The 57,671-nt window shown below is 40.7% G+C and carries 53 protein-coding genes and 1 tRNA gene (1 of these 54 cut by a window edge); 25 read left to right on the top strand and 29 right to left on the bottom strand.

Going from position 1 to position 57,671, the window contains the following annotated elements; genetic code table 11:
* Positions 1–1,088, bottom strand: partial view of a formimidoylglutamase gene (locus SAE01_RS11380; protein ID WP_147203880.1) — the 5' portion only. Its footprint begins 49 nt before the window's first position; only the first 1,088 of its 1,137 coding nucleotides appear in the window; its start codon is at positions 1,086–1,088; its stop codon lies beyond the left edge, outside the window.
* 367 nt (positions 1,089–1,455) lie between these two features.
* Here SAE01_RS11380 and SAE01_RS11375 point away from each other — a divergent pair, with 367 nt between their 5' ends.
* Positions 1,456–1,962: a GNAT family N-acetyltransferase gene (locus tag SAE01_RS11375; protein ID WP_147203879.1), complete on the top strand. Its 507-nt coding sequence runs from the start codon at positions 1,456–1,458 to the stop codon at positions 1,960–1,962.
* 18 nt (positions 1,963–1,980) lie between these two features.
* Here SAE01_RS11375 and SAE01_RS11370 read toward each other — a convergent pair whose 3' ends face one another.
* Complete coding sequence (locus tag SAE01_RS11370; RefSeq protein ID WP_147203878.1) at positions 1,981–3,681, bottom strand: LIC_10190 family membrane protein; 1,701 nt, start codon at positions 3,679–3,681, stop codon at positions 1,981–1,983.
* A 41-nt stretch (positions 3,682–3,722) separates the two neighbouring features.
* Positions 3,723–3,884: a hypothetical protein gene (locus SAE01_RS24485; RefSeq protein WP_170234144.1), complete on the bottom strand. Its 162-nt coding sequence runs from the start codon at positions 3,882–3,884 to the stop codon at positions 3,723–3,725.
* A 19-nt stretch (positions 3,885–3,903) separates the two neighbouring features.
* Between SAE01_RS24485 and uvrB the strand changes: the two genes are divergently transcribed.
* Positions 3,904–5,940 (top strand): excinuclease ABC subunit UvrB, encoded by a 2,037-nt coding sequence (gene uvrB / locus SAE01_RS11365; RefSeq protein ID WP_147203877.1) that lies wholly within the window; start codon positions 3,904–3,906, stop codon positions 5,938–5,940.
* Positions 5,941–6,254: 314 nt separating this feature from the next.
* The gene (locus tag SAE01_RS11360; RefSeq protein WP_170234143.1) at positions 6,255–6,884 is read left to right on the top strand and encodes a hypothetical protein; all 630 of its coding nucleotides are present in this window, start codon (positions 6,255–6,257) and stop codon (positions 6,882–6,884) included.
* A gap of 104 nt (positions 6,885–6,988) precedes the next feature.
* On the opposite strand, the gene SAE01_RS11355 is transcribed toward SAE01_RS11360, so the two are convergent.
* A complete protein-coding gene (locus SAE01_RS11355) occupies positions 6,989–7,849 on the bottom strand; it encodes a VOC family protein (RefSeq protein ID WP_147203875.1) in 861 nt (286 codons plus the stop codon).
* A 141-nt stretch (positions 7,850–7,990) separates the two neighbouring features.
* Positions 7,991–8,398: a DUF6970 domain-containing protein gene (locus tag SAE01_RS11350; protein ID WP_246113215.1), complete on the bottom strand. Its 408-nt coding sequence runs from the start codon at positions 8,396–8,398 to the stop codon at positions 7,991–7,993.
* Between the two features lie 203 nt (positions 8,399–8,601).
* On the opposite strand from SAE01_RS11350, the gene SAE01_RS11345 reads away from it, so the two are divergent.
* The 14 genes from SAE01_RS11345 (at position 8,602) to SAE01_RS11280 (ending at position 26,399) form a co-directional block, all read left to right on the top strand.
* Positions 8,602–11,595 (top strand): amidohydrolase family protein, encoded by a 2,994-nt coding sequence (locus SAE01_RS11345; RefSeq protein ID WP_147203874.1) that lies wholly within the window; start codon positions 8,602–8,604, stop codon positions 11,593–11,595.
* 85 nt (positions 11,596–11,680) lie between these two features.
* Complete coding sequence (locus SAE01_RS11340; RefSeq protein WP_147203873.1) at positions 11,681–12,991, top strand: amidohydrolase family protein; 1,311 nt, start codon at positions 11,681–11,683, stop codon at positions 12,989–12,991.
* Between the two features lie 214 nt (positions 12,992–13,205).
* Positions 13,206–13,934 (top strand): hypothetical protein, encoded by a 729-nt coding sequence (locus SAE01_RS11335; RefSeq protein WP_147203872.1) that lies wholly within the window; start codon positions 13,206–13,208, stop codon positions 13,932–13,934.
* Positions 13,935–14,212: 278 nt separating this feature from the next.
* Entirely contained in the window at positions 14,213–17,047 is a 2,835-nt protein-coding gene (gene polA, locus SAE01_RS11330) for a DNA polymerase I (protein ID WP_147203871.1), read from the top strand.
* A gap of 70 nt (positions 17,048–17,117) precedes the next feature.
* Positions 17,118–17,786, top strand: a complete 669-nt coding sequence (locus SAE01_RS11325) for a uracil-DNA glycosylase family protein (protein WP_147203870.1) — start codon at positions 17,118–17,120, stop codon at positions 17,784–17,786.
* A gap of 47 nt (positions 17,787–17,833) precedes the next feature.
* Positions 17,834–18,058 carry a DUF2281 domain-containing protein gene (locus tag SAE01_RS11320; protein WP_147203869.1) on the top strand — a complete coding sequence of 75 codons (225 nt, stop codon included), beginning with the start codon at positions 17,834–17,836 and terminating at the stop codon, positions 18,056–18,058.
* The gene (locus tag SAE01_RS11315; protein WP_147203868.1) at positions 18,058–18,378 is read left to right on the top strand and encodes a type II toxin-antitoxin system PemK/MazF family toxin; all 321 of its coding nucleotides are present in this window, start codon (positions 18,058–18,060) and stop codon (positions 18,376–18,378) included. Before SAE01_RS11320 ends, SAE01_RS11315 begins: the two co-directional genes overlap by 1 nt.
* Positions 18,379–18,450: 72 nt before the next feature.
* A complete protein-coding gene (locus SAE01_RS11310) occupies positions 18,451–19,107 on the top strand; it encodes a DsbA family protein (protein ID WP_147203867.1) in 657 nt (218 codons plus the stop codon).
* A gap of 20 nt (positions 19,108–19,127) precedes the next feature.
* Positions 19,128–19,505, top strand: coding sequence for a group III truncated hemoglobin (locus tag SAE01_RS11305; RefSeq protein WP_147203866.1), 378 nt, complete (start codon positions 19,128–19,130; stop codon positions 19,503–19,505).
* A 206-nt stretch (positions 19,506–19,711) separates the two neighbouring features.
* Complete coding sequence (locus SAE01_RS11300) at positions 19,712–20,182, top strand: DUF5606 family protein (RefSeq protein ID WP_147203865.1); 471 nt, start codon at positions 19,712–19,714, stop codon at positions 20,180–20,182.
* A gap of 99 nt (positions 20,183–20,281) precedes the next feature.
* Positions 20,282–22,003 (top strand): M3 family oligoendopeptidase, encoded by a 1,722-nt coding sequence (locus tag SAE01_RS11295; RefSeq protein WP_147203864.1) that lies wholly within the window; start codon positions 20,282–20,284, stop codon positions 22,001–22,003.
* Between the two features lie 199 nt (positions 22,004–22,202).
* Positions 22,203–23,306: a toxin-antitoxin system YwqK family antitoxin gene (locus SAE01_RS11290; RefSeq protein WP_147203863.1), complete on the top strand. Its 1,104-nt coding sequence runs from the start codon at positions 22,203–22,205 to the stop codon at positions 23,304–23,306.
* Between the two features lie 297 nt (positions 23,307–23,603).
* Entirely contained in the window at positions 23,604–24,956 is a 1,353-nt protein-coding gene (locus SAE01_RS11285; RefSeq protein ID WP_147203862.1) for a hypothetical protein, read from the top strand.
* A gap of 30 nt (positions 24,957–24,986) precedes the next feature.
* Positions 24,987–26,399 carry a Dyp-type peroxidase gene (locus tag SAE01_RS11280; protein WP_147203861.1) on the top strand — a complete coding sequence of 471 codons (1,413 nt, stop codon included), beginning with the start codon at positions 24,987–24,989 and terminating at the stop codon, positions 26,397–26,399.
* A gap of 133 nt (positions 26,400–26,532) precedes the next feature.
* Here the strand turns inward: SAE01_RS11280 and SAE01_RS11275 are convergent, their stop codons facing one another.
* From SAE01_RS11275 to SAE01_RS11255, 5 genes are all read right to left on the bottom strand, one after another.
* Positions 26,533–28,317 (bottom strand): chloride channel protein, encoded by a 1,785-nt coding sequence (locus tag SAE01_RS11275; RefSeq protein ID WP_147203860.1) that lies wholly within the window; start codon positions 28,315–28,317, stop codon positions 26,533–26,535.
* Positions 28,318–28,530: 213 nt separating this feature from the next.
* Positions 28,531–28,604: transfer RNA gene (locus SAE01_RS11270), tRNA-Asn, on the bottom strand.
* Positions 28,605–28,813: 209 nt separating this feature from the next.
* Positions 28,814–29,173: a Rieske (2Fe-2S) protein gene (locus SAE01_RS11265; RefSeq protein ID WP_147203859.1), complete on the bottom strand. Its 360-nt coding sequence runs from the start codon at positions 29,171–29,173 to the stop codon at positions 28,814–28,816.
* On the bottom strand, positions 29,173–30,363 hold the full coding sequence (gene hflX / locus SAE01_RS11260) for a GTPase HflX (protein ID WP_147203858.1): 1,191 nt from the start codon (positions 30,361–30,363) through the stop codon (positions 29,173–29,175). Before hflX ends, SAE01_RS11265 begins: the two co-directional genes overlap by 1 nt.
* A 76-nt stretch (positions 30,364–30,439) precedes the next feature.
* Positions 30,440–31,219 carry an outer membrane beta-barrel protein gene (locus SAE01_RS11255; protein WP_147203857.1) on the bottom strand — a complete coding sequence of 260 codons (780 nt, stop codon included), beginning with the start codon at positions 31,217–31,219 and terminating at the stop codon, positions 30,440–30,442.
* Positions 31,220–31,522: 303 nt separating this feature from the next.
* On the opposite strand from SAE01_RS11255, the gene SAE01_RS11250 reads away from it, so the two are divergent.
* The 3 genes from SAE01_RS11250 (at position 31,523) to SAE01_RS11240 (ending at position 33,250) form a co-directional block, all read left to right on the top strand.
* A complete protein-coding gene (locus tag SAE01_RS11250) occupies positions 31,523–32,296 on the top strand; it encodes a response regulator (RefSeq protein ID WP_147203856.1) in 774 nt (257 codons plus the stop codon).
* A gap of 81 nt (positions 32,297–32,377) precedes the next feature.
* Complete coding sequence (locus SAE01_RS11245; RefSeq protein ID WP_147203855.1) at positions 32,378–32,764, top strand: response regulator; 387 nt, start codon at positions 32,378–32,380, stop codon at positions 32,762–32,764.
* A gap of 132 nt (positions 32,765–32,896) precedes the next feature.
* Entirely contained in the window at positions 32,897–33,250 is a 354-nt protein-coding gene (locus SAE01_RS11240) for a response regulator transcription factor (protein ID WP_147203854.1), read from the top strand.
* An 89-nt stretch (positions 33,251–33,339) separates the two neighbouring features.
* Here SAE01_RS11240 and SAE01_RS11235 read toward each other — a convergent pair whose 3' ends face one another.
* The 7 genes from SAE01_RS11235 to SAE01_RS11210 all read right to left on the bottom strand — a co-directional run bounded on the left by SAE01_RS11235 (position 33,340) and on the right by SAE01_RS11210 (position 40,776).
* Positions 33,340–34,437 carry a DNA topoisomerase IB gene (locus SAE01_RS11235; RefSeq protein ID WP_147203853.1) on the bottom strand — a complete coding sequence of 366 codons (1,098 nt, stop codon included), beginning with the start codon at positions 34,435–34,437 and terminating at the stop codon, positions 33,340–33,342.
* Between the two features lie 174 nt (positions 34,438–34,611).
* Positions 34,612–36,396 carry an AMP-dependent synthetase/ligase gene (locus SAE01_RS11230; RefSeq protein WP_147203852.1) on the bottom strand — a complete coding sequence of 595 codons (1,785 nt, stop codon included), beginning with the start codon at positions 36,394–36,396 and terminating at the stop codon, positions 34,612–34,614.
* A complete protein-coding gene (locus SAE01_RS24480) occupies positions 36,387–36,527 on the bottom strand; it encodes a hypothetical protein (protein ID WP_170234142.1) in 141 nt (46 codons plus the stop codon). Before SAE01_RS24480 ends, SAE01_RS11230 begins: the two co-directional genes overlap by 10 nt.
* Positions 36,528–36,825: 298 nt before the next feature.
* Positions 36,826–37,857 (bottom strand): tetratricopeptide repeat protein, encoded by a 1,032-nt coding sequence (locus SAE01_RS11225; protein ID WP_147203851.1) that lies wholly within the window; start codon positions 37,855–37,857, stop codon positions 36,826–36,828.
* Positions 37,858–37,911: 54 nt separating this feature from the next.
* Positions 37,912–39,144, bottom strand: coding sequence for a DUF1015 domain-containing protein (locus SAE01_RS11220; RefSeq protein WP_147203850.1), 1,233 nt, complete (start codon positions 39,142–39,144; stop codon positions 37,912–37,914).
* Between the two features lie 122 nt (positions 39,145–39,266).
* The gene (gene serC, locus SAE01_RS11215; protein WP_147203849.1) at positions 39,267–40,334 is read right to left on the bottom strand and encodes a 3-phosphoserine/phosphohydroxythreonine transaminase; all 1,068 of its coding nucleotides are present in this window, start codon (positions 40,332–40,334) and stop codon (positions 39,267–39,269) included.
* Between the two features lie 118 nt (positions 40,335–40,452).
* The gene (locus SAE01_RS11210) at positions 40,453–40,776 is read right to left on the bottom strand and encodes a hypothetical protein (protein ID WP_147203848.1); all 324 of its coding nucleotides are present in this window, start codon (positions 40,774–40,776) and stop codon (positions 40,453–40,455) included.
* Between the two features lie 493 nt (positions 40,777–41,269).
* Here SAE01_RS11210 and SAE01_RS11205 point away from each other — a divergent pair, with 493 nt between their 5' ends.
* Together SAE01_RS11205 and galK are read left to right on the top strand one after the other, a co-directional pair.
* On the top strand, positions 41,270–42,220 hold the full coding sequence (locus SAE01_RS11205) for an aldose 1-epimerase (RefSeq protein WP_147203847.1): 951 nt from the start codon (positions 41,270–41,272) through the stop codon (positions 42,218–42,220).
* An 8-nt stretch (positions 42,221–42,228) separates the two neighbouring features.
* Positions 42,229–43,383, top strand: coding sequence for a galactokinase (gene galK, locus SAE01_RS11200; RefSeq protein WP_218029134.1), 1,155 nt, complete (start codon positions 42,229–42,231; stop codon positions 43,381–43,383).
* Between the two features lie 71 nt (positions 43,384–43,454).
* Here galK and tsf read toward each other — a convergent pair whose 3' ends face one another.
* The 5 genes from tsf to SAE01_RS24475 form a co-directional block, all read right to left on the bottom strand.
* Complete coding sequence (tsf, locus tag SAE01_RS11195) at positions 43,455–44,294, bottom strand: translation elongation factor Ts (protein ID WP_147203845.1); 840 nt, start codon at positions 44,292–44,294, stop codon at positions 43,455–43,457.
* 212 nt (positions 44,295–44,506) lie between these two features.
* A complete protein-coding gene (gene rpsB / locus SAE01_RS11190; protein ID WP_147203844.1) occupies positions 44,507–45,406 on the bottom strand; it encodes a 30S ribosomal protein S2 in 900 nt (299 codons plus the stop codon).
* Positions 45,407–45,518: 112 nt separating this feature from the next.
* Complete coding sequence (gene rpsI, locus SAE01_RS11185) at positions 45,519–45,908, bottom strand: 30S ribosomal protein S9 (RefSeq protein WP_147203843.1); 390 nt, start codon at positions 45,906–45,908, stop codon at positions 45,519–45,521.
* Positions 45,909–45,929: 21 nt separating this feature from the next.
* Complete coding sequence (gene rplM, locus SAE01_RS11180) at positions 45,930–46,373, bottom strand: 50S ribosomal protein L13 (protein ID WP_147203842.1); 444 nt, start codon at positions 46,371–46,373, stop codon at positions 45,930–45,932.
* Positions 46,374–46,560: 187 nt separating this feature from the next.
* On the bottom strand, positions 46,561–46,707 hold the full coding sequence (locus SAE01_RS24475; protein ID WP_170234141.1) for a hypothetical protein: 147 nt from the start codon (positions 46,705–46,707) through the stop codon (positions 46,561–46,563).
* 7 nt (positions 46,708–46,714) lie between these two features.
* Between SAE01_RS24475 and SAE01_RS11175 the strand changes: the two genes are divergently transcribed.
* Entirely contained in the window at positions 46,715–47,326 is a 612-nt protein-coding gene (locus SAE01_RS11175; protein WP_147203841.1) for an L-threonylcarbamoyladenylate synthase, read from the top strand.
* A gap of 55 nt (positions 47,327–47,381) precedes the next feature.
* On the opposite strand, the gene SAE01_RS11170 is transcribed toward SAE01_RS11175, so the two are convergent.
* The gene (locus tag SAE01_RS11170; protein WP_147203840.1) at positions 47,382–51,050 is read right to left on the bottom strand and encodes an AAA family ATPase; all 3,669 of its coding nucleotides are present in this window, start codon (positions 51,048–51,050) and stop codon (positions 47,382–47,384) included.
* 358 nt (positions 51,051–51,408) lie between these two features.
* Between SAE01_RS11170 and SAE01_RS11165 the strand changes: the two genes are divergently transcribed.
* Complete coding sequence (locus tag SAE01_RS11165) at positions 51,409–51,768, top strand: hypothetical protein (RefSeq protein WP_147203839.1); 360 nt, start codon at positions 51,409–51,411, stop codon at positions 51,766–51,768.
* Between the two features lie 54 nt (positions 51,769–51,822).
* Here the strand turns inward: SAE01_RS11165 and SAE01_RS11160 are convergent, their stop codons facing one another.
* Positions 51,823–52,542: a 3-keto-disaccharide hydrolase gene (locus SAE01_RS11160; RefSeq protein WP_147203838.1), complete on the bottom strand. Its 720-nt coding sequence runs from the start codon at positions 52,540–52,542 to the stop codon at positions 51,823–51,825.
* A 113-nt stretch (positions 52,543–52,655) separates the two neighbouring features.
* Between SAE01_RS11160 and SAE01_RS11155 the strand changes: the two genes are divergently transcribed.
* Positions 52,656–53,414 (top strand): PIG-L deacetylase family protein, encoded by a 759-nt coding sequence (locus tag SAE01_RS11155; RefSeq protein ID WP_246113214.1) that lies wholly within the window; start codon positions 52,656–52,658, stop codon positions 53,412–53,414.
* A 65-nt stretch (positions 53,415–53,479) separates the two neighbouring features.
* Here the strand turns inward: SAE01_RS11155 and SAE01_RS11150 are convergent, their stop codons facing one another.
* From SAE01_RS11150 to SAE01_RS11130, 5 genes are all read right to left on the bottom strand, one after another.
* Positions 53,480–53,905, bottom strand: a complete 426-nt coding sequence (locus SAE01_RS11150; RefSeq protein WP_147203836.1) for a DoxX family protein — start codon at positions 53,903–53,905, stop codon at positions 53,480–53,482.
* Between the two features lie 58 nt (positions 53,906–53,963).
* Entirely contained in the window at positions 53,964–54,947 is a 984-nt protein-coding gene (locus SAE01_RS11145) for an aldo/keto reductase (protein WP_147203835.1), read from the bottom strand.
* A 158-nt stretch (positions 54,948–55,105) separates the two neighbouring features.
* A complete protein-coding gene (gene nagA / locus SAE01_RS11140; protein ID WP_147203834.1) occupies positions 55,106–56,203 on the bottom strand; it encodes an N-acetylglucosamine-6-phosphate deacetylase in 1,098 nt (365 codons plus the stop codon).
* A gap of 10 nt (positions 56,204–56,213) precedes the next feature.
* The gene (locus SAE01_RS11135; protein ID WP_147203833.1) at positions 56,214–57,020 is read right to left on the bottom strand and encodes an amidohydrolase; all 807 of its coding nucleotides are present in this window, start codon (positions 57,018–57,020) and stop codon (positions 56,214–56,216) included.
* Between the two features lie 90 nt (positions 57,021–57,110).
* Positions 57,111–57,587, bottom strand: a complete 477-nt coding sequence (locus SAE01_RS11130) for a regulatory protein RecX (protein ID WP_147203832.1) — start codon at positions 57,585–57,587, stop codon at positions 57,111–57,113.
* Between the last annotated feature and the right edge of the window lie 84 nt (positions 57,588–57,671).

Raw genomic sequence — 57,671 nt, 5'->3', positions numbered from 1 at the left:
GAAGCAATCATATAATCAAGATGGCTGCAAGCGATCATTTTTCCATCTGGCACTTCCATCCACCACCTGCCGGTTCTTTTGCTTTGCAAGAAGGTTGTTTCCAATTCTGCAAAAGCCAGCTTAAATTCATTAAAGCTGTCCCTGTCTTCCAGCTTTGCCTCATGCTTGCCTTTGTTTACGCCATCCATCAGGTACCAAAGCATGTGCGAGATTTGCTTTGCCGTGAGGTTGTGCTGATCCTGTTCAGGAAGGTAACCATAAATACCAATGGTACTTACGTTTTGACTCATGCCTGCGTATTGCATCAGCATACAAGCTTCCTCTCCGCTAAAGCCGTTTGGAGTAATTCGATTAGCCGGAGCATGGCTGTTTTGAATGGCAGAAATATCAAAACTAAACAGGTTAGAGTTTCGGATGACAGGTTCCATTTCATCCATCTTTTCCTTTACCCGGCCAACCCTGAAGCAGTCAAATCTCAACCTGTCAATAGTCTCCAACATAGTTGGATGGACAAAATAACTCTGAAATCCGATGTGATTATAGTGGCGGATAAAGTTGGGTTCGCCTACCAGCATTTCCATTAGAAAATGATCCGCCGGCAAAACGCTATCCATATTCAGGTCAATCTTTGCATCCACACAGGTTGCTTCAACAATTTGTTCAAGGTCTGCATACGCCTTGTATTGTGCTCTTGTAAGGTCGTGGCTTCCACCCAGGATAACAACCCGCTTGTTATGACGTATTAGCTCATTAACAACCGATTTCAGGGCAGCATAAGAATCTTGTAATGATGCACCTGGCCGTACGTTTCCAACGTCAGCCACCTGTACATCTGTATGCCATTGAAATAACGAATAAAATTCTTTCCGTATCGCATTTGGCCCTGCGTTTATCTCAACAGAAGGCTGCATTCCGCGCGTTTCTCCAAAGCCTACAATTACAAAATCAGCTGCTTCCAAATCAGGAAAAAAGTCTTCGTTTACCAAAATATGTTTCCCCAGCTGGGTCTGTTTATACCCTTCGTCCTCAGACAGCTCGTATAGATTTATTGGCTCAAGAAAATCCAAAATGCTTTCAAAATCAGACATCGGCTTTTATTTTAACTAAGAGTAAAACTCGTGAATTATGATTGTTGCCCGCAACGCGTATCGAAGTATAAATAGATTTTAAAACGATCACTTGAAGCACTTCTTTGCAACTAAACAAACTTACACAAAAAGGTTTTGTAGCTAATTAATGGGGAATAATGAGACTGTTGATAGTTTTAATTAACAATGCAGGCGACTAAGCGGAGTTTTTTGGAACGGGCAGTAGATAAGAAATAGATCCTTGTGTCACTCCCTGCAACAGCATAACACTATTGACCTTTTTTGAACATTTATTCCGCAATCAAAATAAGAGAATGTCGGCTATATTTATCCCCGAATATTCAAAGCCAAACAACTGTTTATACGCATGAAAGATGGAGTGCAAATACGACCATGGAAACCCGAAGATGCAGGCGTGCTTGCAGCTATCTGCAATAACAAAAAGATTTGGCTGAACGTACGCGATCGTTTCCCCCACCCATATACGGTAAGCAATGCTGTTGAATGGATAGCCTTTACTTTAAGTCAAAAGCCTGTTCAAAATATGGCTATCACCTTCGATGGAAAAATAGCTGGCAGCATAGGCGTAATGCCTAAAGACGATGTGTACCGTAAAAGCATAGAGATCGGGTATTTTGTAGCAGAAGATTATTGGGGCAAAGGCATTGCAACTGCCGCAGTCTCCTTATTGATGAACTACATCAAATCTCATTTCGATGTTATTCGGGTGTACGCGGAAGTCTTCGGTCACAACGCGGCATCGATGAAAGTGCTTGAGAAAAACGGCTTTCACCTGGAAGGCATAAGAAAACGCGCCGTAGTTAAAAACAACGTGGTTATGGATGACCATGTTTGGGTAAAGTTTATTGATTAACGCAAGCTATCGAACGGCCTATTTATCATTCATCCTAAACCCATCCTCCAGTCTGTCGCCTCTCGGTTGAATTTGCCCGGTTGACACGCTGTCGTTATAAGGGATCATACAAGGAAGTGCGGCCATATTACACCAATGCTCCCTGTCTTCTACATATAACTTCACGTTCTTATTCAGCATCAAAAATGGAAAATTTTGGTCCTCTTTTGCGGGATCATATTGCAGTGCCCGCAAAGGCTTGATGACATAAGAAGCAACAGGATGAGATGAAAGAAGAGCGACTCCCTTCTTAATGTAATAGCCGCAAAGAATAACTACCAAAGTAACTGCAGCGTATTTTATCGTCAGGCTTGCCGGCTTGTTTCTGGTTGCAAATAATGCTAAAAGGACAATCGCATTTAATAGGTACGGATAACCGAACCGGTAGTCAGGTGAATTATACATCCAGAAAAAAATTGAAATCATATTTATTACAGCCAGCAAAAAAAGTGAAGTATGCCGCCTTCTTTGTATGATCACTACACTTGCAACAGCGCATATAAATGCTACGACTAAAATAACCAGGCTAACAATTAATCCCTGCGCGAGATGTGCTTTAATCCATAAAGGGAACCACTGAAAAAAGGAAAGTGCATTCACCTCTTCCCAACGCTGCGAGATAAGCTTTGGGCCGTTGTTTATCAGTAACTTTTCAAAGTGCAATATTTTACTAGATACCTGCCAGTCAGGATAAAGAAAACCTGTTGCGGAGACAGGAAATATGAGATAGCCCGTCAAAATATAATTCCGAATTATCCATGGAACAAGAATAAGCAATCCTCCACCTATTATTATCCATAGAGCTTTGCGCTTTTTAAGCAAGCTTTTCGTAAAAAGAAGAAACAGGCCAATCAGACCTAAAGGGAGTGTATTAAGTTTTACTGTAAAAGCAAAAAAAATCAACAGCAGGAGAACAACTTTTTCATCCTTGTCAGGTGCTTCTTTCGTCAAGAGTTTTTCAGTAACCGTTATAAAAACATAACAGATAATAATGCTTGTAAGAAGGTCAGGAGTTGGTGAAGATATCGAGTCAAGTAAATGCCGGAGCATGGCAACGGCCAGGAATATGTACACGATACTCCAAAGGTTATTTCGATAGATAGAGATTTTATGAACCAACCACAAATAATAGCAAAAAGCAAAAATGATGTTTAAAACATACAAAGGCTGACCGGCCAAGCGGGAAAATGCAAAGGCAGCACTGGTTACAAAAAACGAAGAATTAAAACCGAGGCGTCCATGAAGATTAGCCAAGCCGGGAACGGCTTTGTATTCTTCGCTCCATCGGATAGTGAGAAAATGATAGCCAGGGCTATCACCGTGTTGCGGCGGCAACAATGAGTATATAAGGATCACAGCCAAAAGAGAGATAGCGATGACCCCTACACCTTTAGAAAAAGATGGGCTAGAGAAATATCTGGAAATCTCTGAAATAGCGCTTAAATGCTTTAAAGTAAAAACGGCTAAAATCAGCAGAGGTATAAGGGCATACCAATTAGCAGGCAGAAACAAGGACCAACTATTTAGGTAGCAACCAATAAAAGCAACGCCCAATAAAAAGTTCTGAAAACTAAGAGTGGATGTCTTTGAAGAATTTGAGGCTATTAAAACGCCCATCCAACTTCCCAATGAAAAGGCGAGGAAAATAAAAACAGTAGCTACAATAATTGTACATAACATAAGCGTTCGCGGTAGAAGCCAAAAGGCAAAACCGAAGGCAATTAACGGCTAAGCTGCATTGGCTGCATATTGAACAAAAGTACAAGTGTGCGACGCAACAAAAGTGAAATAGCAACAATATGCCCGGTACCAAAAACACTCTTAGAATATTCCAAACCAAGCATAAATAACGTCTTATTAATTCTCCGTGCAGTAATTTGCATACCTGCAATTTTAGATAATATGGGCTTCAATTTAGTATCTCCTTACCAACCGGCCGGTGATCAGCCGGCAGCCATTCAACAACTAACGGAGGGTATTTTACAGGGTGAAAAATACCAGACCTTGCTTGGTGTAACCGGTAGCGGTAAGACTTTTACGATGGCTAATGTTATTCAGAATACGCAGCGGCCAACACTCGTGCTGACCCACAACAAGACGCTGGTGGCTCAGCTGTATGGCGAGTTTAAACAGTTTTTTCCTGATAATGCTGTCGGCTACTTTGTAAGTTATTACGACTATTATCAGCCTGAGGCATATATGCCGGTGAATGATACCTATATCGAAAAGGATCAAAGCATCAATGAAGAGCTTGATAAATTACGGTTGCAAGCAACGTCACAATTGTTGACAGGTAGGCGCGACATAATTGTGGTTGCTTCGGTAAGTTGTATTTATGGTATCGGTAACCCCACCGAATTTGAGAATGGAATTGTTCGCATCAAAGAAGGCCAGGTGATTTCACGACAGGGTTTCTTGCACTCGCTTGTAAATAGTTTGTATAGCCGCAGCCAAGGCGATTTTACAAGGGGAACTTTTAGGGTGAAAGGCGATACGATCGACATCAATCTTCCTTACATGGATTATGGTTATCGTATCACTTTTTTCGGCGACGAAATTGAAACAATCGAAACGCTCGAGCTGTCGACAGGCAAGCGTATTAACAAGATTCCTGATGCAGCCATTTTTCCTGCAAATTTATATATCGCTCCAAAAGACCAGATGCAACAGGTGCTGTACGAAATACAGGATGAGATGGCGGCGCAGGTTGAATATTTTAAAAACACTGGAAAATATATAGAGGCTCAAAGAATAAGCGAACGGGTAAACTACGATCTGGAGATGATCCGTGAGTTGGGTTATTGCAATGGAGTTGAAAACTACTCGCGTTTCTTTGATCGTCGTAAGCCCGGTACGCGGCCTTTCTGCCTGCTTGATTATTTTCCTAAAGATTATTTATGTGTGATAGATGAAAGTCATCAGACGATTCCGCAAGTCGCGGGAATGTATGGGGGTGACCGTAGTCGCAAAATGACGTTGGTTGAGTTTGGCTTTCGTCTACCAAGTGCTTTGGATAACCGACCGCTGAACTTTCACGAATTTGAAGGGCTGTTAAACCAGACAGTTTTTGTAAGCGCAACACCGGCAGATTATGAACTTGAAAAAACAGGAGGCGTCGTGATAGAGCAAGTCGTAAGGCCGACAGGATTACTTGATCCGCCGATTGAAATAAGACCAAGCGTAAACCAGATAGATGACCTGCTGGATGAAATAGATAAACGCGTAACAAAAGGCGACCGGGTATTGGTAACAACGCTTACAAAGCGGATGGCCGAAGAGATGGATAAATATCTTGCGAGGATCAACATCAAGAGCAAATACATTCATAGCGAAGTCGATACGCTGGAGCGCGTTGAAATACTCAGGCAGTTAAGGTTGGGTGACATTGATGTGCTTGTAGGTGTAAACCTTTTGAGGGAAGGATTAGACCTGCCCGAAGTTTCACTGGTTGCCATCCTTGATGCGGATAAAGAAGGGTTTTTAAGAAATGAAAAAAGCCTTACCCAAACAGCTGGTCGTGCTGCCCGTAACGTAGACGGACTGGTTATTTTTTATGCTGATATTGTCACCGAAAGTATGCAGCGAACAATTGACGAAACCAACCGCAGGCGTGAGAAACAGTTAGCTCATAATATAGCAAACGGCATCACGCCTACAACTATTCGGAAGAGTATAGAACAGATCATGCAGCAAACGTCTGTGCTGGATATAAAAGGCGACCCCGTGAACCAATACGCAATTGATGATGAAGGTTCTCTGATAACAAGGGCAGCAGAGTCTGAAGGTTCTTATAACACTATTCCAAAAATGGAAAAAGCCATTTCTCAAACTAAAAAACAAATGGAGAAAGCTGCGAAAGACCTCGACTTTATACAAGCTGCATTATTACGCGACCAAATGTTTAAGATGCAGAAAGAGCTGGAGGGGATGAAGGCGTAGGTTTTGTTCGCCGGCAACTGATCATTATCCATCTTTTGTTGTCTCACTTCGAGAATATTTTTTCAATCAGCTTTAAGAGAGGATGTTTTGACGACAGGTTCCTCTTTAGCAGATATAGTGTGAAAGAAGGTTATAGCAAGACAGACTCAGGATATATTGCTATTTTTATAGAACCAATCCCATCTACAACTATATCATATATGCTACGATTTATTCCTCGGTTTAAAACTTCGTCAGCGACTAGTTTATTGCTATCATTTTGTTTTCTAAGTATTTCAACCTTTTCTCAAAACTCTGTCGAAACAATACATTCATTGGACGATTTTTTAAAAGAGAAAGATCAAAGAGCTATTGCTGATTATAAGAATAGCAATGGATTGAAATATGATAACATAACAGGCAGCCCTTTTTATAACAGCGATTACCAAACTGCTTATTTATACAAGAATGGCAAAAGAGTCGGAACAGCTCCCATTAAAATAAATTTTCTGACCAACGAAATATATTGTTTGGAGGGAGAGAAGGAATTTGTGGTTGAAGACCGGAAAATAGATTCAGTAGTTTTCTTTAAATCTCCTGACAGTGCAACTTTTATAAACGGAGTTGCAGACATGGTGCTGCGAAATAAGAAAGTGGATGCCTTCGTGCAAGTACTAAACAAAGGTGATTGGAAGCTTTTGAAATATACAAAAAAACAAGTGTCAACTTCGGAAGCCGGCTTAACCCAAAAAAAATATTCCTTCACTACTGATTATTACTATTTTTTGAAACACAACCAGAAAGTTGAAAGAATTAAAAAACTGGATAAAGAGTCTATCCTCCCCTATTTGCCCTCCTCGGTTTCAAGCAGAAAGTGGATCGAGGACAACAAAACCGATTTCAGAAAACAACAAGATGTTATCGCGTTTTTAAATTACTACAACACAGCCTCAAATAGTTACTAGTTTTTTTCAAATGTTCTAATTCCTGCGGCTGTTGTGTGTTTAACAAAACCGGCAGGAATTAGACTGCGTTTGCTATTTAGTGACACCTGCAATGCGAAAAACTTTTAAACTGTGGCCGGCTCCCTTGAAGCGTCTACCAATGTTTGGATATCTATTTTTCCCATTTGCATAAGTGCCGCCATTACTTTTTGCCCGTTACCGCTACTTGTTACAAGGCTGCTTAAAACTTTCGGTACTATTTGCCACGACACACTAAACTTATCTTTTACCCAACCGCATCTCGATTCTGCTCCGCCCTCAGAAAGTTTATTCCAAAACATATCAATTTCTTCCTGGGTGTCAACTTCTACCATGATCGAAACGCCTTCGTTGAAAATGAAACCGTGATCGCCGGTGCCATCCATCGCTGCAAACGTTTCATTGTTTAAGCTAAAGTGACCAAATTTCACATTGCCTTCTGGTTGCTCTTCACCTGCCTTATAAGTTTCTAAATGATGTATTGTGCTGTTTGGAAAAATAGAGGTGTAATGTTTGATAGCATCCTGCGCCTTACCACATAAGTCACCCACAAAAAGTAGGCTGGTCGTAATCTTTTGTGCACCTGCAGGTAATTTCCCCAGCATTAGTTGCCACGTCATTCCAAACTTGTCAGCAACCCAGGCATATTTTTCACTCCAAGGGTATTTGTCTAAAGGCATCAGTGAACTTCCTCCTTCAAGCAGCTTATCATGAACCCGCTCTAATTCTTCATTTGTTTCATAGGTAATAAAAAGGGAGATCGAAGGATTGATCTTAAAATACGGTCCCCCATTCAGCCCCATTATCTTTTTACCTTCAATTTCAAATTGCACAACCATTGGTGTGTCAGTAATAATTTTTGAATTACTGAAAACCTGGCAATAGAAGTCCGCAGCGCTCTTAGCGTTTCCGTCGAACCAGAGACAGGGGAAAATGTTGTTATTCATTGTAAAGTTTTTTAAGTGTGAACAATAGTTGCATTTGTGCAACGATTTACAACGAAGCTACTATTTCCGATTAGTGAAGTCAGTACCGTTTAGCGACATTCTTAGGTGGTAAGTGCGACAAAATTTACGTTAGTCATAACCTCACTTTCGTGTTCTTTCATCTTTCCAAACCAGCCTCAATTGTTTTGCCTCTTTAAAAAAATTGGCACACTTTCCATCGCCTCTTCCGGTAAATCCACCTGATGGTGCACATACATAAGTGCAATTGGCATCTACGACAGTATTAAAAAAATCGCAGCAGTTGGAAGAGATGGCATACACTTTCTTCCCCTGGTATTCATACTCGTAAATTTCTGCGGGAGGGTTCCAAACAGGATCTTTTTTTATGCTGTCAATTTTTGAAAGAATACATGCAGGTGTTGCCGTTTGGGGCGAAGCAGATACAGTCGCCTTATTTGTATCGTGTCCAGCTGATGAACCTTCAGACGAGATCTTTTGGCTACAGGCAAACATTGTAATCGTTAAAAAAAAGCAACTTAAAAAGTTCATGAACTTCCATTTAAGACGGTAAGATAGAGGTATCAAATTTTTGAGCCAGCTTTTTGAAAAAAGCCAAAAATCAACCGTAATTGGAAATGAGTAAGGAGTTTTTTCCTCCATTCAACTCCATGAATTAAAAAATTTAATTCATCTCCCCGTTTTCCTTTTTACCTAGTTTTAGAACCTGAAATAGCAACAAAACATAAATATTAATGAAAAAATTCTTTGTTTTTCTACTGGGCCTCTGGTCAACTTCTCTGCTGGTAGCGCAGCGAACATTTCCGGTAAATGGTGTGGCTGATGAAAGAAGCAGCGCCTATGCCTTTACAAACGCAACCATCGTAAAAGACGGGCAAACAACATTACAAAAGGCAACGTTGATCATTCGCGAGGGTAAAATTGTAGCCGTAGGAACTTCAGTAAGCATTCCTAGAGACGCAATTGTTATTGATAGTAAGGATAAGTACATCTACCCGTCTTTCATCGACATCTATAGCGATTATGGTATTCCTGCAGCTCCGCGGGCTCCTGCAGCTTTCGACTTTCGCGCTCCCGCGCAACTTGCTTCAAACCAGAAAGGTGCTTATAACTGGAACCAGGCAATAAAGCCTGAGGTGAACGCTGCAAATATTTTTGTGGCAGACGAAAAAACAGCAAAGCCGTTGCGCGATCTCGGCTTTGGAACTGTTTTAACTCACCAAAAAGATGGAATTGCACGCGGCACAGGTGCAGTGGTTACGCTAGCCAATGAAAAAGAAAATTTCGTTATTGTAAAGGATAAAGCCTCTGCTAATTATTCGATGAACAAGGGCACTTCAACTCAAAGTTACCCTTCGAGCCTCATGGGTGTTATCGCACTGCTAAGGCAGACTTACCTCGACGGACAGTGGTACAAAAATAAGCCTGCTTCTGAGGGTGTGAACTTATCGTTGCAAGCCTGGAATGACAACCAGAAACTTCCTCAAATCATCGACGCCAGTGACAAGTGGAACGATATAAGAGCCGACAGGATTGGCGATGAGTTTGGCGTGCAGTACATTATTAAAGGAGGTGGCAACGAATACCAACGTATAAAAGAAGTGGCCGCTACTAAAGCTCCTTTTATTGTATCGCTCAATTTTCCAATGGCTATGGATGTCGACGATCCAAACGACGCCCGACTCGTTTCACTTGCCGACATGAAGAACTGGGAATTAGCACCTACAAATCCTGCAGCTTTTGAAAAGGCAGGCATACCTTTTTGCCTCACCACTGCAGACCTTCCTAGTGTGAGAGATTTTTATACAAACCTTCGTAAAGCGATTGACAATGGCTTAACTGAAGATAAAGCCCTGGAAGCGCTTACAAAAACGCCTGCTACCTTATTAGGAGTCTACGATAGAGTTGGCAGCCTTGAAGCAGGTAAACTTGCAAATTTCATTATTACTACCGGTCCTGTTTTTAGTGCAAAAACAATGATTGCTGAGAATTGGGTACAGGGTGACAGATACAATGTAAAGGAGGAAGCATGGAGCGACGTTACAGGCATCTATAATCTCACGATCAATTCAAACGGAAATACAGCAACTTTCCCAATTGACGTAAAAAGCGCGACACAAGCTTCAGTGATTTCAAAAGACACACTTCCCGCCCGTATCAGTTATAATGGCAAAATTGTTAGCCTTAGCTTCTCCCCCGCTAAGAGGGGCAGATCAAGTTACAGGCTAAGTGGAGTTGCTAACGGAGATACCTGGAATGGCAACGGTGAAGATACAAGTGGTAACAGGGTTTCATGGTTCGCGACTTATTCAAAGGCCACTACCCCGGCAACTGACACTTCTAAAAAAAGACTTCAAATCGCCTCGAGCAAAGTCACCTTTCCTTTCGATGGTTATGGTTGGGATTCTCTTCCAACCCAAAAAGACCTGCTGATAAAAAACGCAACAGTATGGACAAATGAAAAGGAAGGAAGGTTAGAAAATACAGACGTTCTTGTAAAAAACGGAAAGATTTCACAGGTAGGCAAAGGACTGACTGCAGGCGCTGCAAAGGTTATCGATGGAACGGGAAAGTATTTGACTCCTGGTATTATTGATGAACATTCTCACATTGCCGCAGTGTCTATTAATGAAGGTGCACAAAGCGTTACCTCAGAAGTTAGGATTGCTGATAACTTAGATCCTGAAGACATTAACATCTATCGGCAGCTTAGTGGCGGTGTTACCACGTCTCACATTCTACACGGCTCTGCCAACACGATAGGAGGCCAAACACAGCTAATCAAATTACGTTGGGGTGTCGATGATGAAGGCCTGAAGTTCAAAGGCGCCGACCCCTTTATAAAATTCGCATTGGGCGAAAATGTGAAAAGAACTACTTCAACTTCCAACAATCGTTTCCCTGATACCCGTATGGGAGTAGAGGAAGTTTTAAACGATGCATTTGCCCGCGCCAGTGACTACCAAAAAGCCTTAAAAGGCGCTGACGCAAAAAATACAAGGAGAGATCTTGAGCTGGATGCATTGGTAGAAATAATGAACAAAAAGCGTTTTATTACCTGTCACTCGTATGTGCAAAGTGAAATAACTGCGGCGATGCGTGTGGGAGAAAAATACGGTGTTCGCTTCAACACGTTTACCCATATTTTAGAAGGTTATAAAGTCGCGGATAAAATGAAGGCACATGGAGCAAACGCCTCTACCTTTTCTGATTGGTGGGGATACAAAACAGAAGTGCAGGATGCTATTGCATACAATGCCGCTATCATGAATGCAGTTGGAGTAAATGTTTGCATCAACTCCGACGATGCTGAGATGGCTCGTCGCCTAAACCAGGAAGCTGCAAAGAGTGTAAAGTATGGTGGGATGAGTGAAGAGGAGGCGTTTAAAATGGTTACGTTAAACCCCGCTAAAGCGCTACATGTAGAAGATAGGGTTGGAAGCATTAAGACAGGTAAAGACGCAGACCTTGTATTATGGAGTGCCAACCCGCTTAGCATATATGCTGTTGCTGAAAAAACAATCGTAGACGGAATTGTTTATTTTGATCGTGACAGAGACTCACAGTTAAGAAAAAGTATCACTGCAGAAAGAAACCGTCTTGTACAAAAAATGCTGGGAGAAAAACGTGCAGGTATGCCTACACGTCCTGCTGAAGCAAGCTATCAAAAAGTGTTACAGTGTGGCGATCATGCAGAGGAAGAAGATGATGAAGTAGAAACAAAATAAATTAAAAAGGCGTGGGGGCAAGTTGGAGTTTACAAACTCAAAACTTCAAACCCAAAACTGAAATCTTTCCAACAAAAAAATTTTAATGAAAAACATAATTGCTTCAATAATCCTTCTAACCTCTGTTGTTTCTAACGGCAAAGCCCAGGAGACGGTTTATCCATCGAAAGAAAACAAAGAGCATTTTATTATCACGAATGCCACTGTTCATATAGGCAATGGCCAGGTGATTGAAAATGGTTCGGTTGAAATAAACAACGGAAAAATCGTTAAAGTATCAACAGGAACAACAGCAGCAAGTGCCCGGGTAATGAATGCATCCGGAAAGCACGTTTACCCGGGATTGATCTTACCGGTTACAGATCTTGGATTAAAAGAAATAGGTAGCGGCGTAAGAGGCAGCAACGACTTTCTCGAGATCGGAGATTTAAATCCTAATGTACGTTCTATCGTAGCCTATAACACAGATTCAAAATTCATCAACGTGCTAAAGGCAAACGGCATTTTGTTGGCAGGTGTAACTCCCGAAGGAGGAACTATTACCGGCTCGTCTTCCGTCGTTCAACTCGACGGCTGGAACTGGGAAGATGCTGCTTACAAGATGGATAACGCTATCCATCTCAACATGCCTAACCTGGTTATTCGTGCCCCGCGCAGACGTGTCAACCCAACTACTCCACAGCCTTCCGCTGCCGATCAGTTGAAAGAGGCTTTGCAAAAGGTTGAAGAAGTAAAGGGTTTTTTCAAAGACGCAAAAATGTATAGCCAGGAAACAAATCATAAAGAGACCAACCTCAAACTGGAAGCGGTGAAGGGCTTGTTCAACGGAAGTCAAAAATTGTTTGTTCATGCAAACCAGGTGAAGCAAATGTTGGTAGCTATTGACTTTGCAAAAGACTTTGGCTTTAACGTGGTTATTGTTGGTGGAAACGAGAGTTACCTGATCGCTGACCTCTTGAAGCAAAATAACATACCAGTTATCCTCAACAACGAACACCGCCTTCCCGAGACCGAAGATGAAGATGTTGACCAACCGTATAAAACTCCGGCTGCGTTGCAAAAGGCAGGAGTACTCTTTGCTTTAAATGATGTAAATGAGGAGACGCGTTACCGCAATCTTTCCTTCAATGCTGGCACTGCTGCAGCGTATGGGTTAACCAAAGAGCAGGCGCTACAAGCCATCACTTTAAACTCGGCTAAAATTCTTGGGGTGGATAAAACAACAGGTTCGCTGGAAGAGGGAAAAGATGCTAATATCGTCATTAGTGATGGCGATATTCTCGACATGAAAAGTAGCATTATCACAAGCGCTTTCATCCAAGGAAGGCCGGTAAGTTTAGACAACAAGCAAAAGCAGTTGTACGAGCGCTACAAGTATAAGTACAGTTTAAAATAATTGTAAATCCTTTTATAAATCCCTGCTTTTTTCAAAGGCAGGGATTTTTTTGGTACGGGCATTTGTAATTCCATAAGGCATTGTTGCGACGCTCCATTCAACTATTAATTCTTCGATGAGCAGCTCCGCCGATTATTTACTTTAAGCCTTTCCGAGGCATATTTTTGTTTAGATCAAAATCAGGTAGATTTTTACAAACACCAATAAAACTTTCATGACTAAAGACAATATTTCTATTGCAACTATTACCCTTGCAAGAGACGACGAGGAAGAAATGCTCCTAAGAAAATCATTGCAGCAACTTGCTCAACTTCAAATGCCGGTCTTCGTTAGTGATGGAGGTTCCCGCGCTGGTTTTATAGACTTCCTTAAAAGCTTTCCCAATTTCATTTTATCGAAAGCAGAAGCGCGTGGTGTATGGGAGCAGGCTAAGAATAGTGTGGTAGAAGCATCACTTTCCAGTGCTGATTTTATCTTTTATACCGAACCTGATAAGTTTGATTTCTTTAGCAGCTCATTAGACGAAATGTTACAAGCCATACAAACAACGGAAAACACGGGCATTGTCACGGCTTCAAGGTCAGCGGCAGCGTTTGCAACTTTTCCTGCTTTCCAACAAATGACAGAAACCACTATAAACAATTGTTGTGCTGAAGTAATAGGTCACCACTTCGACTTTACCTATGGACCCTTTTTGCTAAACAAGCATCTCGTGCCCTACTTAAATCTTGTGCAGGACGACATTGGTTGGGGATGGAGGCCTTACATTTTTAATATAGCTAAACGGCTTGGCTTTACAGTAGAGGCATACGAAGCAGATCTGTATTGTCCGGAACAACAGAGAGAGGATACTGCTGCCGAACGTGTGTATCGTATGCGACAGCTGAGTCAAAATATAGAAGGCATTGTTCTTTCTACAAGGGTAAAGTTGAAAGACGATTAGAGTTGCATGAAGGCGTTCAAGGTTAAGTCTCTTGGTTCTTGAATCATTACAATCACTACAATGCTCCTCATAGTTATAAAGTCAAAACGGAGCGTCGCAACCAAAGTTGCTTGTAGCACTACGTTGGATAACCTTACAACTATCGTCCGTAGTTTAAGTCTTTTCGGTTCATTAATTCCTTTTTCCAAATATTATCCGCAGAGCTTACCAACTGCTCGCCGATACCCCACCAGTCCCTTGACTCTCCGATTGTCAACGCTAATTATTACCTTCGCCCGATGGCAAAAAAGTTGTTTTTATTAGATGCAATGGCGTTGATTTACCGCGCTTACTACGCCTTGATTCGTGCACCTCGTATCACCAGCAAAGGACGTAATACAAATGCGCAATTTGGTTTTACCACTACGCTTGTAGACTTAATCAATAAAGAAAAACCTACCCACCTCGCTGTATGTTTTGATACCGAAGCAGACACAGAACGTCATACAGACTTTGCTGCATATAAAGCAAACAGGCAGGCTGCACCTGAAGACCTAACAAGCGCAATACCTGACATCAAAAAAATAATTAAAGCCTTTAATATTCCCGTTGTCGAACTGGATGGTTACGAAGCCGATGATGTGATTGGAACGCTTGCATGGCAGGCAGCAGACCTCGGTTACGACGTGTACATGGTAACCCCTGATAAAGATTATGGCCAGTTGCTTATTCACAAAGGAGTTTACATCTATAAGCCCCCCTATATGGGGAGCAAAGAAGAGATACTGGATGCAAAAAAGATAACTGAAAAGTGGTGTATCGAACGGGTAGAACAGGTGGTCGACATGTTGGGATTGATGGGCGATGCGGTAGATAACATTCCGGGTATTGCAGGTGTGGGCGAGAAAACAGCGTGCAAACTTTTGAAGGAATATGACAACCTCGAAAACATCCTGGCTCATGCAGATGAAATCAAAGGCGCGTTAGGCGAGAAAATCCGGAATGGCAGAGAGGCGGCGATCATGAGTAAGAAGCTGGCGCGAATTATTACTGACGTTCCTGTGCAGTTTCATGAGGAAGAATACATGCTCTCAGAATGGAACATTCCCGAACTAAAAGATCTTTTTGCCGAACTCGAATTTAAGGCATTGGGCAAAAGAATTTTGGGCGATGAGTTCAATGTATTTGAGAAAGTAGCAACGACTCCATCAGGCGGGCAAATGGATTTGTTTGTAACCGTTGAAGAAGGGAAAACAATTGATGTACAGGTAGCCGATATCAGTGAGCCCGTCGAAAACGTAGGTCTTACTGCTGATAAAAACATTAGCAATACTCCTCATAACTACACGCTTGTCGAAGGTGAAGAAAAAATGAAGGAACTGGTAAATGAACTGATGGCGATTGAAGAAATCAGTTTCGACACCGAAACAACAGGAACATATGCCCATGATGTTGAGCTGGTAGGACTGAGTTTTTCATACAAGCAAGGTGAAGGTTATTATATTCCTGCCCCTAAAAAGCACGAAGATGTCCTGGAATTTCTTGAGTACTTCAGACCCTTGTTTAATGACCCTAATAAAAAATGGGTGGGACAGAATGTGAAGTACGATCTCACAGTTTTCAAATGGTACGGAGTTGAATTTGCAGGTGAGTTTTTTGACACCATGCTTGCTCACTACCTCATCGAGCCTGAAGGCAGAAGAAATATGGATTACCTGAGCGCCCAATTCCTTCAATACGAGCCGGTTTCTATAGATGAGCTGATTGGAAAAAAAGGCAAGGGACAGATGACAATGAAAGATGTAGAGCTTGAAAAAATAAAGGAATATGCGGTAGAAGATGCGGATATAACACTTCAGTTGAAAAATGCTTTTGCTCCATTAATAACGTCGAGAAAAGTAGACAAAGTTTTTGCTGATGTAGAAACGCCGTTGATAAAAGTACTTCTTGATATGGAGTATGAGGGCGTCCGCATTGACAAGAATTTTTTAAGCGATTACTCAAAAGAGCTTGAAAAAGAAGCCGCCTGTTGTGAAGAGAATGTGTATGCAGTGGCAGAGGTGAGGTTCAATCTTGCATCACCTAAACAACTAGGTGAAGTTTTGTTTGAAAAACTAAAGCTTGATCCAAAAGCGAAGAAAACAAAAAGCGGGCAGTACGCGACAGGGGAAGATGTGCTGATGAAACTCGCGTCACAACACAAGATTGTTGACGACATCATGGGTTTCAGAGAATTGACAAAATTGAAGAATACCTATATCGATGCTCTTCCCCTAATGATTAATAGAAAGACAGGAAGAGTGCATACCTGCTACAGCCAGGCAGTAGCCGTAACCGGAAGATTAAGCAGTAACAATCCAAACCTCCAAAACATACCGGTCCGTACAGAGCGTGGAAGAGAGATAAGGAAAGCATTTGTACCTAGAGATGAACATCATGTGATCGTAAGCGCGGACTATTCACAGATAGAATTACGCATCGTAGCTGCTATTAGCGGCGACCCTAATATGTGTGATGCATTTAAGCAAAGCAAAGACATTCACACAGCAACCGCTGCGAAAGTATATAACGTGGAAGAAGCTGATGTAACCAAAGAAATGCGTTACAAAGCCAAAAGCGTAAACTTTGGAATCATCTATGGCCAAGGTGCTTTTGGACTCTCTGAAAACCTAAAAATTAGTCGAAGCGAGGCCAAAGAGATTATCGAAAATTATAAAAAACAGTTCCCAAACATTCAACAGTACATGGACGCGCAAATGAAGTTTGCACAGAAGCATGGTTATGTTGAAACGCTGCTTGGTCGCAAGCGCTGGTTAAAAGATATTAACAGCAACAATTTTACAGTGCGCGGATATGCTGAACGTAACGCGATCAACATGCCTATACAGGGAACGGCTGCTGATATGATTAAGCTTGCAATGATTAAAATTCACAGTGAGTTTAAACAACGCAAACTGAAATCTAAAATGATCTTGCAGGTGCACGACGAATTGGTTTTCGATGCGTATAAAGATGAAGTAGAGCTGATTAAACCCATTATCATCGACTGTATGGAATCTGCTTTGGCGTTACCAAATGAGGTTCCTGCAAGTGCAGATTTGGGAGTGGGTGATAACTGGTTGGAGGCGCATTAGCCTATAACCTTAGATGGAAACAAAGTAGTCGCCGTTTAACTTCTGTTAAGTGTCATACTCCAACTTCAAAATGCTTTCGAACAAAATAACTGACTTTCTTTTCGGACTTCAATTTCCGCTCGAGCTACGATTAGGAGTAGAAGTAATGAATCCATTTTCTGACGCAGAAACAGCGAGGGTTGTAAACGTTTTTTACAACAAATATTACAATGACGATAATCCCCGTTACTGCATTGTTGGAATTAATCCTGGCAGGTTTGGAGGTGGTGTTACCGGTGTTCCGTTTACTGACCCTATTCGCCTGGAGAAAGAATGCGGGATAGAAAACAGTTGGCCACGCAAGCAGGAACTGTCTTCCGTTTTTGTATATGATATGATCAATGCTTTTGGTGGGCCTGAAGCTTTTTATCGCAAGCTCTATTTTACTTCGATTAGTCCGCTTGGGTTTACCAAGGGCGGCAAGAACCTGAACTATTACGACGACAAGATTTTAGCTCAGAGAGTTATTCCTTTTTCTGTTGAAAGTTTCCGTAAACAGATAGCGTGGGGACTCAATACTTCCGTTGCCTTTTGTCTTGGCGAAGGAGAGAACTTTAAATTTTTATCAAAGCTTAACCTGGAATACAAGCTCTTCGAGAAGATAGTTCCGCTATCTCATCCCCGTTTTATTATGCAGTACAAATTAAAAACGAAGGATGTTTATATAGAAAAGTATTTGCGGGAGTTTGGACAGTTGTAATAGGGAAACCAGTACGAGTTTGCAAGGAAAAAGGTAAATTTGTTTAGATGTCAAAAGAAGCTATCATACAAAAAACTGTTAAGGCATTAAATCTTCTCCCTGAAGACAAAGCAGAAGAGATTTTAGACTTTGCTGATTTCCTACTAAAAAAATATGAAGAACAGATTTTGCAAAAAGGCATTCAGAAACTTCAGGCCGAAGGTGAAGTCTTCAACTTTTTAAACGAAGATGAAGAACTTTATTCATCAGCTGACGTCAAACAAAAACTTTAATGCAAAAAGGAGATATTGTCTTAATCCCTTTTCCGTTTACAGACCTTACCGGAACTAAACTTCGCCCGGCCATTATTTTGGTTGCAACTACACACGACCTGACCGTTTGCTTTATTACTACCCAAATTAATTGGCAAGAGGCAACAGACTTAATTATTCATCCCAATCCTATAAATGGTATCAAGAAAATTTCATTGATAAGAACCAGTAAGATTGCAACAATTGATAGAACTCTAAGTGTTGGAAAAATAGGCTCTCTTAATAGTTTCGAACGGAGAGACCTGGATTTCAAATTGAAGCAAGTCTTACAGCTCCCGTAAAAAAAATGCTCCCAAATTTTCTCCTCCAATCGTTCCTAATCTCATAAATCATCGTTCTCTTACCTTTGGGCGATGAAACCGGTATTGATTTATTGTTATGATGCTTACTGCGGTTGGTGCTATGGATTTAGTCCAATCATAAAACGAGTGGCCGAAGATTATAAAGGCAGGTTCGACATAGACGTTTTATCAGGTGGAATGATTCTTCCGGAAAAGCCGACGCACATAGAACAAATTGCGCCCTACATTCAAAAGGCTTACAAAACAGTTGAAGAGACAACAGGTATAGAATTCGGTAAAGACTTTCTTTGGCACATCTTTCATTATGAAGACAGCGACTGGTTTCCCAACTCAGAAAAGCCGGCAATAGCAATGGCCATCTTTAAAGAGTTCTATCCTGAGCGGGCAGTTGAATTTGCATCAGATCTACAATACTCATTGAACTACGAGGGAAGGGATTTGACCGATGACGAAGCGTATAGGCACTTGCTTGAAAAGTATAGCATCCACCCTGAGGTGTTCTACGAAAGGCTGGATAGCGAAGAATACAAAGAGAAGGCGTACTATGAATTTTCGCTTGTAAAGCAGTTGCAAGTTACAGGCTATCCATGCGTGTTTATCCAAACGGGTGAATTGAAGTTTAATATGGTTGCAAGAGGTTTTACTGATTATGAGACATTAAAGCAACGAATAGAAAATGTGCTGCTTTCTGTAAAAGCCAAAAACTGATGTTTGTATAAAGTGAGAATATGAAGCGTGATCTAGAAACGAGGGATGATCTTTTTGTGCTACTACGAAAGTTTTACGATACACTTCTTAAGAATGAAACTATCGCTTACATTTTTACCGATGTTGCTAAAATAGATATGAAGCATCATCTTCCGATCATTGTTGATTTTTGGGAAATGGTTTTATTTGATGCTCCCACTTATAAAAAAAATGCCATCCAGCCGCACCTGGTTTTAAACCAGAAATCGAAATTTGAAAAGCATCATTTTGATACCTGGCTTGAAACTTTCGGTAAAACTGTAGATGAATTATTTGAAGGCAAAAACGCTTTTGCAGCAAAACAGAAAGCAAAAAGCATCGCAACGATTATGCAGATTAAGATCGCACAGTTGAAATGATTTTTGGCCTAAAATCGATAATAGCTTAAATACTAACGGAGCCGAAAAAACTACAATTGTACAAGGGAGTGACACAACAATGTTGCTTAAAGAACGGTGGCCCGCTCCTAAATCCTATCCAAAATCAAAACCTTAAAATTCTTAATTCGAACGGGCTTTAAGGTAATTCCTTTTAACTTGCACGTCTTTAAAATAATAGATTGACTATGGAATACGGGAAAATAATTTCTGTTACAGGTTTGGGTGGATTGTTCGAATTGGTTGGTAGCAAAAAGGACGGCGCCATCGTTCGCTCGCTTGAAGATAAAAGCACGAAGTTTGTAGCTAGCCGTGTACATAATTTTTCGCATCTTGAAAGCATTGAAGTTTATACTGTTCGCGACAACGTAAATCTTGTGGAGGTGCTGACTGCTATGCAGAATAGTAGTGAGCCTTTGCCTTCTGATAAAGACGGCAATGCTGTGAAGGCTTATTTTCAAAAGGTGTATCCTGACATGGACTTTGAAAGAGTGTATGCCAGTGATATGAAAAAGATGGTAAAGTGGTATAATGTTTTAAAGGCAAACAATGTAGAAATTAAATTAAGCCATACCGAGGAAGCCGAAGATGGAGAGCAGGCTGTGGAAGTAACCGAGCCTGATACTGAGGTGGCGGGTGTGGAAAAAACAGAAGAATAAAATAACGGCTGCAAGTTGTAAGCTGCAAGCTACAAGCCACGAAACAAGCTTGAAGCTTGAGGCTTATAGCTTGCAGCTTTCTTTTAAAATCGTACACAAATGACATTGACTGCAGATATTAAGAAGCTGGAAAGAAATTATGTTCCTGCTGATTTTGTAATAACTGACTGGAGTAGCCTTGAGCCTTATTTTAAGGAGTTGGTTGAACGGCCGATAAATTCGCGAGAAGAGTTGGAAAAGTGGATGAAAGACATGAGCGAGTTGGAGGCGGTGGTAAGCGAAGATGCTTGCTGGAGACAAATCCGCATGACTTGTGATACAACTGATAAAAAGCTGGAAGAAGCTTTTACATTCTTTTGTATGGAGATACAGCCAAAGCTTCAACCTTATGCAGACTTGCTTAACCGCAAGCTGGTCGACAGTCCTTATATAAAAGAATTGGATGAGCAACAATATTACACTTACCTGAGAAATGTGCGTAAAAGCATCGAACTGTTCAGGGAAGCAAATATTCCTATCCAGGCTGAATTAAGCGTGATGGCGCAACAGTATGGACAAATTTCAGGTGCAATGACTATCGAGGTGAAAGGCCAGGAGTATACGTTGCAACAAGCGTCAAAATTTTTAGAAGATCATGACCGTAGCTTACGCGAAGAGGTCTACCGTAAAATTCACGAAAGGCGTTTGCAGGATAAAGAAGCCCTCGATGATTTGTACACAAAGTTGATTCAAAAGCGCCACCAGGTAGCATTGAATGCAGGTTTTGCAAACTACCGCGACTACAAGTTTGCAGAGATGGGCCGCTTTGATTATACAAAAGAGGATTGTTTTAATTTTCATGAAGCGGTGAAGCTGCACGTAGTGCCATTGGTAAGAAAAATAAATCAAAAGAAGAAACAGAAGCTTGGATTGGATACACTTCGTCCGTGGGATACAGAAGCGGAGCCTGAAGGAATTGAGCCGCTGAAACCATTTACTACCGGCGAAGACCTGACTGAAAAAGCTATTAAATGTTTCGAAGAACTGAACCCTTTTTTTGCTGATTGTCTTCGCAAAATGAAAGACCTTGGTCATCTTGATTTGGAGAGCCGCAAGGGGAAAGCTCCCGGCGGTTACAACTGCCCATTAGCTGAGAGCGGTGCTCCATTTATTTTTATGAATGCTGCCGGTCAAATGCATGACGTTACTACTATGGTTCACGAAGGTGGACACGCTATTCACTCATTCCTTTCGCATCCCTTGCCTTTAAGCGCTTTTAAAGAATATCCAATGGAAATAGCCGAAGTAGCAAGTATGGCTATGGAGCTTTTCAGCATGGAATTCTGGAAAGTATTTTTCGACAAGGAAGAAGACCTGATTAGAGCGAAAGAACATCAACTTGAAAGAACAATTACTATTTTCCCATGGATCGCAACCGTTGACAAATTTCAGCACTGGGTGTATGAGAATCCAGATCATTCATTAGAAGAAAGAACAGCAAAATGGATGGAAATCCTGGAAGAGTTTTCAACAGGAGTAGTTGATTTTAGTGGATTGGAAGAGTATAGAAAATTTAGCTGGCAAAGACAGCTGCATTTGTTTGAAGTACCATTTTATTATATTGAATATGGCATTGCTCAGCTGGGGGCGATCGGGCTTTGGAAACAGTTTAAAGGCAATAAAGAACAAGCGTTAAAAAACTACATCAATGCGCTCAGCCTTGGTGGAACTAAGACTTTACCTGCTTTGTATGAAGCTGCCGGTTTAGAGTTTAACCTATCTCCCGATTATATAAAATCTTTGATGGATTTTGTGAACGACGAGTATTTGCAGGTTAGCTAGACAAATAGAAAAAGCCAATAGGACTTACTCGAAATTTAAAAAGGGCTGTTTTCAAAAGGAATTTTGAGACGGCCCTTTTTTTATGCGTCATTCTTCCTTAGAAAAGTAAAATTGCGGGTTGGCTTCATCCTATTGTAGTCTCACTCACATCCCTTAGATTGCTTTACCGAAAAGCTGTTCAAATCTTTCAAACCTTTAGATGAAGATAATTTTTACTACCCTTTACATATTTGCCACCAGTATCATAACAGTCTCTGCTCAAACACAAGCAGCACCACGTAACGTATGGGCACGTGCTTATACAAAAGACAAAGTGTTTTTCAACAATGACTATTTTTTGGTTGAAGATACGTGCGCAGAAATTGTACGACTAGGTACCTTCAATCCTTGGACGAAGAAATTCACTGGAAAATTTAAAGATATAAGCAGTGCCGGCGAACGAATAGTTGCAGAAGGAAATTACAATGCGGATGGCCTAAAGGATGGTGACTTTATAAGCTATTATCTTAATGGAAATACAGAGGCTAAAGGAAGTTTTACAAATGACATGTATAATGGTAGGTGGGATTTTTATTACCCTACCGGTAAGCCAAGACTTTCTCTCTTAGCCACAGGTAAGGCCATCAAAATTTTGGATGTATGGAATGAGGAAGGCAAGAAAACGGTCGAGAACGGTGCAGGCACCTTTGAATCCGTTATTGGCCCTATTGCCTGGTCTGGCAAATTGGTGGCTGGTACACCTGAAGGAAAATGGACCGCCAAAACAATTTACGGTCGGCAGGATGAAGTATTGGGAACTGAACGTTTTAAGCTGGGTCAGTTTGTAAAAGGAAGCAATGTGGTAGGAGAATACACAGACAGTTCTCACATTCTTCTGGCATCTCCCGACCTGCTCCACTTAACAAAAGCCGAAAAGTTGTGGATGTCTTCCGTTCCTTGTCATGGCGCGCGGCAAGCTATTGCCACTTATGCACAGCCCTCAAATGGACCTGAACAGTTCACCACCTGGATAGCAGAACGGTTAGGTCCGGTATTAAATAATGTACAACTGAATTCTATTAATGAACCGATAGAGCTTAAAGGCACAGTGTTGGAGGACGGGCGGCTTACATTTAAAAATACTGAAGGCAACGATAGAAAGTTGGTGTCGGCATTAACAATGGGTCTAAGTGGTCTTAGTAATTTTACGCCTGCCCGCCGTGATGGAAAAACAGTTAAGCAAGAGCTGGTCATTATTATCAAGTATAACAGCAGCGTGTATACTTTCACTTACAGACTATTACCTATTGGGCTTGAGAAATAGGAGCTGGTAATAAGGACCTTTTTAATGCAATAATGCAATAACCAGAAAATATTTGCAGTTGCACTGTTATAGGCTAAGACTTAGGAATTAAGGTGTACGGATTTGTACAAGTAAAGAGGTTCAAGCTTCCTCTTCCCATACAAATTTTGTCTCCTCTTGCAGTAACAGAACTGTTTATCTATCTTTTAAGTTTGAAAACATTTGTATTGAAAATGGTTGTTGACCAACCTAAAATTTTGCAATGTTTATCTTTCGAGTTTTGCAAAAACATGATGCAACAGTTAATCCAACATACCCATGCCCGTCGTTAGTCAACAGCCACTTGCTATAATTACTCCCGTTGATCCTGCTAAATTAGAGCGGCTGCGTAATCTTTTAGATGGTATTCAAAATCCTGATATTGAAAAGAATAGCCTGGTTCCGTTCCCTTCAATCAAGTCTATTCATTTTGTAAGATTTGTTTTAATTGAATGTGACACAGAAAAATATCCCATTCAACTTGCTTTGTCTTTTGACTTCGACGGACAGAAACGATCTTTTTTAAGCGAATTTTTAAAAGAAGCAAAAGATGGCCTCAATGAAATATATAAGTGTTGTATTGGTTACAATGGCGATTTACAACAATATTGGAATCATTACCTGGTAAAAGTAAATGCCTTTTATAATGGCCATCGGGGTATTGGTGCAGAACAAGTAAGGCAAGAGGAAAAGCTAAGAAGAGCAATTACAAATTACGTTGATGCTGCCTATCTTAACGGAACCATTAACAGCCAGTCCGCTAAGGAAATTAAAGAAAGAATTGCAGCCTTTATTGCAGATGACGCCAGTTTCAAATGGGCTGTAATAGATAAAAGCTTAAGTCCCGTTCAAAAGCTAATTTTCCAGCAAAAGTCTCTCGTGGCGAGCATGGCAGGGCTTATCGTCATCCTAATTCTGTTAGGATTTTCCTTTACTAAAATATTTAAATTTCTACGCATTCCACCCACGCTCGGGTATCTTGGTTTGTTTGCCTGCCTTGCAGCAGTGGTGTTTGCAGTAAAGCGAAAGTTGAACAAGCTCGAAAAAGAAGACGTGGTAGATACCGTAACCCCTACTACCCGCCACGTAAAAGTGTTGATGCAGGCTGAGAACTTCCAGGTGCAAAATCAGCTTACACATTTGGTTGAAATCAAACCCGGAGTTTTCAGGCTTCTCCTGCTCAAGTTTGTATTGGCAACTATAAACTTTGCCGCGAAGACCGTCTTCAATAAGGGCGAGCTAGGTACGATCCCCTCGATACATTTTGCTCGCTGGATGATCATTGATAATAATAGGCGTTTGCTTTTCTTTTCAAATTTTGATGGCAGTTGGGAAAACTACCTTGGCGATTTTGTTGACAAGGCTGCTATAGGGCTTACGGCGGTTTGGAGCAATACGAAAGGATTTCCCAAAACGCGCAATTTAATAAATGAAGGTGCAAGCGATGAACAAACGTTTAAGGAATGGGCGAGGCGCTTACAAATTTCAACACAAGTGTGGTATAGTGCTTACAAGACGTTGTCGGTAGAAAATATTAATAATAATTCCCTCATACGTTCAGGTCTTTTTAGAGAGATGGATGAGTCGAGTTCTCAAGCCTGGCTTGACAGGATATTTTACTATAAAAAATAATATAGAGATTTAGCATAAACACAGTTTCATATGACCCAGCTACATTTAGATGACATCCAGGGTTTGATAAAAAGAGGGTATGATGAAATGCCTTTTTCAAATATTCTTCTTTGCAAAATTGATGATGCAGGTAAATTTAAAATGTGGTTGGCGAACGTACTGCCAACAATAAGCAGGGGGGATGTAAAGGACAGAGAGCTCGAAGTTAATATTGCTTTTACCTATGAAGGATTCAAAGCACTTGGATTGCCGGCTATACTGAAAGTCCCTTTCTCGCGTGAATTTGAAGAAGGTATGAGCAACGAAAACAGGAGTCGCCTGTTAGGAGATTTTGACCCTAAAACAAAAAAATCTAAAGTAAACGGCTGGGAATGGAAAGATGGCGAATCGGAAAATACACTGCACATGATTTTGTTGATGTATGGTAAGGAAGAACATTTGGTTGAAAACTATTGTAGTGAACTTAATTTGTGCTTTTCTCAAAATGGGTTTAAAATAGTTAAAAGGCTACTGACTATTAAGCTCGACGAAAGACGGGAACATTTTGGATTTCGCGACGGCATCTCTCAACCATTCATCAATGAATTTTCCTCTAATAACAGCACGAAAAAACAATCTGACACCGAGAACAATACGGTTGCCTTAGGAGAATTCTTACTGGGTTACCCCAACCAGTATCAGAAGCTTACGCAAAGTCCGACTATAACAGATCCTAAGACAGGTCACGAATGGGATTTTGGAAAAAACGGCACCTACCTCGTAATGCGCCAGTTGGAACAGGACGTGAAAGAGTTTTGGCATTACATGGTAGACCAATCAAAAAGCCCGGACGGCTCTACAAATATGGAAGCAGCCATAACACTTGCTTCAAAAATTGTTGGTCGTTGGCCGGGAGGCGCTCCATTAACCTGTTCCCCTTATCATGATGACATGTCAATGGCAGAAAAAAACGATTTTTTATTTGAATTTGATAAAGAAGAAAATTTTGGTAAATGTCCGTTCGGTGCCCACATCGCCAGGGTTAATCCCCGCGATGCATTAGCTAAAAAGCCAAAAGACGCATTTAATGTTGCTTCTCATCATAGAATTTTAAGAAGAGGTCGCTCTTACGGAAGGCCTTTCATTACGAGTATGAAACCTGAAGAGCTTTTAAGTAAAGCAAATAACGAACAGGAAGAGCGCGGGCTTCATTTCATTTGTCTAAACGCCAACATTAGTCGTCAGTTTGAGTTTGTCCAGAGCACATGGATTAACAACAATAAATTCAGCGGCCTTTATAATGATGCTGATCAACTATCAGGCACTAACATCAGTGATTTTAACATTCAACAAAGACCTGTGACCAGGCATCTCAAAGATATACCCGCTTTTGTAAAAGTGAGGGGCGGAGGCTACTTCTTTATGCCGTCTCATTCGGCGTTGAAATTTCTATCTGAAAATTGAAGTAACACTAGTGTGGTTGTAGGGAGCATAATTGTCCTGTTTATGATCAGCAGCTTGTGTGTTCAAAGCTTTTTTTGCTCTGGTAGGATTAGCTAACTTGAATATGTACAGCAGCACTCTAATTGTACTATTTCTATGTGTATTCATACAAATCACTGCTTTCGGATAGTGACTTTCTGTAACGGTCAAACAGCTTCGACTTCGAAATAAAACCCATGAACCTGTTCTCAGCATTTAGTACAGGTAAATGCCAATTGTGTGTATTGTCGAACTTCATCATCACCTCAGTCATAGCATCCTTGTAGTAGATAATTTCCGGAGGCTGTTTTACAATTGATGCAATAGATGCGTCTACCTGAATATTTTCCTGCAGCACCAATTTCTTTATATCGTTTAGCTCCAATATCCCTACAAATAATCCATCATCATCGTGAACAGCAAAAACAGTTTTAGGACTTTCATTTAATATTTTAATCATTTCGCCTGCTGTGAGGTTGATAGAAATATTTAAGTAGGTATTGTCTATCATTTCTTCTAATAGAATTGTGCTCAGAATATTTTGCTCTTTTTTATGTGTAAAGATTTCTCCTTTTAAAGCAAGCTGCTTCGTTTCCATTGAATAAGGCTCGAAATGTTTAACTATTGTATACGAGATCGACGAAACAATCATTAATGGTATGAAAAGCTCATAGCCGTTTGTTATCTCTGCTATTAAAAATATAGCCGTTAACGGACAGTACATTACACCAGCTAACACACCCGCCATTGCCGCCAGGCTAAAGTTTCCTTCAGGTATTTGTACAAGTTTTGTACTATTTACTACACGTGAAAAAGAGAAGCCTAAAAATGAACCAACAAAAAGTGAAGGTGCAAAGTTGCCGCCGTTACCACCGGATCCGATGGTAATTGCAGCAGCCACAGGCTTCAATAAAACCACACTTACTGCAAAAATTAATAAGGTCCAGGTTTCTCCTGCATAGTCAAAGATTAAAGAGCGGCGGGTCGTTTGCGCAATTTCTCCTGTTGCAACCTGTTTTATACTTTCATAACCCTCACCAAATAGCGGCGGAAGTGTATAGCATAAGACGAGCAACATTAAACCGCCTGTCGCAGCTTTTACATAACTATTAGTTTTCCATTGATGTATTCTTTTCTCGCAACCTTTATAGCTTTTCGCATAGTACAGCGCTGTCATTCCACAAAGAACACCGAGGATTATATAAAATGGGACGAATTTGTAGTTGAACTTTTGAGTAAGAACAAAGTTAAAAAGCACACTTTCATCGAGAATGATCTTTGAGCATAGCGCACCAATAACAGCGGATATAATAAGGGGTATGAAATAACTCACTCCCGTTTCTACCATTAAAACTTCAATCGCAAATATTACTCCGGCGATTGGTGCATTAAATACTGCCGCAATACCCGCAGCAGCCCCGCAGGCAATCATTAAGGATCTATCTCGATAAGACAATACATTTATACGCGCAACATTAGAACCGATAGCAGAACCGGTAGCAACAATGGGGCTTTCTAAACCCACTGAGCCCCCTACACCTACTGTAATGGCACTGGTAAAAACATGCAGATAAGTATGGCTAAAAGGAATGAACGAGGACTTTTGTGCAATAGACCTCAGGACCATACCAATGCCTCTATTGAAAGCTCCATGGTAAAAACGGTTGGTTAAATACACTGTGAAGATTAAACCTATTGCAGGAAAAATCAGGTACGTTGGCGGCGCGGGTATTTGTTCAATCCAGCGTTGCAAGTAGTGAACAATCTTTTTCAGGAGAACCGCTACTAAACCGGAGATTAAACCTGTAAGTATTGCAACATAAATAACAAACTGCACTTTGTTTAACCTACTTCGGATTCGTTCTGCCAAAACCTGGTAAACAACTCTTAAAATCTTCATTGGAATATTCTACATTCTTTAAAGGATCACAACATTGCAAAGGTGGGCAAATCGGAGCAGTCTTGAATGGTTTGAGCATGAGGTATCACAGCTTACTTGGCTTACTTTATGACCCTTGGTTTAAAGATATTAATTACCCTCGTAATCTTTGAGGGAAAGAACTTTAAATAAAAAGCACCTAGAGTTTTACTTCTCTAAGTGCTTGATCTTAAGCTCCCCCTTCAGGACTTGAACCTGAGACCCTCTGATTAACAGTCAGATGCTCTAACCAACTGAGCTAAGGAGGAATTTTCCCTTTTCAATGGGTGAATTGGGGTTGCAAAAATAGGGTATAATGTATATCAGCAAAATTTTTTTTGGAAACATTTGCTTCGTTTTTAACTTCATTACAAGAGTGCTGTTACAAGTTGCTATGAGAGTTCTATTAATAGATGTAGGTTGAATTGTTTATGGTAACGCCTACCCCAAACGCAAGTTCGGTATTAACCGAATTTCCTTATTTAAAAATGCTTATCCAATTAGTTTCTTCAAACCCTACAAATATTCCAGCCTCCCGTTCTTCTATTGCATATACTTTTAAGTAATAGCCTTCTCCGCTTACGTTCCTTCCATTTGTGGGATTAAACTTATACCGATGGAGAGGACAAACGATATTACCGGTTGCGTCGATAAATCCGTCAGCGAGAACGCCACTCGCATGAGGGCATTTGTGCGCGTAGGCAAACACCTCATCCTTGATTATCGCCAAAGTTATCTTTCTGCCTCCTACTTCTGCAATAAGCATGTTGTTATCCTGCCACTGTAGTTCGTTTTTGTTATCAGCTACCTTAAACCACTTTACATTTTTTAAAGACATTAAAAGAAATATTCAGATTTGTAAGGATAACGGATCTGGTACATTTCCCTAACTTTATTCAAGATGGTTTGTCTCAAATCGTCAATATTCTTTCTTTCCAATGCGGAAACAAATACGCAGTTTCCGCGGGTAATGTTTTGCCATCTCTGTTTGAGGTCTTGCAAGATTTCCTGTTTCACATCATCTTCGAGCCACTCATCAAATGTTTGCTTTTCGTAGAGATCCATCTTGTTAAAAATGGTAAGAATAGGTTTTTCGAAAGCCTTCAAATCCTGTAGCGTTTTATTTACCACCCCTATTTGGTCCTCGTATTGTTGGTGGGAGATATCAACAACATGTAGCAATATATCTGCCTCCCTTACCTCATCTAAAGTACTTTTAAAACTTTCTACAAGATGATGAGGAAGCTTTCTAATGAAACCGACCGTATCACTCAGAAGGAAAGGCGTGTTCTCAAAAACTACTTTACGTGTGGTAGTGTCAAGTGTTGCAAATAATTTGTTCTCCGCAAAAACCTCGCTTTTACTCAAAAGGTTCATGATGGTGCTTTTGCCAACGTTGGTATAACCTACCAATGCAACGCGAATAAATTCTCCTCGATCTTTTCTTTGAGTAAATGACTGCTTGTCTATCTCTGCGAGTCTTTTGCGAAGAAGGCTTATTTTATCTTTTACAATACGGCGGTCAGTTTCAATTTCCGTTTCACCCGGGCCTCTTGAACCGATACCGCCTCCCTGTCTTTCAAGGTGACTCCACATACCGCGCAACCGCGGCAGGATATATTGATACTGCGCCAACTCAACCTGCACTTTTGCCTGGGCGGTTCGCGCACGACTCGCAAAAATGTCAAGAATGAGGTCACTGCGATCTATCACCTTTATTTCAAGCTCTTTTTGGATATTAGAGATTTGTGAACCTGTTAATTCATCATCAAAAATGGCAAGCTGAATTTCTTTTTCCCACACGTAATCTTTTATTTCCTCGAGCTTCCCTTTTCCCACAAAGGTTTTGCTATCAGGCCGGGGAAGCTTTTGATAAAAGGTTTTTACTGCAACAGCGCCAGCAGTTTCAGCAAGAAATGCTAATTCATTCAAATACTCTTTTACCTCTGCTTCGGACTGGTCTTTATTAACCAAGCCTACCAACACTGCTTTTTGCTCTTGCTCGATCTTATTACTCTTATCAATCAAAATGATATAATTTTCTTAAAGGTAAAAAAAAAGCCATCGGCATAGTACCGATGGCTGCCAAAAAAGGTGTTCCAAATTACAGGCCACTAAGTGCAATACCCAGTGAATAAGGTCTTATTCCCGTTGGTCCGGCAGCATCTTTTAAAAAAGATGTAATCTGGTAGGCTCCGTAGAGACTAAAGATGCCATACCCTATTCTAGCGGTAGCAGCTAATCGCGTAGTATTAAAAAATTTTTTACTGCTCTCCTTCTGTATGTAAGGGTTAACTGTATTTCCGTTTTTGTCTTGCAGCGTTTTTCCTTTTGTATATGCTGCTAACATGGTTCCTACCTTTACCCCTAATGCAACTTTGAAAGACGAGTTGCTGTTTTCAGGGTCTGAAGAATACCTCAGTTCAACAGGCGCTTCAAGGAAGACAGTTGTAAGCTTGAATTTTTTGAAATGATTTACTGAGTCTACTTTTCTAAACGGTAAAGCATTCGAAGTCGACTTAACATCTATATACCTGTTATGAAAAAACATGTTGCTGCTTCCGATACCCACGCCTAAGCCAACGCTCATTTTAGGATTAGTCTTAAATGGTTTATCAAGCATTATATAAGCATTGAAGAAACGTGAAAATCCGCTTGGCTTCGTACTGTCGTTTGTACCCGTCCAGTTATCGAAGCCATATTGAACCATAAAATGATCATTAGACCGATTGCTTAAGTCAATCTTCTTCCAGTTTCTTTTTGGGGTTTCAACAGGTACCGGTTGTACAGGCGCAACGATGTTACTATCGGTTTTGGAAGTTGTTTGAGAATAAACGTTTTGCAGGCAGATAATGCAAATAGCCGTAAAGAAAAATTTCTTCATAAGGGTTGTTCTATTGATAATGTTTTGGTGCACATGTATTTGTCATTCCGCACAGCACTTGTTAAAGCGTGGCAAAAATAACTGAATCGTTGACATTTAATTGGTTAAAATAAAGTCAAAAGAAATGGATGATGTTCGTCTTCTTTGAGTCTATTCTTGTTGTTGCAGAGCAATCTCTAGCTGTACCATTCTTATTAAAAACTTAGCATGGAAAATAATTCGGAAAGTAAAATTATATCTCTTATTTAGCGTTTAGTGTGCTTGGGGAGTATTTTTGGCCGGCCCGCCTTTACAAAAGCAATTATGAGTGACAATATTTTATTGAACAAAAGTGTGTTGGTAGCTGAAGACAATGCCATAAATCAAATGGTTGTAAAACATACGCTATTAAAATTAGGTGCAACCGCAGACATTGCAGGTGATGGTGCTGAGGCAATAGAGAAATTTAAGAAGAATAAATATGACCTGATACTAATGGATATACAGATGCCTCTCATGGACGGTTATGATGCAACAATGTATATCAGAAATCAACTTCAAAGCAGCGTTCCTATTATTGCTATGACGGCTTTTGGGCTGAATGGTGAAGATGAAAAGTGTTATGAATGTGGAATGAATAACTTTGTTGCAAAGCCTTTTACAATAGAAAACCTAAGTAACGTAATTCAAAAAGTTTTATCAGTGCCATCAGAAATAAGTTCCAATCCTCATATTCTTGTCAGTGAAAATATATCCGTTGATCTCACTATGTTGTATGATATATCAGGTGAAGATGAAGCGTACATTACCATAATGGTGCAAACCTTTCTGGAGAATATGCCCGTTACACTTAAAAAGATCGAGCAATGTTTGGCCGATGAGAATTGGGAAGGTCTATACCAGGCTGCGCACTATGCTAAATCAACACTATCGGTTATTAAAGTAAGCGAAATGTTTGATGCAGTATTGGCTATTGAAACAAGTGCAAAAAATAAAATAAACCTGGACTCACTACCAGCATTAGTTCAAAAAATAACAAGCTCTTTTTTGATTGCAGAAGCAGTTCTTGCAAAAAAATTCGTTTTAACTTGTAGTTGACTTTAACAACAGCTTGTTAAGCTTTTTGTTGTACTTAGTACTTTGCCACACAAATTACGGATCGGAACAATTAATACTTATATGAAAATTTTAGTAGCGGAAGATGAACCACTTATGTTGATGGCAATAGAAGCTAAACTAAGAAATGAGGGTTTTGAAGTCATAGGTACACAAGACGGTAGGCAAGCGCTAAAATCTCTTGAGACAATTGTTCCCGACCTTATTATAACTGATATATTGATGCCGTATACTTCAGGGCTGGAACTGATAAGTATTGTGAAGTCAAATGAAAATAAAAAAATACCCATTATTGTTTTATCGGGACTGGGTCAGGAAGATACAGTTATGGAAGCGTTTCAATTAGGAGCAGATGATTTTATCACCAAACCTTTTAACCCAACTGAACTAGCTGTAAGAGTAAAGCGGCTTTTAAAAATACCTCCAGGGCAAACGAAGAAGAGTAAATAGTGCTAAAGACTTTTTAAGCAACCCAAAAAGACTTCCATACAATAAAGGGAAGTCTTTTTAGTTTAATAGGGGGTAACCATTTCGAAGATAGTTACTTATCCAATTTCCAATCCTATATAAAAACCCTTTCTAATGAAAGTTCTTTTCGTTCAGGAGCACCCATTCCTGGCAACAGCCCTGCAATTGACTATGCAGTCAAAAGGTTTCGACCTTGTTGTTTCTGAAGATACCTCCCACGCCTTCTCTGTTATAAACCAGGTTAATCCCAATATTGTTATTACTGACATCAGCAATGGTGAAGGCTTCTCATATGTAGTGGAAGCAAAGAAAAAAAATGTACCCGTAATAGTTATTAGTGCAAACGGCAAGGAAACCGAACTTCAGCGTGCATTTGACAAAGGGGCTGATGACTACGTATCGCTACCCGTTTCGTTATCTGAGCTGGCGCTACGAATTAGTATTTTAACACGAACACAAGTCGCATAAACGGTTTTAAGAAAAGTTGCCTGAAAAGATGTAGACTAAGGGAGTGACACAACAACAGATGATTATTAACCTCCAGTTTGCTCCAAAAACTAATTCGATTTAAGAATGTTCATCAGGATTTTTTCTTCCTTAGTCAAGCCTGATTTGTCGTCATCCTCTTCAATCTTATCTAAATCTCTAAGGTATTTTTCTATGCTCTTGGTTTCGTACAAACCAATAATTAGCGGATGAACATAATATTTTTTGCAAACAGTTCGGGTATTACCTAATGCTTTCGACACCATATCCAAAGCTTGTACAATGTTGCGTTTTGTCTGAGTCTGCGTATCACTAAGTCCGAGTTCTTTAAACGCTAAAAGTGCCTGTACAGTACCGGACCAGGTTCGCAAATCTTTTGCTGTAAAATTACCATTCGTTAACCCTTTGATATAGTCATTCACCATCCCCGAGTCGATATCGCGCCTTTGGCCGTTTTCGTCGTAGTACTGAAACAATTCTTTACCCGGAATGTCCTGGCATTTCTTTACAATGCTCGCCAGCTTTTTACTTTTAATGTCAATGTCGTGATAAACGCCTTTTTTGCCTTTAAAAGAAAACTTAATGCTTGCTCCCTGAACCTTCACATGCTGGTCCTTCATTGTAGTAATTCCATAAGAACCGTTCGCCTTTTCGTACGTGCAATTTCCAACCCTGATGTTTGTTCTTTCCATAACACTTACCACCGTTGCAAGCACCTTCGGCAGGGGCAAACCCGGAAGTGACAAATCTTTCTCCATCTGTAACCTTAACGAAGGAATGACGGTGCCAAACTGGTACAAGCGATAGAACTTTGTATGATTTCTTAATGCATTCCAGGAAGCGTGATACTTGTATTGCTTACGGTTTTTAGTGTCTACTCCAGTTACCTGCAAGTGGCCGTTTTCCAAAGGACAAATCCAGACTTGCTCCCAGGCGGGAGGAATAACAAGATGCTTTATTCTTAGTAGCGTCTCATCGTCTGTTACCTTCTTTCCTTGATAATAATACTCAAACCCATTCTCCACTTTGACCCTGGAAATCCCTGGCTTCGTGTCGCTCATATAAACCAGGTTCACCGCTTCGGCGGTTTTTACCGGGTCTTTTAATAATGACCGCATTCTTCTTTTAGGAATTGAGGCAATCGGATCAGCAAGTACTGTTGCAGGCATAATTTATTTCTCCTGCATAAAAAGTTCGAAAAATCGTACCTAAGTACAAGTAGTTGAAGAATAAATGTTTAAAGAAAAAGCAACCAAATCTTTGTTTAAGATTTTGAGGAAGGGTCTCTACAAATACCTTTACCACTGCTTATGGAGGGACTGATTAGAACACGTTTTCTTCCTTTAACTGTAAATTTTCTCTACTGCGGCTTTGTACTTTTCTAAGACTACTTTTCTTTTAAGGCTCATTTTCGGAGTCATTTCGCCCGTTTCGATTCCCCATTCATTTGGCAGCAATTCAAACTTCTTGATCTGCTCAACGTGATTGAAATATTTATTGAAACTATCGACGAGGCCATTGAACAGTTCTATTACCCGGGGATCTTTAAGAGCTGCCTCATTAGTTGTGAAGGGAATATTGTTATCTCTCATCCATTCGCGAAGCATCGTAAATGACGGTACAATGAGGGCGCCAACAAATTTGTAGCCCGATCCCACCACCATTACTTGTTCTACGTACGAGCTTTCCTTCAGTTTGTTCTCAATGGGTTGAGGCGCAACATATTTACCACCGCTTGTTTTAAACAGTTCTTTCTTCCGGTCTGTAATTTTTAGAAATCTGTCAGAGTCCCAAACTCCAATATCGCCCGTGTGAAGCCAGCCATCTATTATCACCTCGTCAGTTAGGTCAGGCCGCTTGTAGTAGCCAACCATTACTGTCGGACCCTTCACTAGTATCTCCCCGTCTTCCGCAAGTTTTACTTCAATGCCTTTTATTGGCGGACCTACTGTTCCAAACTTTGTATCTGTCTTTGGAATTTTCCTGTTTACACTTATCACAGGGCTATTTTCGGTTGGGCCGTAACCTTCATACACACGTATTTGCGCTGCTGTAAATATCCTCAGCAGTTTAACCTGGCAGGCAGCACCACCTGTTACTACAAAAGAAATATTTCCACCAAGCGCTTCTCTCCACTTATTAAATATGAGCTTGTTTGCAAGAGCCAATTGGGTGTTGTACCAAACACCCCCGCCCGTATGGTTATCATATTTTTCTGCCAGGCCAACGGCCCAGAAAAAGAGCTTGCGCTTTATGCCTGTTAAGTCGTTGCCTTTCGACATGATCTTTTCAAAAACCTTCTCAAGCAACCGCGGGACAGTAGTAAACCCGTCAGGTTTTATTTCGCGTAAATTATCAGCAATGGTTTCTAAACTTTCTGCATAATAAATACTGATACCGCTAAACGTAAAAATGTATGTAGCCATTTTCTCAAAAATGTGATTCAATGGTAAAAAGCTTAAAACCTTCTGCTGGGGCGCATCTGGGAACGGAAAGCTTTCCCGGCTAAATTTTACATTGGTATAAATATTCTCGTGGCTAAGCATTACACCTTTTGGCGTGCCCGTGGTACCGGAGGTATAAATAATTGTAGCAACCTGCTTGGGTGAAATGGTTGTCTTTAGCTCATCAACCTTCTGTAAAAACGTAGGCTCATACTCGAGTACGCTTTTCCAGTTTTCAGCCCCAGCCACTTCGTCAAACGTATAAATGTTTTTTAGTGAAGGCACCTTTTCTGCTACAATCAAAATCTTTTCGAGCAGTTCTTTACTACTTACAAAAATCATTTTTATCGCTGCGTCTCTAAAAATAAATTCTAACTCAAGGGGATTTGTGGTGGGATAAACAGGCACGAGAATGGCGCCAATTTGCTGAACAGCAAGATCGGTAAAAATCCACTCCGGTCTGTTGCTACTAATGATAGCCACTTTGTCCGCCCCTTCCACTGTCATATCATTTCCGCTGATTCCTTTTTTCAAAAGGCCGGCACTTAGGGCATTTACGGTTTCCTGTACCTCTTTTGTACTATGCCGTTTCCAGGTACCGTTAACCTTTGCGGCGAACATGTCCTCTTTTGGAAATTTTGATAACTGGTAATCCAGGCAGTCAAACAGTCGTTTTAATTCCATATACAGTCGTTAGATTTTTCTTTTGGGCCGGGCCACATCACTGCTCCCTGCATTGTTGCGTCGCACACTTTTGCCTTGATGGCGAAGTCGGCAGTAAGCAATTTAAGACCTCTTTTCCTTACTCGCATCACTCATCTCTCTTATGGAAAGGCGCTTTTTCACTTGCATTTAATAGGAAGGTCGATCGAATGCCTCGCCGGATGCGGATGCTTTTTAGGAATTAAAATAAGCAATATTGGAACAATTAAAAAAAGGTATTTAAATGTTTCATACCTCCGAGCTGATGAGGTATGGATCTTCGATAACGCGGATTAAGTAGTTTGTATTTGTATGAGTGCATCGTGCTGCTTGTCGATTCTCATGTACAAGAGTGCGACGCAACGAAAGTTGGAAAAACGAACAATGCCCGTTAACTACTACAACAAAGAATTACATGGGATGGTACTGCTGACCTTCAGGAATTTTGAAAACTTTGCTTCTGATAAAGGCAAGAAAAGAGTTCAGCTCAGCCTGGTGAAACTGTTGCCACGTTTGATACGTTTTCAAATTCGCTGCAGGCCCGAACAGCCAGAAATTATATGCCTCAAACATACCTTCCTGCAGAAGCTGTCTTTGGTGCTCGAACAATTTAAAAGGAAATGTCGACGCATATTTATTATACCAGTCAAGTATAAATCTTGTTCTGATTACTGTAAGCGTTTCAGGCGTTACTCCATAAGCCACTTGTGCCTGCTGCATATTCAAAGTTTCAGCCACTGCAGATGGAAACAGGATGGTAGGTTTCTTCTTCTTTTTCGGGTCAGGATCTACGGGTGGCTTATAGCCAACGATAAAAAACTTTTTGTATTGATCAAGCAACAGGTTCTTCATCTCCGTGCTTCTGGCTGTAAAGCTCTCCATGTTTAAAAACATTTCTGCATACAGAATCGACCAAACGATATCACCTTTTTGAGAATACTGCCTGGACAAGAAAAAATAATTACTGCTATGGTTAGGGTCTACTTCTATACCTTTCTCCCATAACTTTTGTGCTCTCTCAGGTTCTTTGTTGGCAATCAAATCTCCGTACTCACTATACAATATCCCTTCATTTGGAAACTTTGTCAAGCCGGTTTTGTATAACTTTTCGGCCTCTTTGTCTTCAGCAACAGACTTGAAAGTGAGCCCAAGCATTTGAAAACTCTGTACATCGGCATCTGCTCTTGCAACAAGGGGTCGTCCGATTTCCATCGCCTTAGCAAAATCTCTTTTTACATAGTAAGCAAAAAGCAAGTCTTTGTTGATCTGCAAATTATTCGGCTGCATTTGCTGAGCCTTTGTTAGTACCAGGATAGCATTTTCATGGTCACCCTGCCGCAAAAAAGTTTGCGCAGTTTCATGAAGTTTGTCAATGTCCTGTTCTGATTGGGCATAAGTAAATGACGCAGTAAAAAGGAACAGTGCACACAGAATTTTTTTCATAAAATCTTCTTCTAAACAAAGAGAGACGAACTTTTGTCGCCTCCCATGAAATTTTTAATTTATCAGGTGGGTCAATAACCCGTCCCTTAACTTAGGTTCGAACCAGGTGCTTTTAGGCGGCATCACATTTCCACTATCCGCTATATCAAACAACTGTTGAATGCTTACAGGGTACAAACTAAAAGCTACAGCCGCTTCACCAGAGTCTACTTTTTGAACCAGCTCACCCAAACCTCTAATTCCCCCAATAAAATCTATTCTTTTGTCGGTACGCTGATCTTTAATACCTAAGATTTTATCGAGAATATTATTTGAAAGAATAGTTACATCTAATACTCCAATCGGATCGTTACTAAATGTTCCTTCCTTCGCAGTTAGAGAGTACCAGTTTTTATCTAAGTACAATCCAAACTGGTGGAGAGCAGAAGGTTTCACTTCATTTTCTCCGGTTTTCTCTATGTCAAAATCCACACCAACCTTCTGCAGAAACTCATTGGCAGACAGATTATTCAAATCCTTAACAACACGGTTATAGTCCATTATCTGCAACTGGCTTGCGGGAAAGAGAGTCGTTAAAAAATAATTTGCTTCATCACCTGCATTACCGTTAAGAGATGCCCGAACTTTTGCAGCAGAAGCGGCCCTATGGTGGCCGTCAGCTATGTATGTATTTGGCACTTCTTCTTCAAAAAGAGATGTAATGTGACTTATAGAAGCTGAATCGTTGATAACCCAAATTGAATGTTGGATGCCATCATCTGCTTTAAAGGTATACACTGCGTTCCGGTCTCTTTTCCATTGGTTTAAGAGGTTGTCGATAGCTTCAACGTTTCTGTAAGCAAGAAATACATTTCCTGTTTGTGCCCCAGTGGTTTTGATGTGATTAATCCTGTCTTCTTCTTTTTCGGGTCTTGTAAATTCATGCTTTTTAATGATATCACTTTCGTAATCGTCTATAGCACTTGCACAAACAAGACCTGTTTGACTACGTCCATTCATTATTAATTCGTAGATGTAGTAACAGGGTTTGCTTTCTCTGAAAAGTACATTTCGCTGAATGAAAGCCTGCAGATTTTGCTTTGCCTTTTCATATACTTCTTTGCTATGTATGTCTACACTTTCAGGAAGGTCTATTTCACTTTTGGTAATATGTAAGAATGAATAAGAGTTGCCTTGTGCTTCAACTTTTGCTTCCTTGCTGTTTAGGACGTCGTACGGTCGCGAGGCAACTTTAGGAGCCAGTTCTGCCGCGGGTCTAAGCGCTTTAAAGGGTAGAATTTTTGCCATTAATTAAAAAAATTATGAACGCAAGATAAGAAATGTTATGTGTTAGGTGTCTCCGGTTGCTTGTCAACAGTTACCCAATTGAAGCTGGTAACAGGTAAACCGACAAGTGGTATCGCTTTCGATTACCCTACTTTGTTAGCGAAGTCTTTCATTACCTGCACCAGTACTTCTACACTGCTTAGAGGTAATGCGTTATAAAATGAGGCTCTGAAACCACCAACGGAACGGTGGCCTTTAATACCGTACAAGTTTTCCTGTTTAGCGACATCGAGGAATTGCTTTTCGAGAGAAATATCTTCCATTACAAATACTGCATTCATTTTACTCCGGTCTTCTTTGGCTACAGGGCCTTTAAACATTGGAAGACTATCAAGAGTAGAATAAAAGAGATCTGCTTTTTGATTATTTAATTTTTCGATAGCAGCAACGCCGCCCATTTTTTTCAGCCATCTTAACGTAAGCATACTTACATAAATAGCGAAGACAGGCGGAGTATTTAGCATTGAACCATTTTCAATATGTATTCGATAATCGAGAATTGTAGGTATTTTCCTTTTAACCTTTCCAAGCACATTTTTGTTTATGACCAATAAATTAACTCCTGCCATGCCAATGTTTTTCTGTGCACCTGCATAGATTAAAGCATGACGGTTAAAATCAAGCTGACGACTCAAAATATCGCTGCTCATGTCTGCCACCAAAGGAAGATCAGTTTGTGGAACAGATTGCCACTGTGTACCCTCTACTGTATTATTGGTTGTATAATGCAGGTAAACGGCACCTGCCGGTGTGGTAAATTCTTTCGGTAGATATGTATGGTTTTTATCTTTTGAAGAGGCAACAACCTCAACGTTTCCAAATAACCGGGCTTCTTTTATCGCTTTGCTACCCCAAATACCATTATCGATATAAGCTGCCGTTTGATCTTCATCAAGTAGGTTATACGGAACCTGCATAAACTGTGTGCTTGCACCACCGTGAAGAAATAATACTTCGTGATCTGAGCCAAGCTGCATCAGCTCTTTAACCAACGATATTGCTTCATGCAAAACAGCTTCGAACAAAGCTGTACGATGACCAATTTCTAAAATAGAAAGACCACTGTTATTAAAATTGAGGAGACTTTCGCTTGCCTGTTGCAACACATCTTTGGGAAGTATGCTGGGGCCTGCGTTAAAATTATGAACCATAAAAAAAATTGAAGTGCAAAGTAAACGAAAGCAGTAAAAAGTTCAAGCAATATCTTTCATTACCTGCGGCTCCAATTCTAAATGTCTGTTTGGAAATAACCCGTTGCGGACCTCGTTTTCAAGCTCCCTCCTCATCACGGGCCTGTGCTTCTAGTCCTTTATTAAGCTCTGTATCTCCATATGGTTTTCTTTCTGCGGTACCCGCCTTGTCGGTACCTGCTGCACCGTCGCTGTTGGATTGCAAGTCATCTACTCCGGATGCAGTTACCCGGTTGTCTTCCTTTGAATGGTCTTGTTTTTTATCTTTTTCAAACTCCTCTGGCGTTTGCAAGCTGCTGTCACCCATAAAAACACCGTTCTCATCAGTATCACTATTTCCCGCATTGGCGCTGCTATTCGCGTTTATTGAAATGCTGTTGTCATCTTCATCTTGGTATAGCATAATCTTATTTTTAAAACGTCTTAAAATGTTATGCCAAATCAGGTGTTTTCAATGTTTTAAAGAGACATTTTCAAAATCTCATTTTTTTGTTCCCGGCATTAGTTCCCTCTTTTACTTTGGTTGCGACGCATTTCGTTCAAGTGCATATCTCCATTTGACTATTTTCATGTTTTGCTCAAATCCTACTTTGAATGTTTCCAGCACTTTTTTCATAAAGCCAGAAAAAGATAACATGTACTTTTGGTCGCTATCATTTTCGAACCACGATGCTTCACAACTCGGTAGACATGGTTTTGTTTTTGATGACTAAATGTGTTAACGGAATTTGCGGGATCCGGACGGTAGAATATTGAAAATACGTATACGAGTGCGACGCAAGCAAAGCTCAATAGTAACTATGCCGCTTGCCCAAACACTATTCATCTTATTGGGCCTTATTTCGTAAAAACTAATAAGTACAGAAAGGAACATTTATTACAAGAAAATTTTGCGTATGGCTTTTGAAGTAACAGTATCTTCTTTTGGAAAACATTCGGTAATTATTTTAAAGGATGTAACGACCAACACTTTTGCTGAAATTTATAGCTTCGGAGCCCTGCTTAATAATTTCACTTCTGAACATCATGGGAAGGTGATCAACGTCATAGACGGTTTTTCGAGCCTCGCAGAGTCGACAGAAAAAGTAACTGTGTTTTTCAAGAGCGCTAAACTTTCGCCTTTTGCCTGCCGCGTGAAAAATTCGAAATATAAGTTTGGTCAGAACGAGTACATGCTGAGCAAGTTTGCTCTAAGAGGCACTGCAATTCACGGGCTGATCTACAACGCTCCTTTTGAAATTACTGAGCAGGTGCAAAATGACGAAAAGGCTTCTGTTAAACTGAGTTTCTTGTATGAAAATGAGATGGAAGGTTACCCGTTTAAATTCAAGACAGAAGTAGAATATACGTTGACAGAAGGGAACGCTCTCACCATAAAAACTACAGCAACAAATGTAGATTCACAGTTGCTACCTATGGTTGACGGATGGCATCCCTACTTTACTTTAGGCGACAGTATCAACGATTACCAGGTAGAATTTCAGAGTAAGGAAATGCTGGAGTTCGACGAAGACCTTGTGCCAACCGGCAAGCTTATCCCCTACCAGGAATTTGGTTCAATTAAAAATTTCGGTCCGCATGAGTTGGACAACTGTTTCACTTTAAACTTCGCTGAGTGTCAACCCATGTGTGTGATCAGGCATCCTCAGAAAAAAGTTCAGATTGAGTTTCACCCGGAAGAAAGTTACCCGTACCTGCAAGTGTACACCCCCGAACATAGAAAAAGTATAGCCGTTGAAAACCTTAGTGGTGCACCAGACGCATTTAATAATGGGATAGGGCTTAAAGTTTTACAGCCTGGAGAATCAGCTACTTTTACAACGAAATTTATTACCCGATCTCTATAAACTCTATTATGTCTTCAAATAAGATTGTTGAAACATTTGCTGAAAAATTCAATACTACACCAAGGCTTTTTTTCTCACCGGGAAGAATAAACCTGATAGGCGAACACATTGATTATAACGACGGTTTTGTTATGCCGGCAGCAACAGATAAAGGGATTTGGTTTGCAGTTGCTCCCAACGCCAGTGATACAGCTAACTTTTATAGCGCTGACCTTAATGAGGCTTACTCAACGCCACTAACTACCATCACACCCGTTGAAGGCTGGCAAAACTATTTGCTTGGAGTAATAGACCAGGTACAAAAAAGGGAATTAACAATCCACGGTTTTGACTGTGTATTTGGCGGCAACGTTCCTATCGGTGCCGGCATGTCATCATCTGCTGCTGTTGAGTGTGGGCTGCTGTTTGCTCTAAACGAAATCTTCGAGCTTCATCTGCAGCGGACAACGATGGCAACAATGGCTCAAAAAGCAGAACATACTTTTCCTGGAGTCAAGGTAGGAATCATGGACATGTTTGCGAGTTTGATGGGCAAGCAAAACAATGTTATCCTTCTTGATTGTATGTCTCTTGATTATAAGTACCTGCCTTTGGATTTAGAAGAATATTCGTTGATTCTTATTAATACAAAAGTGCACCATTCACTTGCAAGCGGCGAGTATAACCAGCGACGTCAGCAGTGCCAGGAAGGATTTGCTAAACTGCAATCACTACTACCTAACATTAAGTCTTTTAGAGACATAAAAGCTGAAGATGTAGAAAAGCATAAGACAGATCTTGGTGAAGTTGTTTATAAGAGATGCCTTTACGTAACACAGGAAATAGAGCGTACTCAAAAAGCAGCGGTTTTATTAGAAAATAATGAACAGGAGGCTTTCGGAAAGTTGATGTTTGAGACGCACCAGGGGCTTAGCCAACTGTATGAAGTAAGTTGCAAGGAACTTGATTTTTTGGTTGAAGAGGCTAAAAAACATTCGTCAATTATTGGAAGCCGGTTAATGGGTGGAGGTTTTGGCGGATGTACAATTAACCTGCTTCATAAAAAAGATTGGGCTGAAGTGGCAAAAAAAATAACCGATGCTTACAAAAAGGAATTTGACATTGATGCAGAAGTGTATGAAGTAGCTACTAGTGATGGTACGCATGAAGAAATAGGAGGATAAGGATTTACCTAGATATAAAGAAAAAGGGAACGCGAGCGTTCCCTTTTTCTTTATATAGTATGTGCTCGTTTTTAACCCAGAGCTACTCTTTTAAAGTCCAGCACTTTCAACTCACTGTCAACGCTTTTCAAATATTCAGTAACTGATTTGCTACTGTCTTTCACGAAAAGCTGCGCACCTAAAGTGTTTTCTTTAAAGAAGGCGTTCAATTTTCCTTCGGCGATTTTTGCAATCATTTCAGCAGGTTTACCAGCCATTTTAGGATCTGATGCAATTTGCTCAGTCACGATCGCTCTTTCTCTTTCCACAGTTGTAGCAGGAATTGAAGAAGGATCAACAGCCAGCGGATTCATTGCAGCGATTTGCATAGCAATGTCTTTACCCGCTTCAGGAGCTTCTTTGTTTAAACCAACTAAAACCCCCATACGGTTTGCACCGTGAATATATGAAGCAACATAAGGAGCTTCGATTCTTTCGAAACGGCTTACACCAATTTTCTCTCCGATAGAAGCAAGTTTGTCATTGATCATGTCTGAAACTTTCGCTCCGTTCACAGTTACTTCGTTTACTTCTTCTGCACTTTTAGCATTGTTAGCGATGGCAGCATCAGCGATGCTGGTAGCGAAAGCAACGAAGTCAGCATTTTTGCTTACGAAGTCAGTCTCACAACTGATTGTAAGTACTATACCAACTTTATTATCGAAAGTAGTTCTCGCAACTACTACACCTTCTTTAGCTTCACGATCGCTACGTTTTGCAGCAACTTTTTGACCTTGCTTACGCAACCAGTCAATAGCTCCTTCAAAATCTCCGTTCGTTTCAGTAAGGGCTTTACGGCAATCCATCATGCCGGCACCTGTTGCCTGGCGCAACTTATTTATATCCTGCGCAGTAATTGTTGCAGTTGACATATTGAAAAAATTAAAAATTAAAAATTAAAAACGAAAACCACATAGTTACATAAGTCACACGAATTGTGTCTATGTGCCTATGTGGTTTTATAATTAGCTGAATAAATAAATATCCAGTACAAGTGTGCGACGCAACGATAACAAATAGTAGTACTAAAGCTGGCTCAAACACTCTTCCTCTTTACTTACAACTTAAGACTTACCACTTACAACTATCTAGGACCTCCGGGACCACTTGGTCTACGGCTAGCTCCACCTGGAACGCGACGCTTTTGAGGACCAGCAGGACCACCTGTTGTATTGCCACGACCTCTGCCACCACCACGTGAAGCCTCAGCCTCGGCCTCAGCTTGCAAACGAGCAGCTCTTCTTTCTGCATCATTGTCTACATCTCCATCTGGATCATCATCTTTAGAAGCTTGTCTTTCGGCAAGACCTTCAGAGATAGCAGCAGCTATATAGTTGGTAATGATTGCAACAGATTTAGTAGCATCGTCGTTGGCAGGAATTGCAAAATCAACTTTGTTTGGATCGCAGTTGGTATCTACCATACCGAAAGTTGTTACACCTAAACGCTTTGCTTCAGAAAGAGCAATGTGCTCGTGTCCGATATCAACAAGGAACAAAGCAGCTGGGGCACGACCTAGTTGAGCGATACCACCAAGAACTTTTTCCATCTTTTCTTTATCACGAGTAAGAGTCAAACGCTCTTTTTTTGTAAGGCTTTCAGCGCTACCATCGTTCAACATTTTTTCGATGCTCTGCATTTTCTTCACGCTCTTACGAACAGTGTTGAAGTTGGTAAGCATACCACCCAACCAACGCTCAGTTACGAAAGGCATGTTTACTTTTTTTGCAGCTTCCATCACGATCTCTTTGGCTTGTTTCTTAGTAGCAACAAACATGATCTTCTTTCCGCTCTTAGCAATGCTTTTCATAGCGGCAGCAGCTTCCTGCAAACCTTCTACAGTCTTGTTAAGGTCGATGATGTGAATACCTTTTTTCTCAGCGAAGATGTAAGGCAACATCTTTGGGTTCCACTTCTTCTTCAGGTGACCAAAGTGAACACCGGCCTCCAGAAGTTGCTGTTGTAGTGAAGTGTTATTTTCCATTGTTTTGATTAAATTAAATATTGTAAATATTGTTAGCTGTAAGCCTCAAGCTGCAAGCTGCAAGTAAAAACCAAAAGGCTTGAAGCTTGTAGCTAACGGCTCGTCGCTTTCTTTATCTCTTACTGAACTGGAAGCTTCTTCTTGCTTTCTTCTTACCTGGTTTCTTACGCTCAACGCTTCTTGGATCACGCTTTAATAAACCTGCAGCTTTTAAAGTTGGACGTAACTCAGGATTAACTTCGAGAATAGCACGGGCAATACCAAGCTTTGCGGCTTCTGCCTGGCCTTTCATTCCACCACCGGTTGCATTGATTTTTACATCAAATTTTTCAGTGCCTTCAATAACTTTAAAAGGTTGTTCTACCTGGTTCTGTAAGTAAACCAGCGGAAAATAATCTTTGTAATCTTTATCGTTTATGGTGATTTTACCTTCGCCCCTGTTAAGGAAAACTCTGGTTACAGCTTCCTTACGACGACCTACGGCATTTTTTTGTTTTTCCATTTTTTATGCTTGTAGCCTATTTTAAAATGTTAATGGTTGAGGTTGCTGTGCAGTATGAGGATGTTTGTCGCCTGCGTACACAAATAATTTTTTATACATCTTGCGACCTAAACGATTTTTAGGAAGCATCCCTTTTACAGCTCTTTCAACGATCACTTCAGGGCGACGCTTTAAAAGGTCTTTTGCAATCTCTACTTTTTGGCCACCAGGGTAACCAGTGTAGTGCATGTATTCTTTTTCATCCATCTTGTTGCCGGTCAACTTAACCTTATCACAGTTAATGACAACAACGAAATCACCACAATCAACGTGTGGAGTGTAGTACGCTTTGTTCTTACCACGAAGAACTGCTGCGATTTTAGCACAAATGCGACCAACGGTTTGATTAGTGCCGTCAACAACGTACCAGTTACGTTGCACGGTAGCCTCGTTCGCAGATTTGGTTGTGAAATGTAGTTTGCTCATTGTATAATTTTTAATTTCATTGGTGCTATCCCACCAATTTTTAATGGACGGCGAAGGTAGTAGCATATATTTGAAAAAAGAAAGCTTTCGGGAACTATTTCAAATACAACCTTTGTAACTGCTTAGTTTTCAATCAAATTTTTGTTGTTAATTTTTTGTTGTCCTTATATAACCCGCAATTTTACTACTATTTTGCTCCGGTTGTGTCACTCCTTGTACTAGTGGCAAGCGTGTCAGCCGGTCTAACGCGAAGGCCATAAAATGGTTTCTTCTCTTGTTTCTTTGATTCGTTGTTTTTATAGCGCTTAGGAAAATGGTATAATATTTTAATCATTTGAGACATGCTTATTCATCTTCATCCGGTAAATCCGCAAACGCGGCAAATAAAAACGATCGTAGAATGTTTACTTGATGGAGGAGTAATTATTTATCCAACAGACACAATTTATGGTTTGGGTTGTGACATTTTTAAGAAGCAAGGGGTCGAAAGAATTTGTCGTATCAAACATGTCGATCCTGAAAAAGCACAGTTAAGCTTTGTTTGTCATGATCTTAGTGATCTCAGCAAATACACCAAAAGTATTTCTACTCCTTTATATCGAACATTAAAAAATTATCTGCCCGGACCGTACACATTTATATTACCAGCCAATAGCGATGTTCCAAGAATATTGCATAGCAAAAAAAAGACAATAGGTCTTCGTATTCCTGATAATGTGATTGCCAATACGATAGTACAAGAGTTGGGGCATCCAATACTAAGTGCATCTTTGCCAGGCGACATGGTAGAAGAATACACAGATCCGGAATTGATTTACGAAAACTTTGGAAAACTCGTTGATATTGTAATAGACGGCGGACCAGGTGGAATGACACCTTCTACTATTGTCGATTGTACGAATGAGCCTTATGAAGTTGTGAGATATGGTCTGGGCGAGTGGAAGGAGGAGTGACGCCGGTTGCGAACTACCAGTTGCTGTTACTTGCAACCGGTAACCTGCATTTCGCTTAAGCGTATTCTTTTCCGTAGCTCTTAACGATTATCTTGCTATAGCCTCCCGGCTGTTTGCTTACTTCTATTTGTGTACCGATGCGTTCTTTTAGCGCCTCTACGTGAGAAATAATTCCAATCATTTTTCCTGATGCCTGCAGATTTTCTAACGCCGAAATAGCAACATCCAGAGTCTCGGCATCAAGGGTGCCGAAACCCTCATCTATAAAAAGAGAATTGATTTGAGTTTTATTACCTGCCAAATCAGACAAGCCGAGTGCAAGTGAAAGACTGACGAGGAAACTTTCGCCACCTGACAACGTAGTCATTGGTCGCACAACATCGGCCTGGTAGGCATCTATAATTTGAAGCTCTAAATCTTTTTCCGCACTTTTTAAAATTCTGTACCGATCGCTTAACTTATGAAGGTGACGGTTGGCTAATTCTGTAAGCCTTGCCAGGGTGAGCCCTTGAGCGAATTTGCTAAACTTCTTTCCGTCTGCTGAACCAATCAGTTGTGATATTTTATCCCAGCGGCTGCATTCCTTTTGTTGCGCTTCCACCTGCGCAGCTACTTCCTCGTGCCTGGCTAACAATCTCGCATCTTCCTGAAGTGCGTGCTGCAAACCTCCAAGTTGCTGGTTTAATTCTCTGATTAATTGTTGCTGTGTACCAAGCGTTTCTTGTAGCGCTTCTTCGCTCTCTTCCGTTAAATTTTTTTCAGCCTCGGCTATGTATTCGCTCTCGATACTTTTTAGGATGCTACTGGTGGTAGTAACGTTTTGTTCAATTTTTTGCTTTACGACAGATATTCTTTGTTCCTCTGAAACTGGAATAAATAACGCTTCCAGTTTTTCGATTGAAGCAATATCCTCTTTAGCAAGCGTTTCCGTCAACCGATTACGAAGAACTAAATATTTCTCCTCCACTTCCTGAAGCTGTCTTTTCCACTCTACAATTTTTTCTTCGTTTACCTTTACGATTTGCTCCTTTTGATGAAAAGTATTTTGAAGATTTTCAGATAGCGTCATGAGTTGCTGTACCTCATCGCTTAATCTTTTTCGCTCTTTAGAAGCATCCTTTTCACCAAAGATTTTCAACCGCTCTGCTTGTAGTTTTGCCAAGCTCTGCTGTTCGTTTTTTACCACTAACCCTAGTTCCTCTAGTTTGAGTGTTTTTTCTGCATAAATTGTTTTTGCGCTAATAAATTCTGCTTGTACTCTTCCTATATCTTCTTTGTAACGATGGAAGTTAGCAAGGGCAGTTGTGTAACCGGCCATTCGATTTTTCAAATGCTCTTCGTACTTGGAATCGTCTGCAGTGTTATAGGTAATCTCATATTTTGATAAGAGCAATGTGGCTGATGCAACGAGACTGCTTTTACTTTCTATACCTACGTCTACACTTTCCCTTTCCCGGTCGATATCACGGATTATCCCTTTTACTCTTTCTGCTATTTGCAACGTGATACTTTCAAACCTTGCCTGCTCCTGTAAGTTGATGTTGCATTGATTCTGCAACTGTTGAAGTTGGTGCTGGAGAGTCTTTATAGTCAATACTTGATCACGCAAACTTTTGTAGTCTTTTTCTTTCGCTACTACTATCGCTGCTATGATTTTACTATCAGAAAGATTTAGCGGTTTTGGCAAATCACCATTATTTCTATCGAAAGCTTTTGTTACATCTGTGATCGCTTTTTTTATTAGCTCAATTTCATCTTTGAGCGTAGAAACGTTATTAGTAAGAGTGTTAACTACTAGCGCCTTTTTTTCATGTTCTTTTGAAATTTTAGATAAGTAAACCCGGTGTTCATCCCGCTTTTGCTGTGCAAGATTTACGTGATTGTGATTATGCCTATCAACATAAGGATGATGTATTGAACCACAGAGCGGGCAGGGTTCCTCCGACTTTAACTGCTGGCGGTCCTCATCATATTTTTGAATGCGTACCTGGATCTCTACCAGTTGCTGAAGGTCGTTTAGCATTACTTCAGCTTTCTCTTTATCAATTTCTAACTGTTGCAACTGGTGACTTTCCGCGTCATGTTTCTGAGTAACATCTTTCAATTGCTGAACCGCCTGCTGCTTGCGTTCAACGTGCTTTTGGTATTCTCCTGACAAGCGCAATTGATCCTTGCATACTGCGATCAATGCAGGCAGATCGTTTGCCTTTGATTCGAGCGATTCGACTGATTGTTCACCAATAACTTCCGATAGTTTTTGGCTAATTATTTTTTGTTCACCTTCAAGTTGTTTAATTGCCTTTTTGATGCTTTCAACCTTTTCAGTGGCATTTGCAAAAGACAGTTGTTCCCGCTTTTGTTGATCTTTCAGCTTACTTAGCTCCCTGGTAGATTTGGAAATTGCTTCATCAGCAGCAGCCAGCTCTTTCCGCAACTGTTCATAAGCGGGCACGTCTTTTTCGAGTTCGCTATCTTTTTGATTTGCTTCCAGCCATTTCTCTACCTCGGACAATTGCATTTGGCAAAGCTCAAACTCATGTTGCTTTTCATCCTTCAATTTTTCAATTTCACGCACCTCATTTTGCAGCAGGTTGAACGCATTCATGGTTTGCTGCAAAGAGTGCTTCTCAACTTCAATTTCTGTGTCTTTAATAACGACTGCTTGCAAAAGAGGCTCAGCTTCATGGAGGGCGAACTGTGCACGGGCGTACTCCTCTTTTGTCGTTGTTAATTGCAGTAAAGCTTGTTGAAGCTCCTCTTTGTAGCCCGGCAAATGCTTTTCTAAGTCGACAACCTTATGCTCAATCTCTTCTCGTTGTTTCTTATGCTGGTTGATTGCTTGTAAAGCCAGGGTATGTTTGGAAGCGCGGGCGTGCTGGTTCAATCGTTCGAAATCATGTTCATTGTCTTTTGCCTGTTGCGCAAAAGTTGAAAGCTGCTGCGAATGAAACGCTTGTTTGTTCTTTAGGTCTCTTAACTTTTGTAGCCAATTTATTTTTGTTTCTATATCAAGTTTCACTTGTGTCAGCCTTCGTTCTTCTTGCTGGTGGCGTTGCAGTGTTTCGGTTATCACGTTCTTCTCTTCGTCTGACAACAGCACCACATCATTCATCCGGGCGCGAAGCACATCTAGTTGAACTTTTTGTTCCTTTGCCTTTTCATATACATAGGTTGAAATGTCGGAGTAAATGCCAGTATCAGTAATTTTTTCGAGCAGCTCGCTTCGCTCATTTTCACTTGCTTTTAGAAAACGGGTAAAGTCACCCTGCGATAACATAACGGACCGTAAGAACTGGTTATAATCCAACCCGCACAGTTCTACAATCTTGCTTTGGACGGCCGAAAGGGGATGACCAACGATGATTTCACCTGTAAGAGCGTTGGCAAGTTCCATCCTGGGAGTCTGCAAAACACCTTCCGGCCTGTTTCGACTTCTTCTCAGTGACCATCTCGCTCTAAACAATTCCTGGTTTGCTTCGAACTCAACTTCCGCATGCGACTCTCCTGTAAACCTGGTCATGCTTTCACTTGCTTCTTTGTCATGACGGTGCACACGTCCGTATAAGGCTACTGTTATCGCATCGAGAATAGTTGTTTTGCCCGCACCAGTGGGACCGGTGATAGCAAATAAACCACTCTCCGTAAAAGGTGGTTTGTCGAACCTTATCTCATGTTCGCCTTTTAAGGAATTGAGGTTTAAAAACTTTATACTAATGATCTTCATTGAAAGAGGTGCAATGTGAAATTTGGAGCTGCAAAGGTTTAAGGACGCAATTTATTTAAAAGCAATAAACCGGCTAAGACTTGTTTAAAATGGGTTGAGTCACGTGACGATGTGTGTTTTAAGCAATGAACAGTTTGCGTGTTTTTTAAGTAAAAAATGGAAAAAGCCAAATGGTCTTCCTTCACCTGAACGTGGTGTCGCAACAAAAGCTTGATAAGAGTATTGCTGCAGTCTAAACAAAAATCTATTCCATTGTTGTCTTACAGTTTAACTCCCGCCTGAGCCAATTCTCTAATTTATCCTCCATTAAGGGCGCATGCTTTTTGTCGCATCTATTTTAACTTGTAAGAGCAATTATATGGGAAATAAAAGAGCGGTGATTATAAATAAATATCGGGATAGAGACGTTGATTTTATGAGACTGTTAGAGTTTCACCTTTCAAAAAAAAATTATTCAATAAACAGCCTAGAAGATTTTGATGAAGCTCTTGAATTGATAGAAATTGAAATGCCAGAGATAATTTTTTTAATTTCTTATGGTACTGACGATCATGAACCTGCACTACGTAATAAGGTAAATTCGATTAAAGACTATCAGCCTTTGATAAAGGCTTCTCGTTTTGCAGATGCTCCCACTGCACCTGGTGACGAGGGGGACTTGTCGGATGAATTTAGAAAGTTGTTTCGATATATTAAAAGTTTCTTCAAGAGGGATTAGGCGGCAAAATTTTAAATTGAAAATCAAGCAATAAACCCAAACTCATTCATCTTATTATCGGCTTTCTGTTACGAGCTCACAAGGTGTTCCTGTCAATTTGCTAATAGGAGTTAACTCCACCTTTCTGAACTCGACCTCAGAACCTTCAGCCTGTAATGCAATTTGACCATGATCGGCAGTACAGTTAAAACCGCAGTTTACAAGATCACCATTAACCCACACTTTTATTGATCTCTTCACGCATTCAATTACCATCGTGTTCCATTCTCCTACAGGCTTTTCAGAGCCGTCTGTAAGATTGATTATGCGACGCTTTCTATCTCCGTTTATTCCCCATTCTGCTTTAGGGCCACGCCTTTTTTCCATGTCAGCCACGGCAATGTCTTCCTCGATGCACCAGAAGTCGCCCGCATTTTGTGTCATCAATTGTGACTCTATAGCCTTCGGAAACATTTTATACAACGCACGCGGAGTAGAAGCATGTACCAACACACCGCAATTGCCCGGGACGCCGGCAAAGCGATATTGTACTTCGAGCCTATAATTTTTATAAGTGGCATCTGTAATCAGGTGACCCCCCGGCGTGCCCAAACTAACAAGCAAACCATTCCTGATAATGAAAGGACTTTTTAAAGACTTATCTGTATCCATCGCCGGAACGTCTACATGCCACCCGATTAAATCCTTGCCATTAAAAAGGTTGATCGTCTTTGGCTTCACTTTAAATGAAAGAAATGACAAAAGTATTATTGTGAATAGAATTAGCTTTTTCATAAGTTTATCCGTTGTTGTATTAAAATGAAATATAGTACAAAATCGAGCGGTTATAATAGAACGTTGCTGTTTTAAGATTATACAGTTTTTAATGATTTAATATTCAAAGTAAGATGAAGTCACGACGAGCGTTTGTGAAAAGTACATCGGCAGGTGTAGGAATATTTTCCTTGTCAAGCATGTTGAATGGACAGGCCAATCAGAAAGTGGAAAAGAAAAAGGTTGTATGTGTGGGCGGGCATCCCGATGATCCTGAAAGCGGATGTGGCGGTACGCTGGCCGCGCTGAGTAAAAAGGGACATTCCGTCACTGTTATATATCTCACGACGGGCGAAGCAGGTATCGAAGGAAAAACCCATGCCGAAGCGGCGGCCATAAGAAAACAGGAAGCCCTAAATGCCTGCGCCGCTTTAAAGGCTAAGCCCATCTTTGCAGGGCAAATTGATGGAGATACTATAGTTGATAATGCTTGGCTGGGTAAAATTCAAAAATTAATTTATGATGAAAAGCCAGACGTAGTATTTACCCATTGGCCCCTTGATACTCATAAAGATCACCAGGCAGCTAGCCTGCTAACTATACAATCGTGGGTAAGGGCGCAGAATAAGTTTTCACTTTACTTTTTTGAAGTTTGTGCCGGCGAGCAGACCATGACTTTCCATCCTACAGATTATGTTGACATTACTGAAACACAGGATTTAAAAAGGAAAGCTGTTTTTTGTCATACCAGCCAGGATCCTCCCGGTATTTATAATTGTGGCCATGCTGCCATGGAAGAATTCAGGGGAAGAGAGCTTGGCGTAAAGGCCGCCGAAGCATTCATCTGTATGAATGGCAGAAAACAAAGTTCTTTCGCGAATTCATATCTATAGAAAGGGAAACCTAGCATCCGCTGGAATTTCACTACTTGCGCATTTGCCTGCTTAAAAGGCTTAAACTAATACCGGCTCCTGTTTTTTCGGCCGATTAAGGAATCGAGGGAATATTTGCCGCCGCCAAGAATGAGAAAGCCGATGTAAAAAATTAGATAAAAGATAGCGAGCTCCTTTTTTGCCAACGGCTGGGAGGCAAGCGCATAAAAAATAGCCACCAGCATATTTATTATTAAGGGCACACTTGCAAGACGAGTCGCAAGTCCTAATATGAGGAGGATTGAACAAAATGCTTCAGCGAAAACAGTTAAAGCGAGCGTTGCAGTAGGACCAATCCCAAAGGGATCCGCAAACTGAACATTTCCGGAGATAAGGTTTTGTAATTTCGGAATACCGTGAGTAAGCATTAAGGCACCGACAGCAAGTCTTGCTATGAGTAGCCAAACATTAACAGCGTTGTTATTTACTGCAGTAGAAAACGTTCTTCTCATGGATCAAATTTTTACAATCAAGATTCTTTGCTTCCTTTTTGCTTGAACAAAGTTATTCTTAATTCTTATCTGCCCACTTATAATTCGCCTCACTGTACCGGTCTCCCACATTGGGATATTTTGCTAATACAGCCTCAATGTCGCTCACGTCTTGTGGTGTAAGTGCCAGGTCTACGCTTCCTGCATTGTCTTTTAGTTTATCTCGCTTTTTTGTTCCGGGAATCGGGATCACATTATCTCCTTGTGCCAATACCCATGCTAATGCCAGTTGAGCAGGACTACAACCTTTTTGTGTTGCTAATTCGGCAAACGCCTGTGCAAGGTTTGCATTATTTTCCTGGTATTCTTCCTGGTATCTTGGCAGTGTTCTACGAAAATCGTTTTCAGGAAGATCTTTGAAATTAAGGGTGTTGGTCATTAGCCCCCTGGCAAGTGGACTGTAGGGAACGAAGGTAATTCCCAGTTCTTTGCACAACGGCAAAATCTCTTTTTCAACGCCCCTTGTTAGCAGCGAATATTCACTTTGCAGCGCAGCTATTGGATGGACGGCATGGGCTCTTTTAATAGAATTTGCAGAGGCTTCAGATAAACCGAGATACCGCACTTTGCCTTGTTGTACCAACTCAGCCATAGCGCCCACCATTTCTTCAACTGGAATTTTTTGATCTACACGATGGGCATAATAAAGATCAATAACATCAATTTTCAATCTTTTCAAACTTGCATCTATCGCCTGCCTCATGTAGGCGGGAGAACCGTCAAAATAACTTCCCTTGCCATCTTCTGTTGCGCGAAATCCGAACTTGGTGGCTATAAAAATTTTGTCTCGGTTCGTTGTTAATACTTTGGATATTAATTCTTCATTACTACCGTTTCCGTAAAAATCAGCTGTATCCCAAAAGTTGATACCTAAGTCAAGCGCATAATGAAGGGTTGCAATAGACTCATCATCATCAGGTACACCATAAGCATGACTCATGCTCATGCATCCTAAGCCTATCGCTGATAGTTGTTCGTTTTGACCAAGTGTTCTGTATTTCATAAACGGAATTATTGCCTTTGTAAGGAGTTGCTACAACCACAAAAGAACTATGCCTATTAAATTTGTAACAGATTAAAAAGAGATTTCTAAGTTGAACGGAGCGTCGCAACGATGACCAGGCAGGGAACAAAGGTTGGTACAAAAAAGGTTTCAATGTTTTAATCTACCGTTTGCAAAACGCCTAATTCATCGTTCATATTTACAAATGAAGCTTTATAACCCGGAGCAATTCTTCCAAATTGATTGTCAAGTTTCATCACTTGCGCAGGGTATAAACTGGCCATTCTTAAAGCTTCAGATAACTCAATTCCCACTTCTTCCACCGCATTGCTTACGCACTTAGCCATGGTTAAAGCCGAGCCACTTAGGATGCCGTTTGACTCGTATTTGTCTCCGACAAGGGTGTGAGGATAGTATCCTTCATTGGTCTCAGTAACTGCATCAGTAATAAAGAAAAGTTTTTGCTGCATTATTTTTTTCGCGATCGCGATTGCAGCAAAATCAACATGAAAACCGTCGGCCACGATACTTGCCATCACCTTTTCATGGTTCAGAACCGAACCAACAATACCGGGTGCACGATGTTGCAAAGGACTCATTGCATTATACAGGTGAGTAGCCGCATGGATTCCTTTCGCAAAACCTTCGTTTGCCTCGTCATAAGTTGCATTGCTATGACCGGCCGAGATGATGACACCATACGATTGGATAAGCTTGATCGCTTCTGTGCAGCAGACCTCAGGTGCAAGGGTAATCATAGTGATAACCCCTTTGCCATATTCTAACAATGAAGTTGCCTGTTCAATTGTTGGGGAGTGAATGAAGCTCTCCACATGCGCACCCTTCTTTGCCTTGCTGATCCACGGCCCTTCTACATGAAGACCAATGACACCTTTGCCACCCTTGTGCCGGTAATCTCTAACGGCATCAATACATTTATAAAATACATCGTAAGAATTGGTAGCAACGGTCGGTTGATAATAAGGCGCGCCTCCGGCCTTACAGTACTCATACGTTTTCTGAAGGCTTTCCGCTGTTGGGTCAACTGCTAGTAACGATCCTTTTGCACCATAAATCTGGATATCAATAAAGCAAGGCGCTAAAAAGCCACTAACATAACTTGTAATAATGGAGTTAGGGGGGACCTCCTTAGTAGGAACAATATCTCGGATGATTTCATTTTCGACAAGAATAGTCTGATCCATCAACCACTCTTCGCCAGTAAAAATTCTGGTTGCTTCATGTGCATGTATCATAGCAAAGATTTTAGTCAGGAATAATTAAAAATGGATCGGCATCTTTCCAAAACGGCATCTTCTCACGTATCTCAATAAGGTCGTCTTTCTGCAAAGTAAAGGTGTAAATATCTTCATCATTGACTTTATGGTAGAGCACTTCTCCAAGCGGATTTACTACCATACTATCCCCGCTATGTTGAATGCCATTTCCGTCTTTACCCACCCTATTTACCCCGATACAAAAGCATTGATTTTCTATTGCTCGGGCCTGCAGTAGAGTTCGCCACATATGACCACGCTTCTCGGGCCAGTTCGCTACATAAATCAACACATCGTACTCCGGCCCCTGCTGTCTATCAGATCCATGGCGGGCTTGCCGTGACCAAACAGGAAAGCGAAGATCATAACATACCAGCAGGTTTATTTTCCAACCCTTTACTGAAGCAATCAAACGTTTGCTGCCGGCAGTATAATGTTCATCTTCGTGCGCGTAGGCAAACAAATGCCGCTTATCGTACAAGCCCATTTGCCCATTTGGAAGCATCCAGACAAGCCTGTTCAGATATCTGTCTTCCTGTTCAATAATAAGACTACCCGTTAAGATGATTTTCTTTTGAGCTGAAACCCGTTTCATCCAGGCTACAGATTCTCCATCCATTCCTTCCGCCAGTTCTTCGGGTTTCATACTAAAACCTGTGCTAAACATTTCAGGAAGTATAACAACTTCAGTTTTCTGACTGATAGAGTTGATCTTCTCTTCAAGCATTTCAAGGTTGGCTTTTTTGTCCTCCCAATGAAGCGCAGTTTGTATAATTGTAAAGGTTAAAGATGACATGAAATGGTTTGCTTAATTGTTATAGCCAAGGCTACTTATAAAGGTTTAAAGGATTTTTGCACTATTTCTTTGAGTCTCAAAACTTCGAAATTAGCCCTTGCTGATGCTGCTAATAACATTACTTATTAGAGAGGGTTCGTACCCTTTCTGCAAGAGGTACCCGGTCGTTCTAGCCTGCCTCACCAGGTACTGTTGGCCACTTAACTCCTTCCACTTTTTCGAGGCCAGCTTTTGCAAAACGGAAAGGTATTGCTCCTCCTCTATTTCTTTTAATCCTAATTTAATATTGACCTTATTTACACCTTTTTGCTGCAATTCATACTGGATTTTTCTCCGTCCCCACTGCTTCATTCTAAACTTTCCGCCGGCGAATTGTTTTGCAAATCGCTCTTCATTCAAATAGTTTTCTTCAATCAGGATCGATAGAATTTCTTCCGTCTGCACCTTGTACAAGCCGAAAGAATACAGTTTTTCCTTCACTTCATTGTGGCTTCTTTCCTGGTAAGCACAGTAGTTTTTAATTTTTTTTAAAGCCTCCTCTTTTGTTGCTCTTTTTGAAGAAAACATTTTCCAAAATTAAGGATCAAAATAGCTGTAAATTTATATCTGGCACTGAAGTAAATTTGCGCAAGCAATTGAATAAAGGCAATT

The sequence above is a fragment of the Segetibacter aerophilus genome (assembly GCF_007991655.1).
In the GTDB taxonomy this organism is placed as follows: Bacteria; Bacteroidota; Bacteroidia; order Chitinophagales; family Chitinophagaceae; genus Segetibacter; species Segetibacter aerophilus.
This window is presented reverse-complemented; position numbering and strand designations above follow the sequence as displayed.

Excerpts from the sequence above, each read along its gene's own strand:
- SAE01_RS11230 (WP_147203852.1), bottom strand. The coding sequence starts at position 36,396 with ATGGAATTAAAACGACTGTTTGACTGCCTGGATTACCAGTTATCAAAA.
- SAE01_RS11280 (WP_147203861.1), top strand. The coding sequence starts at position 24,987 with ATGACCCAGCTACATTTAGATGACATCCAGGGTTTGATAAAAAGAGGG.
- SAE01_RS11250 (WP_147203856.1), top strand. The coding sequence starts at position 31,523 with ATGAGTGACAATATTTTATTGAACAAAAGTGTGTTGGTAGCTGAAGAC.
- SAE01_RS11235 (WP_147203853.1), bottom strand. The coding sequence starts at position 34,437 with ATGCCTGCAACAGTACTTGCTGATCCGATTGCCTCAATTCCTAAAAGA.
- SAE01_RS11170 (WP_147203840.1), bottom strand. The coding sequence starts at position 51,050 with ATGAAGATCATTAGTATAAAGTTTTTAAACCTCAATTCCTTAAAAGGC.
- SAE01_RS24485 (WP_170234144.1), bottom strand. The coding sequence starts at position 3,884 with ATGCAAATTACTGCACGGAGAATTAATAAGACGTTATTTATGCTTGGT.
- SAE01_RS11255 (WP_147203857.1), bottom strand. The coding sequence starts at position 31,219 with ATGAAGAAATTTTTCTTTACGGCTATTTGCATTATCTGCCTGCAAAAC.
- tsf (WP_147203845.1), bottom strand. The coding sequence starts at position 44,294 with ATGTCAACTGCAACAATTACTGCGCAGGATATAAATAAGTTGCGCCAG.
- SAE01_RS11155 (WP_246113214.1), top strand. The coding sequence starts at position 52,656 with ATGAAGTCACGACGAGCGTTTGTGAAAAGTACATCGGCAGGTGTAGGA.
- uvrB (WP_147203877.1), top strand. The coding sequence starts at position 3,904 with ATGGGCTTCAATTTAGTATCTCCTTACCAACCGGCCGGTGATCAGCCG.
- SAE01_RS11285 (WP_147203862.1), top strand. The coding sequence starts at position 23,604 with ATGCCCGTCGTTAGTCAACAGCCACTTGCTATAATTACTCCCGTTGAT.
- SAE01_RS11305 (WP_147203866.1), top strand. The coding sequence starts at position 19,128 with ATGAAGCGTGATCTAGAAACGAGGGATGATCTTTTTGTGCTACTACGA.
- SAE01_RS11295 (WP_147203864.1), top strand. The coding sequence starts at position 20,282 with ATGACATTGACTGCAGATATTAAGAAGCTGGAAAGAAATTATGTTCCT.
- SAE01_RS11315 (WP_147203868.1), top strand. The coding sequence starts at position 18,058 with ATGCAAAAAGGAGATATTGTCTTAATCCCTTTTCCGTTTACAGACCTT.
- SAE01_RS24475 (WP_170234141.1), bottom strand. The coding sequence starts at position 46,707 with ATGATTAAAATATTATACCATTTTCCTAAGCGCTATAAAAACAACGAA.
- SAE01_RS11160 (WP_147203838.1), bottom strand. The coding sequence starts at position 52,542 with ATGAAAAAGCTAATTCTATTCACAATAATACTTTTGTCATTTCTTTCA.
- SAE01_RS11350 (WP_246113215.1), bottom strand. The coding sequence starts at position 8,398 with ATGAACTTTTTAAGTTGCTTTTTTTTAACGATTACAATGTTTGCCTGT.
- rpsB (WP_147203844.1), bottom strand. The coding sequence starts at position 45,406 with ATGGAAAATAACACTTCACTACAACAGCAACTTCTGGAGGCCGGTGTT.
- SAE01_RS11375 (WP_147203879.1), top strand. The coding sequence starts at position 1,456 with ATGAAAGATGGAGTGCAAATACGACCATGGAAACCCGAAGATGCAGGC.
- SAE01_RS11265 (WP_147203859.1), bottom strand. The coding sequence starts at position 29,173 with ATGTCTTTAAAAAATGTAAAGTGGTTTAAGGTAGCTGATAACAAAAAC.
- SAE01_RS11335 (WP_147203872.1), top strand. The coding sequence starts at position 13,206 with ATGACTAAAGACAATATTTCTATTGCAACTATTACCCTTGCAAGAGAC.
- SAE01_RS11300 (WP_147203865.1), top strand. The coding sequence starts at position 19,712 with ATGGAATACGGGAAAATAATTTCTGTTACAGGTTTGGGTGGATTGTTC.
- SAE01_RS11275 (WP_147203860.1), bottom strand. The coding sequence starts at position 28,317 with ATGAAGATTTTAAGAGTTGTTTACCAGGTTTTGGCAGAACGAATCCGA.
- SAE01_RS11310 (WP_147203867.1), top strand. The coding sequence starts at position 18,451 with ATGAAACCGGTATTGATTTATTGTTATGATGCTTACTGCGGTTGGTGC.
- rpsI (WP_147203843.1), bottom strand. The coding sequence starts at position 45,908 with ATGGAAAAACAAAAAAATGCCGTAGGTCGTCGTAAGGAAGCTGTAACC.
- galK (WP_218029134.1), top strand. The coding sequence starts at position 42,229 with ATGTCTTCAAATAAGATTGTTGAAACATTTGCTGAAAAATTCAATACT.
- SAE01_RS11240 (WP_147203854.1), top strand. The coding sequence starts at position 32,897 with ATGAAAGTTCTTTTCGTTCAGGAGCACCCATTCCTGGCAACAGCCCTG.
- SAE01_RS11135 (WP_147203833.1), bottom strand. The coding sequence starts at position 57,020 with ATGTCATCTTTAACCTTTACAATTATACAAACTGCGCTTCATTGGGAG.
- SAE01_RS11340 (WP_147203873.1), top strand. The coding sequence starts at position 11,681 with ATGAAAAACATAATTGCTTCAATAATCCTTCTAACCTCTGTTGTTTCT.
- SAE01_RS11205 (WP_147203847.1), top strand. The coding sequence starts at position 41,270 with ATGGCTTTTGAAGTAACAGTATCTTCTTTTGGAAAACATTCGGTAATT.
- SAE01_RS11345 (WP_147203874.1), top strand. The coding sequence starts at position 8,602 with ATGAAAAAATTCTTTGTTTTTCTACTGGGCCTCTGGTCAACTTCTCTG.
- polA (WP_147203871.1), top strand. The coding sequence starts at position 14,213 with ATGGCAAAAAAGTTGTTTTTATTAGATGCAATGGCGTTGATTTACCGC.
- serC (WP_147203849.1), bottom strand. The coding sequence starts at position 40,334 with ATGGTTCATAATTTTAACGCAGGCCCCAGCATACTTCCCAAAGATGTG.
- SAE01_RS11245 (WP_147203855.1), top strand. The coding sequence starts at position 32,378 with ATGAAAATTTTAGTAGCGGAAGATGAACCACTTATGTTGATGGCAATA.
- SAE01_RS11370 (WP_147203878.1), bottom strand. The coding sequence starts at position 3,681 with ATGTTATGTACAATTATTGTAGCTACTGTTTTTATTTTCCTCGCCTTT.
- SAE01_RS11150 (WP_147203836.1), bottom strand. The coding sequence starts at position 53,905 with ATGAGAAGAACGTTTTCTACTGCAGTAAATAACAACGCTGTTAATGTT.
- SAE01_RS11210 (WP_147203848.1), bottom strand. The coding sequence starts at position 40,776 with ATGCTATACCAAGATGAAGATGACAACAGCATTTCAATAAACGCGAAT.
- SAE01_RS11130 (WP_147203832.1), bottom strand. The coding sequence starts at position 57,587 with ATGTTTTCTTCAAAAAGAGCAACAAAAGAGGAGGCTTTAAAAAAAATT.
- SAE01_RS11325 (WP_147203870.1), top strand. The coding sequence starts at position 17,118 with ATGCTTTCGAACAAAATAACTGACTTTCTTTTCGGACTTCAATTTCCG.
- SAE01_RS11220 (WP_147203850.1), bottom strand. The coding sequence starts at position 39,144 with ATGGCAAAAATTCTACCCTTTAAAGCGCTTAGACCCGCGGCAGAACTG.
- SAE01_RS11145 (WP_147203835.1), bottom strand. The coding sequence starts at position 54,947 with ATGAAATACAGAACACTTGGTCAAAACGAACAACTATCAGCGATAGGC.
- nagA (WP_147203834.1), bottom strand. The coding sequence starts at position 56,203 with ATGATACATGCACATGAAGCAACCAGAATTTTTACTGGCGAAGAGTGG.
- SAE01_RS11225 (WP_147203851.1), bottom strand. The coding sequence starts at position 37,857 with ATGAAAAAAATTCTGTGTGCACTGTTCCTTTTTACTGCGTCATTTACT.
- SAE01_RS11175 (WP_147203841.1), top strand. The coding sequence starts at position 46,715 with ATGCTTATTCATCTTCATCCGGTAAATCCGCAAACGCGGCAAATAAAA.
- SAE01_RS11320 (WP_147203869.1), top strand. The coding sequence starts at position 17,834 with ATGTCAAAAGAAGCTATCATACAAAAAACTGTTAAGGCATTAAATCTT.
- SAE01_RS11290 (WP_147203863.1), top strand. The coding sequence starts at position 22,203 with ATGAAGATAATTTTTACTACCCTTTACATATTTGCCACCAGTATCATA.
- SAE01_RS11165 (WP_147203839.1), top strand. The coding sequence starts at position 51,409 with ATGGGAAATAAAAGAGCGGTGATTATAAATAAATATCGGGATAGAGAC.
- SAE01_RS11355 (WP_147203875.1), bottom strand. The coding sequence starts at position 7,849 with ATGAATAACAACATTTTCCCCTGTCTCTGGTTCGACGGAAACGCTAAG.
- rplM (WP_147203842.1), bottom strand. The coding sequence starts at position 46,373 with ATGAGCAAACTACATTTCACAACCAAATCTGCGAACGAGGCTACCGTG.